Here is a 55,638-nt window from a genome sequence, read left to right as displayed (position 1 = left end):
GACGCTCAAAAGCCCGACCAGCCCGCCCAGGAATATGCCGAGGCCGACGAATACCATGTCGGTCGCCGATGTTCGCCTGTCGGGGTAGCCGAGCTTCTCCGCCGCTCGCTCCACGGCGTTCACGGGTCCTGTCAGAGAGAGGACATCGCCGCGATTGACCTGGCTTTCCGGCTTGATCGGCATGGCGAGGCCAGAGCGCATCATCCGCGTGAGGAAGACGCCGCGGGCGAACTCCTCGCCGGCAAGCTCCGCCAAGGTTCGCCCATCAAGGGAGCGGTTGGTCAGCACCACGTCGAGCGACTCGATGGGGATGTCGAGGAGACCGGGATCGCTGACTTCCGGGCCGATCAGATCGCCATGCTGAGCGTGGACTTCCTGCCGCGCCATAACCGCGACGACGTCTCCCGCGCGGATCACGAGACTGGCTTCGGGCTCCCGTATCGAACCCGCCGAACGAACGCGCAGCAGATAGGCGCGAACAGCGCGAGGACGCGCCTCGATTTCAGCCACCGTCTTGCCGATGAACTGCTCGTTCGTAACGCGATATGTCCTTACGTCGAACAGACGCGCCGCCGAGACCACGCCTTCGACCTCGGCAACGGGCCCGGATGATTGCGAAGCCATCTCTGCGGCGGCTGCCTTGAGATCGATGCCCATCAGCTTTGGACCGATCTTCGGCAGGAACCAGACCAGGGATGCGGTGCCGACGAGATAAGTGACGGCATAGGCAACGGGGATGTTGTTGATCAGCGCAGTCCGTTCGGACTGGGGAAGGTCGAGCCGCTGGATCGCCTCACCCGCGGTCCCGATCACGGTCGATTCCGAAAAGGCGCCGGCGAGCAGGCCGGCGGCTGTGCCGATGTCGTAGCCGAGGAGCTTTGCGAACACCAAAGCCGTGAGAAGACAGGCCACGCAAAGCAGGACCGTCAGCGCGACCTGCGGGACCGCATCGCGCTTCAGGGCGCGAAAGAACTGAGGGCCGACCTTGTAGCCGGTGGTGAACAGGAACAGGTCGAAGAACACCGCTTTCACGGCCGTGGGCACTTTGACGTCGAGCTGGCCGATCAGGACGCCGGCCAACAGGCAGCCGACGACCGTTCCGAGACTGAAGCTGCCGAACTTGAACCGGCCGATCAGGAAGCCGAGTGCGATGGTCAGGAAGATCGCGAGCTCGGGATTGCCGCGTAACGCATCGACGACGAAACTCATGCTCGCCTCCCCGCAGATGCGCTCTCGCATTCAGCGGAGCGACTCGATGGCGCCGATCGGCATTCAAGCCCGCGCCGCAGCACGGTCAGGCCTTCTCCTTGAGCGCGAGATTGTAAGCTTCGAAGGCCTGCCGATATCCGCGCGCCACCGCACGCGTCGCGCGGCCGATCTGGCCGTAGACCTCGTCGTCGAGATTGGCGAAGGAGACGCGCACAGACCAGTCCGGCGCGTGGAAGCCGCCCCCATTGAGCAGCACGATGCCGTGGTCCTCGGCCAGCCTGAACACGATGTCGAGCGGGTGGATGTGCTGCTTCATATAGGCCACGACCTCGGGGCCGACATATTTGTTGGCCCAGAACTCGAAATCGACCAGCCCGTAATAGCGGTCGTGAAGCGGATTGTCGGGCACCTCGATGCCCAACCCCTCGATCATCCTGTCGGCACGAGACCTGACGATGTCCATGCAGGTCTTCTGATAGAGCTTGGCCTCGTCCATCATCTCGGACAGCGAGAACAGCGACATCATCACCTGCTGCGGAAGCGAGAGACCGGCGGTGTGATTGAGCGCGATGTCGCGGCTGTCGGCGACGATGCGGTCGATCAGCCTCATCTCCCGCGGCTTCAGCGTCAGCGGCCCGTAGCGCTTGTCGAGCACCGTCAGGGTCTTCTCGGGATGGTTCGCGATCGCCTTGTCGAAGATGTTGTCGCGGTGGATGGCGATGACGCCGAGCCGCCAGCCGGTGCAGCCGAAATATTTGGAGTAGGAATAGACGCCGATCGTATTGCGCGGGAGAGCACCGAGCAGGCCGCGGAAGCCTTTCACGAAGGTTCCATAGACATCGTCGGTCAGGAGCAGCAAATCGGGGCGCTTCGTGGTGACGAGCTTGACGATCTTGGCGATCGTCTCCTCGCTCAGCGCGACAGCGGAGGGATTGCCGGGATTGACCACGAAGAAGGCCTTGACCTTCGGGTCCTCGAGCTTCTTCAGCTCCTCGTCGGTGAACTGGAAACGGTTCTCCTGCGGCGCCGCCACGGTGACGACATCGAGGCCGTAATCCTCGAGATGCGGCATTTCGAGGTAGGGGGTGAAGATCGGCGTTGCCAGCGCGATCGTATCCCCGGGGTTCAGCAGCCTATTGGCCTTGAGCGACTTGAAGATGTAGCACATCGCCGCCGTGCCGCCCTCGACGGCATAGAGATCGAACTGGCCGGAAGGGCGCGGCTCGCCGCACATCGCCCACATCAGATATTCGTGCACGATGCGCTCGTTGTGGACGAGCATGCGGTCCGGCACCGGGTAGTTGTCGCCTATGATCGAGTCGACGAGTTCGTGAACGAACGCATCGGGCTTGAAATCGAATTTCTTGACGGCGAAGGCGACCATCTCGCGAAGAAAGCTGGCGCCGGGGGAATCCTTATGGGTAGTCAACCAGTCCTCGAGGCGCGCCGCTATGCCGTCCGCCTTGGGCATGCCGCCGATGCCGGCGGGCTTGTTCATCACGCGCCGGCTCTCGGTGATCGCGAATTGCCCGAGCAGGAAGAAGCCCTCGCGCGGCGTCATCGCCACCCAGTTCGGGTTGCCGCGGCCGGCGTTGAGCATCGCGATGGACGAATTCTGCGACGTCAGCTTGGCAAGGCGGATGAGCTCGTCCTTGATCTCGAAGGGGCTGAGTTTCTCGAAGCTCCGCAGAGTGACAGGATCCATGGCAAACCCCTGATATGAGCCTGAAATCGGATGGTTTCGTCTCGTTTGGTCAAGTCATCAGAATGATGATCACCATGCCCCAGATCGTCAGAAGCGTGTTCCCGACCGCATAGGTGACGGTGTAGCCGAGCGCCGGAACCTGGCTGCCTGCGGTCTCGCAGATCATTCCGAGAGCGGCCGTCGTGGTGCGGGCGCCAGCGCAGGCGCCAAGCAGGATCGCCGGATCGAACCGGAAGACGTATTTGCCGGCGAACATCGCCAGGATCAGCGGGATGGCAGTCGCCAATGCGCCCCAGAGAAAGAGGCCGACGCCCTGCGTCTGCAGGCCTTTGACGAAGCCCGGCCCTGCCGAGATGCCGACGACGGCGATGAACATGTTGAGGCCGACCGAATTCATGAACCAGACGGTCGAACTCGGGATCCGGCCGAAAGTCGGGTGCACCGAACGCAGCCAGCCGAAGACGAGGCCGGAGATCAGCGCGCCGCCGGCGGTCGACAGCGTCAGCGGGACGCCTCCGACCTTGAACACCAGGGCTCCGATGAGCGCGCCCAATACGATCGCACCACAAATAAAGGCGACGTCGGCGATGTCGCTCGGCCGGTCGGCATGGCCCAGGGTCTTGGCGACCGCGGCGATGTCCTGGGTGCGGCCGACCACGGTCAGAATGTCGCCGCGATGGATCGGGGTTTCCGGCAGGATCGGGATGCTGACGGCGGTCGCCCCGCGGACGATCTTGCGGAGGAAGACGCCGCGCGCGGTCGGCATCCGGGAGAGCTCGGTCAACGTCTTGCCGTCGGCCTCCTTGCTGGTGACGTAGATATCGACGCCTTCGGCCTTCAGATCGAGCAGTTCGGGGTCCTCGACCTCTTCGGCATTCTGGCCGATCAGGTTGACCAGCGTCTCGCGCGGGCCGGCGACAGCGATGACGTCGCCCTCCCGCAGGATCGTGTCTGCGGTCGCGTCCTCGATGACGCCGTTGCGTCGGATGCGTTCGACGAAGACACGTGCGTCCGGCACGAGCGCCTCGGCTTCCGCCGCGCGCATGCCGGCGACCCTGGCGCCCTCGCGCAGGCGAAAAGCCCGTAGCTCGAAGCGCCGCCAGACCGAGCCCGGGCCGCCGATCTCCTTGCCGCCGCCAAGCCGGGCCTCGTAGTCCTTGCAGGCCCTGGCGATATCGATACCGAGCAGCTTGGGACCGAGCTGGGCGAGAATGACGGCCGAACCTACGGTGCCGAAGATGTAGGTCACCGCATAGGCGACCGGCATCGCATCGAGATATTCCTTGGTCTGCTCCGGTGACAGCCCGAGTCGATTGATGGCGTCGGTCGCCAGACCCATCGAGGCCGAGATCGTCTGAGAACCGGCATAAAGGCCAGCGGCGTAGCCCGGATGATAACCTGCGATCTTCGCGATCGCGACGGGAGCTGCGAGGCAGAAGACGGTGACGACGACCGCAAAGATCGCCTGCGGCGCGCCGTCCTTGGCAATGCCGCGAACGAACTGCGGCCCGACGCCGTAGCCGACGGCGAACAGGAACATCAGGAAGAACGTCGATTTCACATTGGGCGAGATCGTGATGCCAAGCTGTCCAATGATCACCGCGGCGATCAAGGTCGAGGTCACCGCGCCGAGGCTGAAGCCCTTATAGGCGAAGCCGCCGACATAGTATCCGATCGCCAGCGACAGGAAGAGCGAGATCTCCGGGTAGCTTCTCAGGGTGGCAGCGAACCAGTCGAACATTTCACTCCCCCAATTGCTGGCGTTCAGGCGCGGCCGTCCGTCAGGCCGCCCGCGCCTTCTTGTTTCCCTTCTCGGAATTCACATCCTGCTTGGCGGAAAGCGCGTCCGGTCTCAGCAATTTGAGACCCTTTGCTTTCTCGTATCCGTGGATCTCCTTCACATCGAGCTTGCGCATGAAGGTGATCGTTTCATGCGTAACAACCTGGCCCGGCACCAGGATCGGGAAGCCGGGTGGGTAGGGGATGACGAAATTGGCCGAGATCAGCGCCGGGCCCTTGTCGATGCGACGATCGCATTCGGGGCTGTCGATCGGCAGATACTCGCATTTGTCCTCAGCATAGGCGCAGAAGAACGCCGTGCGGATATCGCCTTCCGGCGTATTCTTGCCGGCATCGCCGCGAAAGGCTTCATGGAAGCGGCTGAAGTCGGGGAGCTCGGGCAAATCCTTCATCAGGCTGCGCACACGGGCTTCGAAGGCGCGTTGTTCGCCTTCGCCGCCCTGACGCAGGCGCGTCTCGATCTCGTTGCAGATCTTGAGCAGGACGCTGATCAGCAGTGCGACGTCGCTGCGTGTATTGTTGATATTGGACTGGAGGAGCACCGAGTTGCGCGAGGTCTTGTTGACCTGAATGTTGTACTCGGAAGCCAGCAAGCCCTTGAACGACGTGCCATCGAAGCCCGCCGTGCCGCAAACCAGGGTCATGCGCGTCGGGTCGAGGCAGAATTCATCCTCGCGCATGCTGCGCAACTGATCGTCCCAGCGCGTCTCTGGAGCGAGGAAATCGACGAAGCCGCTGGTGCGGTATTGGGCGGGCACCATCCCATCGACGCCGACGACCTTGAAATATTTGGAGATCAATGGGTGGATGGCGATCTCCCGCCTGATGTCGAGCGCCACCTCGATGGCGTTCATCACCAGCCCGTAACCCTCGAGCTCCATCTGCCGGCGGGCGACATCGAGACTGGCGATCAATTGCTGGTTCGGGCTGGTCGAGGCATGGGTGAAGACCGCCTCGTGAAACTGCGCCTCGATCTTGTGGAAGTCGACGTCCTTGACCAGCACCATCGATCCCTGCCGGATCGCCGACATGGATTTATGGGTCGAATTGGTCTGGTAGACACGCAGCCGTATGGCGCGCGGATCGGGAATGAGGTGCGTGTCCAGCAGGGTTTCCACGGACGGTGCCGCGCCGAGTTCCTTGCGCTGCCGCTCATAGCGGTCGACGGCCTCGGGGTCCTCCATCCAGGCCTCGATGTCGGCCGCCGCCCCCATCGCCGTTCGCGGCCTGAGGAAGGGCGACCAGCGCGCGAAGCCGAACCAGGCCTCGTCCCAGAGGAAGATCAGGTCCGGCTTGATGGCGAGGCATTCCTCCATCACGCGCCGGGTGTTGTAGATATGGCCGTCGAAGGTGCAGTTGGTCAGGTCGACCATCTTGACGCGATCCAGGCGCCCCTCCGCCTTCAGGTCGAGCAGGGCCTTCTTGATGGTGCGTAGCGGCACTGCCCCGTACATCGAGTATTCCGCCATCGGGAAGGCCTCGACATAGAAGGGCTGCGCGCCGTTCAGCACCAGGCCGTAATGGTGCGACTTGTGGCAGTTCCGATCGAGGATGACGATGTCGCCGGGCGCGATCAGCGCCTGCAGAACCATCTTGTTCGACGTGCTGGTGCCGTTGGTGACGAAGAAGACGTGGTCGGCACCGAAGGCGCGCGCCGCCATGTCCTGGGCGCGCTTGATGTTGCCGGTAGGCTCCAGCAGGCTGTCCAGGCCGCCCGTGGTGGCACTGCTCTCCGCCAGGAAGAGATTGATGCCGTAGAACTGGCCCATGTCGCGGATCCAGGGCGAGCGGAACACCGACTTGCCGCGCGCGATGGGAAGGGCATGGAAGGTGGCGATCGGCCTCTGCGCATAGAGCTTGAGATTGTCGAAGAACGGCGTGTCGTAGCGCGCCTTGATGCCCTCCAGCACCGACAAATGCAGCTCCAGCGGTTCCTCGACCTGATACATCACGCGCCGGATCATCGCGGCACGCGGATCGCCCGCCAGCTTCTCGACGCGCCGATCGGAGAGCAGGTAGATGTCGAGCTCGGGCCGGATCGCCTTCAGCCCGGCGGCGAGGCGCAAGGCCATATCAGCCTCCTCCGTATTACCGAGCAGGGGCTGCTGGGCAGCGAGCACGCTGCGCAGGATCGGGGCGTCGTGCCGGGACCTGAATGCGAAGCCTTCATAGATGGCCACCGCGGCGATATTCGTGTTCAGCACGGCCGCACAGATCGCGTCTTCAAGGCTGCCGACCAGCACCACTTCGTAGACGAACGCATCCTCGGGACGTCTCAAGCGGCGAAACTCCGCGGCGATATGCGGCCAGCGCCCCGCAGGGGCGGGCGTCACCATCAACATCTCGAAATAGGGACGTTGCGCCGCGCTGTCTCCGAGCGATGACGGGATGACATCCACCGGCTCCGCCAGCGACAGGTCGGCCGACTGCCATTCCTTCGGATCATGCTTGTAGTTGCTCGTGATGATGGCCAGCGAAATGCGCTTGGCCAGCGACAGGAAACCAGTGGCGTCGTCATTCTGCAGGAGGCCCCGCAGCGCGGCGAGCAGCTCCGCTCCCGGGAATGCATGAAACTCCTCGATGACGCCGAGCTCATTCAGCGCAACCTCAACCGCCCGGCGGCTTTTGCCACCTGTCGACCAGGAGCGCGCGGCGGAATGGAGATCCCGCCAGCGGTCGGCGCGGCCCGAGGGAGCCGAGAAGAAGTGGTCGATGGTGTGCGGTTCCTGAACTGGAGAGGCCATCGTGAATCCTTCCCTCAGGTTGCACGATCCGTGAGGCGCCAGCCGGCCGCCAAATTCAGCACAATGAGAGAGGGCGGCGTATTGTCCTTGGGGACAGGTTCCGACTTCTCAAGATCGGAGTATTCGTTAGGCCAATCGATGTTTTCAGCGCGCGTGACGAGAAGCCGCGGCACGCGTTTAAGTCGTGCGCGAGCACCGGCGGATTGGACTTGCCTTTGCCGTGTTCAATGCCTCGGCGTGGAGCCCGCCACATGGATAGAAAAATCCTCATCCTTGCCGGAATAGCGGCGGCTGGCGCGGCGATTTACCTGACCGTCGGTTCCCTGCCGGCGAGGGCCTGCAATCGCACTGCCGGCTGCACCATGGATGTGTTGCAGGAGGGCCACGACATGATGCAGGACGGGCGCGCAGCCGAAAACATGCGTGCGGGTCAGGAGAACATTGCCGCCTTCAGGCGCCAGCAGGCCGCCGACGAGGCCGCGATCCGGGCCCGCGCGGCAAGACAATGAGCAGCGGCGCAGCGTGATAAGCGGGCGACCGCCAGATACGAAAAAACCGGCCGCTGTGGCCGGTTTCTGAATGCCGGCGAGCGCCAGCGGATATGAAAGTGGTGCCGCTTGAGGGATTCGAACCCCCGACCCCCTCATTACGAATGAGGTGCTCTACCAGCTGAGCTAAAGCGGCAATGGGTGGCGCTGTACCAGCAGGCGCCGGCCTTGGCAAGCCAATCTCGACGTCATGCACAGTGCCTCCACACGGCATCGTGCGGCAGACGTCAATCCTTGCGCAGCTTCTCCGTCTCCGGCTTCTCCTGACCGAGCGCGACGATGCCGCGGCGGATCGCGCGGGTGCGGGTGAAGTGCTTGTGCAAGGTCTCGCCGTCGCCATAGCGGATCGCGCGGGTGAGCAGAGCGAGGTCCTCGTTGAAGCGGCCGAGCATCTCCAGCACCGCCTCCTTGTTATGCAGGAAGACGTCGCGCCACATCGTCGGGTCGGAAGCAGCGATGCGGGTAAAATCGCGGAAGCCGCCGGCAGAGAACTTGATCACTTCGGACTGCGTCACCGCCTCCAGATCCTCGGCCGTGCCGACGATGTTGTAGGCGATGAGATGCGGCAGATGGCTGGTCACGGCCAGCACCAGGTCATGGTGCTGCGCGCTCATCACCTCGACCAGCGCGCCCATGCCCTCCCAGAGCTGGCGGGTCTTGGCGGTCGCGCTCGGATCGGTGCCCTCGGGGGGGGTCAGGATGCACCAGCGGTTGAGGAAGAGGCTGGGGAAGCCCGCATCGGGGCCGGAATTCTCGGTGCCCGCGACCGGATGGGCCGGCACGAAAGAGACGCCCTCCGGCAGATGCGGGAGGACGGCATCGACCACCGAGCCCTTGACCGAGCCGACATCCGACAGGATCGCACCCGGCTTCAGCACGGCCGCGATTTCCGCCGCGACCTCCCCACAGGCACCGACAGGCACGCAGAGGATGATGTGATCGGCGTCAGCAGCCGCTTCGGCCGCCGTCTCGACGACGGCATGGCCGAGATCGAGTTCGCGCGCCCGCTGTCGAACTGCTTCGTCGCGATCCGACAGTACGATGGTGCCGGCGAGGTTCAGCTCCTTCGCCGCCCGCGCGATGGAAGAGCCGATCAGCCCGATGCCGATGATGGCGAGGCGGGCGAAGATCGGCTCGGACCGACGCGGGGCGAAGCTTTCCGCCATCTGCGTCACGCCTTGGCCGCGACGAAGTCGGCGAGCGCGGCGACGACGAGACGGTTCGCCTCCTCGGAACCGATGGTCATGCGCAGCGCGTCCGGCAGGCCATAGCCGCCGACCGCACGCAGGATGAGGCCACGTTGGGTCAGGAAGGCGTCGGCCTCCTTCGCGGTCTTGCCTGGCGTCTTCGGGAAGTGGATGAGAATGAAATTGCCGACCGAAGGCGTGACGGTGAGGCCGAGCTTCTCGACCTCCGCCGTCGTCCAGGCCAGCCATTTCTCGTTGTGCTCGAGCGCGGCAGCGACATGAGCCTCGTCGGCGACGGCGGCGGCGCCCGCCTCGATCGCGGCGCCATTGACGTTGAAGGGGCCGCGAATACGTTCGAGCGCATCGATGATATGAGCCGGCGCATAGATCCAGCCGATGCGCAGATTGGCGAGGCCATAGATCTTCGAGAAGGTGCGGGTCATCACGACATTCTCGCTCTCGGCGACGAGCTCGATGCCGGAAGCGTAGTCGTTGCGGCGGACATATTCGGCATAGGCCGCGTCGAGCACGAGCAGGACATGCGGCGGCAGGCCGGCCTGCAGGCGCTTAACCTCGTCGAAGGGCAGATAGGTGCCGGTCGGGTTGTTGGGATTGGCGAGGAAGACGATCTTGGTCTTCGGTGTCACCGCGGCGAGAATGCCATCGACATCGGCCGTATAGTTCTTCTCGGGCACGATGACCGGCTTGCCACCGGCGGCGAGGATGGCGATGCGATAGACGAGGAAGCCGTACTGGCTGTAGATGCCCTCGTCGCCCGCCCCGAGATAGGCCTTGGTGACGAGTTCGAGCAGTTCATCCGAGCCGTTGCCACAGATGATGCGCGCGGGATCGAGGCCATAGCGGCCGGCGATCGCCTGCTTGAGCTTGCTCGACGTGCCGTCGGGATAGAGTTCCAGCTTGGCGGCGAGGCCCTCGAAGGCTGCGATCGCCTTGGGGCTCGGGCCGAGCGGGGTCTCGTTGGAGGACAGCTTATGCAGCTTCACACCGGCGGGCGCTGCGGATTTTCCGGGGACATAGGCCTCGATGTCGAGGACGCCGGGACGCGGAGTGGGACGGGTCGCCATGGTGATTGACCTTGCAACGGGAAACAGAGCGCGCCCGATCAGCGGGCTGATGATTTGACGGCGAAACGGGCGGCGTGGCTGCCGACCTCTGAGAAATCGCTGAGGCCTGCGGGCACGAGGGCTTCGCGGATCACGGACTGATCGACCTCGCCGGAAGCGGCGACCAGCAGCGACAGATGCGAGCCGTCGGCGGCGGAGGCCGAGACCTCGGCCAGATGCTCAGCGAGGCCGTGACGCAGGTTCTCGGACCAGCGCTCGACGCGGGCGGCATAGAGCACGATCTCGCGCACGGCGGCGTCGGTCAGCGGCTTGGCGATGCAGTAGACCGGCGTGCCGGCGGGATGATCCGGCCGCTCGATGAAGGGCAGGCGCGCAATGATCTTGGGCTTGTCCACCCCGATCAGGTCGCGCCACCAGATGCCGGCGCTGGCGCCCTGATCCATGCGGAAGATGCCGAGATCGCCGGCCGACTCGGCGACGGCGTGAATGACCGCGCGCGCATCCTCATGCGGGACGAAAGGCACGGTGAAGCCGAAATGGAAGCGGGCGGAATCACGCATTGCCGGGTCGCCGCCGGAGACATCGGCGTGGACCGAGTAGTTCGCCTGCACATAGGTGAAGGTCGCGATGATGATGCGCCAGATGCTCTCGACCGTATCGAGCGGCAAAAGCCCCTTATGGCGCAGCGCGAGGCGCTTCATCATGTCGGCCTCGCGGCCGGGACGGAAGGCGGAGCCGGAGGCCTGCGTCTTCTTGACCGAGATCAGCGTCTCGATGATCTGCGAGCGCTCCATCAGCAGCGCATGCATCTCGCTGTCGATGCGATCGATCTCGGAGCGCAGATCGGCGAGGGTCGTGGGGGCGGCTTCGGTCATGGCAGCAGGGTGCGCTTCTCGACGAGGACCTGTGAACCCTCACCTGAGGAGCAGCCGCAAGGCTGCGTCGCGAAGGATGCTCCAGGAGGTGCCGGAACCCGCTGGATCATCCTTCGAGACGCCGCGTTCCGCGGCTCCTCAGGATGAGGGCTTTAGGAGTTGCCACGCTCCTTAGCGCTCCCGCCACGCCTTGGCAAAGCCGGCTGCGCAGTCCCGCGTTGACAGACGCGTCAGGGCACGGCATCGCTAGGGTTCGATTTTCCGAACACTTGGACCGGCAAGACAAATCATTCTGCCGAAACGGACGACATGAGCGATCTTTCCCCCAGCCTGGCCGACCCGCTGAAGGAGGCGAACGAGCCTTCGAGCCCGGTCGCGCGCTTCGGGCCCGACACGCCACTGCTGATGGATTGCGGCGTGGTGCTCGATCACTGGCAGATCGCCTATCAGACCTATGGTGAGTTGAATGCGTCTCGGTCGAACGCGATCCTGGTCTGCCATGCCCTGACCGGCGACCAATATGTGGCGAGCCGCAATCCGATCACCGGAAAGGGCGGCTGGTGGACCGCGATGATCGGGCCGGGCAAGCCTGTTGATACCGACCGCTTCTTCGTGATCTCAGCCAATGTGATCGGCGGCTGCACCGGCACCACCGGTCCGGCCTCGACCAATCCGGCGACGGGCAAGCCCTGGGGCCTGTCCTTCCCGGTCGTCACCATCCGCGACATGGTGCGGGCGCAAGCCGCCCTGGTCGACTCTCTCGGCATCGACACGCTGTTCTGCGTCGCGGGCGGTTCGATGGGCGGCATGCAGGTGCTGCAATGGGCGGCAAGCTATCCGAACCGCGTGTTCTCGGCGCTGCCCCTTGCGACCGGCGCCAAGCACTCGGCCCAGAACATCGCGTTCCACGAAGTCGGCCGGCAGGCGGTGATGGCCGACCCCGACTGGCGGCAGGGCCGCTATCTCGAAGAGGGCACGCGGCCGTCAAAGGGCCTCTCTGTGGCCCGCATGGGCGCGCATATCACCTATCTCTCCGAGCAGGCGCTGCACCGCAAATTCGGCCGCAAGCTGCAGGACCGGGAGGCGCCGACCTTCTCCTTCGACGCGGATTTTCAGGTCGAAAGCTATCTGCGCCATCAGGGCTTGAGCTTCGTCGAGCGCTTCGACGCCAATTCCTATCTCTACGTTACGCGCGCGATGGACTACTTCGACCTCGCCGCCGACCATGACGGGGTGCTGGCGCGCGCGTTCACCGGCACCAAGACGCGCTTTTGCGTGGCCTCCTTCACCTCGGACTGGCTGTTCCCGACGGCTGATTCCCGGGCCATCGTGCACGCGCTGAATGCGTCCGGTGCCTCGGTTTCCTTCGTCGAGCTGGAAAGCGACAAGGGGCACGACGCCTTCCTTTTGGAAGAGCCTAATCTCTTCGCCACGACGCGCGGCTTCATCGGTGCGGCCGCCCGGGCACGGGGCCTGTGATGAGTGCCGCCCTCTGTCATTCCGGGGCGGCCCCGAAGGCCGAATCCGGAACCCACGACCGGGTGAGCCCTATCCCGTTGCAGCTGCATAAGACCGAGCCCAGCCGTGGGTTCCGGGTTCTTCGCTACGCGAAGCCCCGGAATGACGAGGGGCGAGCCTGAGCATGACGAGCTGACCGCCATGACCCTCCCCGACAACCAGACCAGCCGCATCGACCTGAAGCTTGTTGCCGAGATGGTGCAGCCGGGCACGCGCGTGCTCGATGTCGGCTGCGGCGACGGCGCGCTGCTGGCGCTGCTCGCCGAAACCCGGAGAGTCGATGCGCGCGGCATCGAACTCTCCCGCGAGGGCGTGGCCGATTGCGTGGCACGAGGGTTGTCGGTGATCCAGGGCGACGCCGACACCGACCTCGCCGACTATCCTGACGACAGCTTCGACTACGTCATCCTCTCCCAGACGATCCAGGCGACGCGCAATCCGCGGCTCGTGCTGGAGCAGATGCTGCGCATCGGCCGGCACGCCATCGTCTCCTTCCCGAATTTCGGACATTGGCGCATGCGTGGCCAGGTGTTCTTCCAGGGGCGGATGCCGGTGACAGACGCCCTGCCCTATTCATGGTGGGACACGCCCAACATCCATTTCTGCACGATCCGGGACTTCGTCGCGCTCTGCGAAGTGATCGGCGCCAAGAAGGAACGCGCCGTCGCGCTCGACGCCGCCGGCGGTAAAGTCGGCGTCAACGCGCCCTGGTGGTTCTGGAACCTGTTCGGCGCGCAGGCGGTGTTCCTGCTGAAGCGGGGATAAATCCTTCTCCCCTCGGGGGAGAAGGTGGCATGGCGAAGCCATGACGGATGAGGGATGAATCTCTTCAAAACAGGAAAAGGGCCGCTTGCGCGGCCCTTCCCTCATCCGTCTGCTCCGCAGACACCTCCTCCCCCAAGGGGAGAAGGCTTCGCGCGCCGGCTCAGTTCAGCGCGACGCCCGCAGGCCGCTTCTCCTTCACGGCCGCGACCTCGCCGAGCATCAGCGAGCCCGGCCCGACGGTGACAGGCACCGTCTCGCCGTCGACGATCTCGCCGGCAAGGATGGCCTCGGCAAGAGGGTCCTGCACGAACTTCTGGATCACGCGCTTGAGCGGGCGCGCGCCATAAGCGGGGTCGTAGCCCTTGTCCGCCAGCCACTCGCGCGCCTCCTTGGACAGCTCGAGCGTGATCTTGCGGTCGGTGAGCAGCTTCGCGAGGCGGGCCATCTGGATGTCGACGATCGCGCCCATGTCCTGCCGCCGCAGGCGGTGGAACAGGATGATGTCGTCGATCCGGTTCAGGAACTCCGGCCGGAAGGCGTGGCGGACCACGCCCATGACCTCGTCGCGGACGGCATCGCTGTCCTGCCCCTCGGGCTGGTTCACCAGGAATTCCGAACCGAGGTTCGAGGTCATGATGATCAGCACGTTGCGGAAGTCGACCGTGCGGCCCTGGCCGTCGGTCAGGCGGCCGTCGTCGAGAACCTGCAGCAGGACGTTGAAGACATCCGGATGCGCCTTTTCGACTTCGTCGAAGAGCACGACCTGATAGGGCCGGCGCCGCACGGCTTCCGTCAGCGCCCCACCCTCCTCATAGCCGACATAGCCGGGAGGCGCGCCGATGAGACGAGCAACCGAATGCTTCTCCATGTATTCGGACATGTCGATCCGGACGAGCGCGCTGTCGTCGTCGAACAGGAACGCGGCCAGCGCCTTGGTAAGCTCGGTCTTGCCGACGCCCGTGGGGCCGAGGAACATGAAGGAGCCGATGGGGCGGTTCGGATCCTGCAAGCCGGCGCGGGCGCGACGGACCGCGGTCGAGACCGCTTCCACCGCCTCGCGCTGGCCGACGACGCGGGCGCCCAAAACCTCCTCCATGCGCAGCAGCTTCTCCTTCTCGCCTTCGAGCATCCGGTCGACCGGCACGCCGGTCCAGCGGCTGACGACCTGCGCGACATGGTCCGGCGTCACGGCTTCTTCGACCATGCCGGTGCTCTCGCCCTTCTCCTCGATCTCGGCCAGCCGCTTCTCGAGCTGCGGGATCTCGCCATAGGCAAGCTCGCCCGCCCGCTGGTATTCGCCCTTGCGCTGGGCCTGGGCGAGCTCGTTGCGGGCGTTGTCGAGCTTGGTCTTGATCTCAGCCGCCTGCCCGAGCTTGTCCTTCTCGGCCTTCCACTTGGTGGTGATCGCGTCGGAGCGCGCCTCCAGATCGGCCAGTTCGGATTCGAGCCGCTTCAGCCGCTCCTTCGAACCGGCATCGTTCTCCTTCTTGAGCGCCTCCTGCTCGATCTTGAGCCGCACGATCTCGCGGTCGATCGAATCCAGCTCCTCGGGCTTCGAGTCGACCTGCATACGCAGCCGCGCCGAGGCTTCGTCGACGAGGTCGATCGCCTTGTCGGGCAGGAAGCGGTCGGTGATGTAGCGGTTCGAGAGCGTCGCGGCCGAGACCAGCGCCGAGTCGCTGATGCGGACGCGGTGGTGCTGCTCGTATTTCTCCTTCAGGCCGCGCAAGATCGAGATGGTATCCTCGACCGTCGGCTCGTCGACGAAGACGGGCTGGAAGCGCCGCGCCAAAGCGGCGTCCTTCTCGACATATTTGCGATACTCGTCGAGCGTGGTCGCGCCGATGCAGTGCAGTTCGCCGCGGGCGAGCGCCGGCTTCAGCAGGTTGGACGCATCCATCGCGCCGTCGGTTTTACCGGCGCCGACGAGGGTGTGCATCTCGTCGATAAACAGGATGACGCCGCCATCCGAGGACGAAACCTCGGTCAGCACAGCCTTCAGCCGCTCCTCGAACTCGCCGCGATACTTCGCGCCGGCGATCAGCGAGCCCATGTCGAGGGCGAGCAGTTCCTTGTCCTTGAGGCTCTCGGGCACGTCGCCATTGACGATGCGCAGGGCAAGGCCCTCGGCGATGGCGGTCTTGCCGACACCGGGTTCGCCGATCAGGACGGGGTTGTTCTTGGTCCGACGCGACAGCACCTGGATGGTGCGGCGGATTTCCTCGTCACGGCCGATCACCGGATCGAGTTTGCCCTCACGCGCCGCAGCGGTCAGGTCGCGGGCATATTTCTTCAGCGCGTCATAGGCCTGCTCGGCGGACGCGGAATCGGCGGTGCGGCCCTTGCGGATCGCCTCGACGGCGGCGTTCAGCGCCTGCGGCGTCACGCCGGCCTTGGACAGGGCCTTGCCGGCCTCGGTGTCCTTCTCGATCGCGAGAGCGAGCAAAAGCCGCTCAACCGTGACGAAGCTATCGCCGGCCTTCTCGGCCGCTTTCTCGGCGGTGTCGAAGACGCGGGCCAAGCCCGGCGTCAGGTTGAGGCCGCCCGAGCCGCCCGAGACCTTCGGCAGCTTCGCCAGCGCCTGATCGACAAGCTGCAACGCGACGCGCGACTGGCCGCCGGCCCGATCGATCAGGCCCGCCGCCATGCCTTCGTTGTCATCAAGCAACGCCTTCAGCAAATGCTCGGGCGTGAACTGCTGGTGCCCCTCCCGCAACGCGATCGTCTGCGCCGCCTGAAGAAAGCCCTTCGCACGATCCGTATATTTTTCAATGTTCATTCACATCACTCCGCCCGCGGAACGCGCCCCGTGGCGACGTGCTCCGCTGCCCTTTCATCAAGATGGGGCGCCACAATAAGCCGCCCCTCGCTCTCCAACATAGTGTGACATTGGCGCAACGGAAGAGGTGGCGAGCCACAATTGACCTGACGCAAGCGCCAGGCACAGATCGGGCATGGCCGGGACCAAGCGACAGCAGGCGATTCGTCGGGCGTTGAGGGCGATTGCGCCTGGCATCCCGCTCTCCGACGCTGAGGCTGTAGTCACACTGGCCGAGCGGCGGCACATGAAGGACCTGCCGCCTTCGACCGCGCTCTGGCTCGCGCTCGGCAGCCATGTCCGCCACGTCCATACCGACTACGAACGCCTGCTGTCCGAAGGCTATGACCGCGACGCCGCCCGCTTCTTCGTCGCCGATGAGACCGACGCCGTGCTCGCCGGCTGGGGCTGCCAACGCTCGGTCAGCGACGGCGAAGACGACTAATGCAGCGTCGGCTATGCCCAAAACCGGTTCCCATGCCGGCGGATTGATCGAAACGGATACAAGATTTGATCTGTCAGGACGGCGTGGCAAGGCTATGGTCCGCCATCTTTTGCCTGCTCAGGTCGGACCATGCGCATCGAAACGCTCTATCGCTACCCTGTGAAAGGCCTCTCGCCGGAGCCGCTTCAGCGCGCCGACCTGCCCACCGAAGGCTATTTTCCCGGCGACCGGTTGTTCGCCATCGAGAACGGCCTTTCCGGCTTCGACCCGGCCGAACCGGTGCATCAGCCGAAGATCAAATACCTGATGCTGATGCGCAACGAGTCGCTGGCCCGGCTGCGCAGCCGCTATGACGATGCGAGCGGAGATCTCGTCATCCACGAGGGAGGCCGGGAAGTGCTGCGTGCAGCGACCGCCAGTGATGACGGCAGGGCAGCGATCACGCGCTTCTTCGAGGGCTTCATGCCCGACGAGCTGCGCGGCGAACCGAAACTGCTGACGGCGCCCTCGACCTATCGCTTCACCGATTCCCGTTCCGGCTTCGTCTCGATCATCAATCTCGCCAGCGTTGCCGATCTCGAAAGACGCCTCGGGCGGCCAGTCGATCCGTTGCGCTTCCGCGGCAATCTGATGGTGAGCGGTCTCGAGCCCTGGGCAGAGAACGAGTTGGTTGGCCGCGATCTCGACGGGCCGGATGGCCTGCGGCTGCATGTGATCAAGCGGATCGAGCGCTGCGCGGCGACCAATGTCGACCCGGAGACCGGCGCGCGCGACATGCAGATCCCGAAGGCGCTGATGCAGAACTACGGCCATGTCGATTGCGGCATCTATTGCCGCATCGTCGCCGGCGGGAGCCTACAGGCAGGCGACGTGCTGACGCCGGCGGAAGCGACGGTCGAACTCGGCATCGCCTGAGAGCGCAGACCAATAAAAAAGGGCCCTTGCGGGCCCTTTTTCAAAGCTGTCAGCAAGCTCCGCCACTCACTCGGCGGAACCATCCGTCTCAGAACCCAACGCGTCCATGACCTCGCGCGGCGAGCGGCGACGGCGGGTGCGCTTAGGCGCCGCCTCCGCAGCGACTTCCGCAGCCGCCTCAACCGGAGCCGCCACCGGCTCGGCCGGGGCTGCCTCGACGGGCTCCGGCGCCGAGACGCGCACGGGGTTGGTCAGGAAGGACGGCAGGGCCGCGGCGACATCCTCGCCCGCATCCGCCTCGATCTCGCGCTCGCGGCGCGGACGACGCTCGCGCTGGGGACGCTCGGCCCGCTCGAAGCGGCGCTCGCCCTGAGCCTGCTCGGAAGCAACCTCGGCCGAGCCCTCGCCGGCGACCGGGATATCGGAACGCGGCGCGTCGGGACGCGGTGCGTAGCCGCCCGGAGCGCCCTGATCGCCTTCCGCATTCCGATCGAAACGGCGCTCGCCGCGGTCCTGGCGGTCGAAGCGGCGGTCGTTGTTGAAACGCTCGCGGCGATTCTGGCGATCGAAGCGCTGGCCGCCTTGCTGCGGGCCCTCGCCGCCCTCGCCCTCAGCCCGCTGGCCGCCATGGCCGTTGTAGCCGTTGGGGCCGACATAGCCGTTCTGCCCACGAATCTCGGGCTGCGGCCCGGTGCCGGGCTGGAAGGACATGGCCTCCTCGTCGCCCTCCTCGTCACCCTCATCCGCATCCTCGACGAAAGCGCGGTTCGGCGGGAAGGAATGGCCGAACTGCTGGGCCATCTGCTCCTGCGCCGCTAGCAGGATGCGATAATAATGCTCGGCATACTGGAAATAGCTCTCGGCCGCGACCGTATCCCCAGAAGACTGGGCGTCGCGCGCAAGCTGCAGATATTTCTCGGCGACATTCTGCGCCGTGCCCCGGACCTTTACGTCCGGACCGTTGGATTCGTAGCTACGTTGCAGCGGATTTGGAGATTTGCGATTGCCGTTGTTGTTGCCGTTATTGTTACGGCCGCGCATACGCCGGTTCTGACCTGGTCTCATTCGCGTCTGTCTCGCGCTTCTGTGCTCAAAGCAACCGTGGTGCCGTCATACGCGTTGCGACACACAGCGGGTTGCGACGCTGTGCCGGACTGAGTTGACCCGAAGGGGCGATACGCCGTTTCTGGTCTTCACGCGCTCTTTTCCAAAACGGGGCTCCGCCCCAAAAGGGGCCTCAACCCCATGAGCCGATCGGCGCCACGCGCCTTCGGGGCTCCACCCGGCTTGTCAGCTGCATCGCCTCAGGAACATGCCTGCAAACGATGCCGAACTCGAGCAAATCCTGCAAAAACGGAAACTGCCCTGAGGCCCGGCTCTGACGCCACCAGCTTCGGCTGAATGCTGCATAGCGGCTTTTGACTGCTTCTCCAAGCGAAATCAACCAAAAGCCTGTGCATTTCAGGCGAGCGCGAAGATCAACGCCCGCTCGTGCCCTCCCAGATCGTTCCGGCTGCCGCGGAATTCAAGCCCACCGGCGCGCATCAGCGCGATGACGTCGGGGCCCTGCCCGGCACCGATCTCAAAGACGACCAGGCCGCCGGGTGCCAGCAAAGCGGGCAAGGACCGAGCAAGGATGCGATAGGGCCCCAACCCGTCTTCACCACCATCGAGCGCCAGCAACGGGTCATGCTCTCGCACTTCGACGGACAGACCGGCGATCTCTGACGAGGGGATATAGGGCGGGTTGGACAGGATCAAGTCGAAGCCGCCGCCCAGCCCTTCCGTCCAGTTGCCTCGCCGGAAGTTCGCGCGCTCGGCCACTCCGTTCAGCTCAGCGTTGCCGGCCGCCGTGACGATAGCGTCTTCCGACAGATCGATCCCGATGCCGGTCGCCAGCGGCAGCTCGCTCAGCAGCGCGATCAGCAAGCAGCCGGTGCCGGTTCCGAGATCGAGCAGCTTCAGGGCCTCGCCCCGGCGATCGGCCAGTTCCCTCAAGGCGGCTTCGACGATGGTCTCGCTGTCCGGCCGCGGCTCAAGCGTGGCGGGCGAAAGCCGAAATGCGAGGCCCCAGAATTCGCGTTCGCCGAGAATGCGCCAGACGGGCTCGCCCGATATCCGCCGCAGCGCAAAGTCGCGCAGCCTGGCAAGCCCCTCCGGCGGCAAAGCCATGTCGGGATCCGGATTCTCGACTCCCAGGCTTCCCTCGACAAGGAGGCGGGCGTCGAGCCCTGCACTCTGAGAGCCAGACTGGATCAGGCGCCGCGCAAGGAAACGCCGCGCTTCCCTGACGGTCGGCACGGCGCCCTCCCCTGACCAATCGATCGCCGAAGCGCTCGGGTTCGCGCGGTCGATCAGCTGTTGCCCTGCATCTTCTGGTCGATGCACAGCTTCATCTTGGTATTGATCGAGGCCTTGCTCTCGCGCGCGCCCTTCATCTCCATCTGGCAGGCCTTGCGCGCCTGCGACTGGGTCATTGCCCCCTGCAAGGCCGCGGGCGGACCCGAGGTGACTTTCCGAAGCGCCTTCTCTTGCGCCTGCGAGACTCCGCTCATCGCCAGCGCCATCAGGCCGGCCATCGCTACCGTGGACATCGTCTTGATCATGGGAGGATCCCCCCTTTGCTGGTGTCAACACACCACCAACGTGGAGGGGGCGATTTGGTTTCATCGCCACGGACTTACGCCGCTCCTTCCTCTGCCAGGAGCTTTGCCTGATGCTCGGCGGTCAGGGCATCGACGATCTCGTCGAGCACCAAGCCCTGCATCATTTCGTCGAGCTTATAGAGCGTCAAGTTGATCCGATGGTCGGTGACGCGACCTTGCGGGAAATTATAGGTGCGGATGCGCTCCGAGCGATCGCCCGAGCCGACCTGCGAACGCCGGTCCGCTGAGCGCTCGGCATCGATGCGCAGGCGCTCCATGTCGTAGAGCTTGGCGCGCAGCAGTTCATAGGCCCTGGCCTTGTTCTTGTGCTGAGAGCGCTCGTCCTGAACCAGCACGACCGTATTTGTCGGAATATGGGTGAGGCGCACCGCCGATTCCGTCTTGTTGACGTGCTGCCCCCCGGCGCCGCCGGAGCGCAGCGTGTCGACCCGGATATCGCCATCGTTCAGCACGACGTCGACATCACTCGCGAGCGGCAGGGTCGCGACCGTTGCAGCGGAGGTATGGATGCGCCCGCTCGCCTCGGTATCCGGCACGCGCTGGACACGGTGAACGCCGGATTCGAATTTGAGCCGGGCATAGACGCCGCGGCCGTTGATCTCGGCGATGGCTTCCTTGTAACCGCCGACGGTTCCCTCGCTTTCCGAAAGCATGTCGACGCTCCAGCCCTTCTGGGCGGCATAGCGCTGATACATGCGCAGCAGATCACCGGCGAAGAGCGAAGCTTCGTCCCCCCCGGTTCCCGCCCGGATTTCAATGATGACGCCGCGCTCGTCGGCGGCGTCCTTCGGCAGCAGCGCGATCAGGATCTCGCGGCCACGCACTTCGATCTCGGCGCGGGCGGCATCGCGCTCCTCATAGGCGAGATCGCGGAATTCCGGGTCGGTAGCGGGATCTGCGATCAGGCCCTCCGCCTCCTCCAGCGAGACCTGAGCCTGGCGCCAGGACGCGATCGCTGCAACGACGGGATCGAGCTCCGAGAGTTCCTTCGCCAGTTCGACGGTTCGGACCGGATCGCTCGCATGGTTGATCTCGTCCATCGCGGCGGCATGACGCGCCACGATGGTGTCGAGACGATCCTGGGGAAGCTGAAGGGACATTGGATAACTCTGCGAATGACGAGAAGGCCGGGTGTGCGAGCGAGCGTCGCTAGACCGGGACCTTGAATTCAGCCGCGAAGGCGGCGAGGTGCGGGCGCAGGCTGGCGGCTCCTTCCGGCGAGGCGAGCATCCAGTCCATGCGTTCGCGGAGCTTGCGGACGTCGAGCGCACGCAGCATCGCCTTGACCGGGCCGACCGAGGCGGCCGACATCGAGAAACCGCGATAACCCAGACCGATCAACGCCATCGTCTCGAGCGGCTTGCCACCCATCTCGCCGCAGACCGTCACCGGGCAGTCGGTTTCCGACGCCGCATCGATGATCCGGCGCAGCGCCCTCAAGGCCCCGACACCGAGCGGATCGAAGCGATCCGCCACGCGCTTGTTCTCGCGGTCGGCGGCAAAGAGGAACTGCATCAGGTCGTTCGTGCCGATCGAGAGGAAATCGGCCTCGCGGGCGATTTCCGGCAGCTCGAACAGAAGCGAAGGCACTTCCACCATCACCCCGACGCGCAGATCATGCGGCGGAGCGACGCCCTGTTTCTCCAGCATTGCCTGCTCGCGGCGGATGATCATGCGGGCGCGGCGGAACTCGTCGGTCGTCGCGACCATCGGCAGCATGATCTTGAGATCGCGCCCGGCTCCGGCACGCAGCATCGCGCGCAACTGCGCCCTGAGCAGGCGGGGCTTGTCGAGCCCGATGCGAATCGCCCGCCAGCCGAGCGCCGGATTCTCCTCCTCGACCCGCTCCATATAGGGCAACACCTTGTCGCCGCCGATATCGAGGGTGCGGAAGGTTACGGAGCGCTCGCCAGCCGCATCCAGCACCGCCGTATAGAGCGCCTGCTGCTCGGCGGTGGTCGGCATATGCTGTGCCACCATGAACTGGAGCTCGGTGCGGAACAGGCCGATGCCGGACGCCGCCGTCGCCTCGATGTTCGGCATGTCGACGATCAGGCCGGCATTGATCTGCAGCGTGATCGCGACGCCATCCCTGGTCGCCGCCGGCAGCTCCTTGAGCTTCTCGTACTGCTTCTGCTTGCGGGCACGCAGCCGGGCCTTGTCCTTGTAGGCGTTCTCGACATCCGGCTGCGGGCGGATCTGCACCTCGCCCGCCTGGCCGTCGACGATGATGGCGTCTCCCGCCTGGACGAGCGCAGTCGCATTCGCGACCTCTCCGACTGCGGGAATGCCGAGCGCGCGGGCAACGATGGCGATGTGACTGGTCGGGCCGCCTTCTTCCAGGACGAGGCCGCGCAGATGCGCGCGCTCATAGTCGAGCAGAGCGGCCGGCCCCATGGAGCGCGCGACGAGGATCGCGTTCTCGGGCAATTGCTCATGCGCAACGCCATTGGCCTTGCCCAGCAGGGTGCGCAGCAGCCGGTTGGCGAGATCGTCCAGGTCATGCAGCCGTTCCCGCAGATAGGGGTCGGTCTGGCGCAGCATCTTCGCGCGGGTGTCGGACTGGACGCGCTCCACTGCCGCCTCGGCAGTCAGACCGGTCATCACGACTTCGCGCATCCGGCGCAGCCAGCCCTGGTCATGGGCGAACATGCGGAAGGTTTCGAGAACGTCGCGATGCTCGCCGGTGTGAGCGACGTCGCCCCGCTCGATCAGTTCGTCGATCGATGCGCGCATCTCGCCGATCGCGGCTTCGAGGCGGCCGACCTCCGCAGCCGGATTCTCGGCAATGAGGTTGCTGATGGCGACGCGGGGCTCATGCAGCACCGCATGGCCAAGCCCGACGCCGTCAGCCAGGATCACGCCGACACTGTGGATCGGCCGGTCGAGACCGATGGAGGCCCCGGGCGCTGCCAGCGACTTCAACCCGCCGGCCGCGATCATCTCCGCCATCAGCATGGCGGTGGTCTGGAGGCTCTCGACCTCCTCTTCGGAATAGATGCGCGAGGCGCGGTTCTGGATGACGAGCACGCCCATCACGGCGCCGCCACGCAGGATCGGCACGCCGAGGAAGGAGCGATAAACCTCTTCGCCCGTCTCGGGCCGGTAGGAGAAGGAGGGATGCGCCTGCGCATCCGAAAGCGCCAACGGCTCAGCCTCGCTCGCGATCAGACCGACGAGGCCTTCGCCCGCGCGCATGGTCGTGAGGTGAACCGCCTCCCGGTTGAGGCCCTCGGTGGCGTAAAGCTCGAGCGAGCCGTCCTCGCGCAGAACGTAGACGGAGCAGACTTCCGCGACGAGGTTGCCGGCGATCAGGACGACGAGCCGATCGAGCCGCTCCTGCGGGCTGATCGATGCGGCCATGACCTCGCGGAGGCGGCGCAACAGAACGCCCGGTCCTCCGAGAGCACCTCGCATCGATCTCAGCCCTCCGCCCGCCTCCTCAGCCATCGACGATACGATGCCTGTCCGACCCGAGTCGCCCAACCCGGCCATGCTGCCTTCTAGCGACCAAAGACCTTATTCGGCAAGGGCTGTGAACAGGCCTTGGAACATCCCCCCAAGATTTCGACCGTCTTCGTCGCGATTGAGCCAAGGTCTCATGGTCGAACCACCGCCAGATGAGACGCCGCGAGGGCCTCCGGCTTCCGCGGTGATTCTTTCGAGACCTTGCGGCTCTTGCCATCCTGGGACGGCCGCTTCGTGATGACGGCGGTCCGCGCAGGGCGCCGGGTCCCGGTCCTCGGTTTCTCGCGCTCGGCTTCCACGCCCGGCACGCCAGCACGGCCCGTCAATGCGTCGAGATATCTCTGCGTCCACCAATCGATGTCCGCAGCGGCGATCGTAGTGTAAAGCGCCTCGAAGCGGCGGATGCGCTCGGTCTTGGGCATAGCGAGCGCGGTGCGGATCGCGTCCGCCACCTCATGGGCATCATAGGGATTGACGATCAGCGCCTCGCGCATCTGCTGGGCGGCGCCGGCGAAGCGCGAGAGGACGAGGACACCCGGATCCGCGGGATTCTGGGCCGCGACATATTCCTTGGCGACGAGGTTCATCCCGTCCCGCATCGGGGTGACGAGCCCAACCTCCGCGCGGCGATAGAAGCCGGCGAGCGCATTGCGGGAATATGCCTTTTTCACCACCCGGATCGGCGTCCAGTCGAACTCGCCGAGCTGGGCGTTCAGCCTGCCCGCAACCTCGTCGGAAAGGCGGTCCAGCTCGGCATATTCGGGCACGTCGCTGCGCGAAGGCGGGGCGATCTGCAGGAGGCTCACCTTGCCGCGATGCTCGGGATGGCTGCGCAGGAACTCTCCGAACGCCTCGAGACGCTGTACGATACCCTTCGAATAGTCGAGCCGATCGACGCCGACGACGAGCTTGCGCTCACCGAGCGATTCCCGCGTGGCCCGCAGCGGTGTCGGCGCCTGACGCGTCGAGGCCGTGGCGAGGCGGCGGAACCCCTCGACGTCGATGCCGATCGGGAAGGCCTGCACCTCAGTCTCGCGCGTACCGACGCGCACGCGCTGCCCGTCGCGGCGCCCGCCGCACAGCGCCTCCAGCCCACCGATCAGGTTGCGGACATCGAGCTCCGTCTGCATCCCGACCAGATCATAGGCGGCGATGGTGCGGATCAGTGTCCCGCTGAACGGCAAGGCCCCGATCACATCGGCCGAGGGCCACGGGATATGGTGGAAATAGCCGATGCGGTTGGTCACACCGCGCCGGCGCAGTTCCGCCGCCAGCGGGATCAGATGATAGTCGTGGATCCAGATGACGTCGTCGAGCTGGATGAGACTCGCCAGCGCCCGGGCGAAGCGGCGATTGACGCCGAGATAGCCCATATAGTCGCTGCGCTGAAAATCGGTCAGCCCGAGCCGGTAGTGCATCAGCGGCCAGAGAGCCCGGTTCGAAAAGCCGAGATAATAGCTCTGCCGCTCGGCTTCGCTGAGGTCGGTCACGGCATAGGTCACGTTGCCGCGCTGGATCTGCCGGATGTCATGGACCGCGGCGTCGCTGATGCCGCCGCTCCAGCCGAACCAGAGGCCACCATGCTGCTCGAGCGCCTCGCGCAGCGCCACCGCCAGCCCGCCCGCCGTCGCCTTTTCCTGACGATCGGGGATGGTGACGCGGTTCGAAACGACGATGAGACGCATAGCGACGAATTTCTCCAGGAGGGCCGCCCGATTTTTGCCATCGGCGGCAGGAACAGAACGCCCAGGCAAGCGTAATGTTTCCGGGGTGCAGCGCTGGCCGCATGGCGAAGCGGTGGCGGAGCTGCGATGAAATCGTGATCGCCACTATCGGGCGAACAGTAAAATGAGACAACCCCGATGACGATTTTTCCGCGCTGGTAGCCGCGCGCCGGCCATGAGAAAGGATTGCCAGCGAGGACAGCCGTTCTTCTGCCGTCTTCCCTGCCCAAATAGAAAGCGATGACGACATTGATCGAACCGGAAACTGTCCACAGCGCTCGTGATATCGCTACGGAGGCGGAGCAGATCGCGCTGTTCCTCGACTTCGACGGAACACTGGTCGAGATCGCGCCCTCCCCCGAGGACGTCCAGCTCGACCGGCGCGTCGCCCCGGCGCTGGAAAGCCTGCGCAGCCAGCTTGGCGGGGCGCTGGCCCTGGTCTCGGGGCGCCCGATCGCCTTTCTCGACGAGATGCTGGCACCTTACCGCTTCGACATCGCCGGGTTGCACGGCGCCCAGATTCGGATGGGGGGCGAGCTGCGCTCGCAGTCCGCCCCCCCCGAACATATGCGCGAGACGTTGCGGGACCTCGCGCGCTTCGCCAACAGCCATGTCGGCATCATCGTCGAGGACAAGCGGATTTCGGCAGCGCTGCACTGGCGGCTTGCGCCCGAGCTCAAGGACGAGGCGCTGGATCTGATGCGAAAGGCCGCTGCGAAGCTTGGGCCCGGCGTGCGCCTCCAGGAGGGCAAGTCCGTCGCTGAGCTGGTTCCGGCCGGCGCGAGCAAGGGCGGCGCCATCGCCTGGCTGATGGCGACACCGGCCTATGCCGGCCACCGCCCCGTCTTCATCGGCGACGACATCACCGACGAGGATGGCTTCGAGACGGTCAACGCCATGGGTGGGCTTTCGATCCGCATCGGCGCGGATCGAGAGAGCCTGGCGACGATCCGCCTCGCCTCGCCGACCGCCTTGCGGCATATCCTGCTCGAAGCCGCCGAGAATGGCGGCCTGACCGCCTCCAGTTTTTCCCAGAACTAAGGGCCTAGCCATGAGCGTAACGACCACGGCTGCGGGGCAGCACTCCGCCTCGCTCGACCTCGGCGTGATCGGCAATTGCTCGATCGCCGCGCTCATCGACCGGCGCGCCCGCATCGTCTGGGGCTGCTTCCCGCGTTTCGACCGCGATCCGGTGTTCTGCTCGCTGATCAACAACAAGGCCGATGACGGCAATGATGAGCTCGACAAGGGCTTCTTCGCCATCGAGCTCGTCGGCATGACGCGCTGCGAGCAGGGCTATCTCGACAACACCGCGATCCTCTCCTCCGTGCTGTCGGACGATCAGGGCAACGCCATCGAGATTCTCGATTTCGCGCCGCGCTTCGTGCGCTACGAGCGTTTTTTCCGTCCGCCGCAGCTCGTGCGCCGCGTGCGCCGCATCTCGGGCCGTCCGCGCATCCGCGTCCTGCTCAAGCCCTGCCTCGGCATCGGAGAAGAGCCCGACGAGATCACCCGCGGCTCCAACCACATGCGCTTCGTCGGCGCCGACCAGACGATCCGGCTGACGACGAATGCGCCGATCTCCTACGTGATGGAGAGCACGCCGTTCGCCGTGGATCAGACCTATTCCTTCGTCATTGGCTCGGACGAGGCGCTGCGCGCGGAAATCGAAACGGCATCACGCGAATTCCTCGACAAGACGACCGATTACTGGCGCGACTGGGTGCGCTCGCTCTCGATCCCGTTCGAGTACCAGAAAGAGGTGATCCGCGCGGCGATCACGCTCAAGCTCTGCTCCTTCGAGGAGACCGGGGCCATCGTCGCCGCACTGACCACCTCGATTCCGGAGGCGCCTGGCACACAACGTAACTGGGACTATCGCTATTGCTGGCTGCGCGACGCCTATTTCGTCGTCCATGCGCTGAACCGGCTCGGCACGACGCGGACGATGGAGGATTATCTCGGCTTCATCACCAATATCGTCGACACCTTCTCGGAGAGCGGCGCCGAGCACCTGCCGCCGCTCTACCCGATCACGCGCGGCGGCACGCTGATCGAGTTCGAGGCCACGAACCTTTCAGGCTATCGCGGGCACCAGCCGGTGCGCTTCGGCAACGGCGCGGCGGTGCAGATCCAGAACGACGGCTACGGCGCGGTTGTGCTGGCGGCGACGCATTCCTTCTTCGACCGTCGCCTGATCCAGCCCGGCAAGGATACGCTGTTCAGCCAGCTCGAACGGATGGGCGAGCTGGCGATCTCCGTGTTCGACAAGCCCGATGCCGGCCCCTGGGAGCTGCGCGAGAAGGAAGCCGTGCACTCCTTCTCCAGCGTGATGTGCTGGGCCGCCTGTGACAGGCTCGCCCGCATCGCCGGCACGCTCGGGCGCGCCGATCGCAAGGAATACTGGAAGGGCGAGGCGAAGCGGCTCAAAACCATCATCGCCGAGCAGATCTGGAACGGCGAGAAAGGTCATTTCGTCTCGACCTTCAACGGTCAGGAACTCGACGCGACGCTGCTGCTCCTCGCCGAGATCGGCTTCGTCAAGCCGGATGACGCCCGATTCATTGCCACCGTCGAGGCGATTGGCCGCGACCTGAAGCGCGGCGACCTGCTGCTGCGCTACGCGGTACAGGACGATTTCGGCTACATGCACACCGGCTTCCTGATCTGCGCCTTCTGGTATGTCGATGCGCTGAACGCGATCGGGCGCAGCGAGGAGGCCAAGGAGCTGTTCGAGCGCATCCTGAAGCGGCGCAACAGCTTCGGCCTGCTTTCGGAGGATGCCGACCTCGAAACCGGCGAGCTCTGGGGCAATTTCCCGCAGACCTATTCGATGGTCGGGCTGATCAACTGCGCGATGCGCCTCAGCCGCGACTGGGAAGAGGCGTTCTGAGCCATGCTTCAGCGGGGCGAACCGAAACGGAACGCGATCGGGATCACACCGTAGACCATCGCCAGCACCATCGGCGGCACTGCCAGGGCCGTGACGCCGAGCGTCGGCCACCCCTGTGTCAGCGGCGCGAGCAAAGCCAGCAGGAGATTGATGGCGCCATAGGCGCCGGCAGTCGCAACCGCCAGGAAGCGCAGGCGTGCCGCAAGGCGCGAGAAGGAAGAAGGCGTGCCCATGTGATGGCCTTGTTCATAACGAAACGGACCGTTTCGATTGGTTGATCTAAACGGCCCGTTTCGTTATGTCAAGGAGAGACCGCGAAGCGACAAGGACGGGATTGCAATGGAACCGCACCTGAAGCGGCGTGCCTCGATCGGCGCGCGGCGCAGCCCCGAGACGGAGGCGGCCGTGAAGGCGGCAGCGCGGGATCTGCTGGCGGAGAAGGGCTATGCCGGCTTCTCGATCGAGGAGGTTGCCCGCCGTGCCGGCGCCGGCAAGCCGACGATCTACCGCTGGTGGCCGAACAAGGCCGATCTGTTCATTGACGTCTACGGCGCGGAAAAGGACGCCGCGATCCCCGTGCCCGACGAGGGCTCATTGCGCGCCGACCTTCTGCGCTACACCAGGGATCTCTGGCGGTTCTGGCGCGAGGATACGGCGGGGCGCGTCTTCCGGGGTTTGATCGCCGAGGCTCAGAGCAGCGAAAGCGCACTCGCCGCGCTGCGCTTCAAGTTCATGCCGGAGAGGCTGGCGGCGCCACGGCAGATGTTCGTGCGCGCCGCCGAGCGCGGCGAGTTCGCGCCTGAGGAGATCGACGACCGGCTCGAGCTCTGGGTCGGCTTCAACTGGCTGCATGTGCTGACCGACCGGCTGAGCGAGGACGAGCCTTCGCTCAGCCGCAAGATCGATCTGCTCTGCCGCTGACCGCTCTCAGCCGACCTTCGCGGCAGCGCGCATCACGGCAAGCGCCAGCACCTGCGCCGCCGGGACCAGGCTCTCGACCTCCAGGAACTCGTCCGGCGTATGGGCCATGCCGCCGATCGGCCCGACGCTGCACAAGGTCGGAGTGCCCTGCGCGGCGGTGAAGCCTGAATCGGCGCAACCGCCGGTGAATTCCGCGGTCACCCCGATGCCGAAAGCGCCCGCGGCCTCGCGATAGACGTCGTAGAGCACGGCCGATTCCGATGAACGCTCCAGCGGCAGGAATTCGCCCTTGATCGAGAGCACGGCGCTGGTGCCCGGCACCTGCGGCGCCTCGACGATCGCCGTGATCTTGCCGACCATCTCGTCGCGCTGGGCAGCGGTGACATAGCGCAGATCGATCTCGCACCAGGCGTGCGGGGCGATGGTGTTGACGGTCTGGCCACCGCCGATCAGCCCGACATTGACGGTGATGCCCTTCTCCAGATCGGTGAGGCCCTGGAGCTGCGGGATCTTGTGGCCGAGATCGACGATGGCCGAGGCGCCCTTCTCATAGTTCGCGCCGGAATGGGCGGGTTTGCCGGTGAATTCGGCGCGCATGAAGACGCCGCCCTTGCGGCCGCTGGTGACCGACTGCTTGTGGTCCCTGGCGAAATCGGTTCCGGCAGGCAGCCGGCTGGGCTCGGCATTGAAGACGCAGCGCGACTCGCGCGCCGCTTCCTCGATCACCGGCCGGGAGGACGGTGAGCCGATCTCCTCATCGCTGGTCGTCAGCATCATGAGCGGCGAGGTCAGGCCGCCGCATTCTGAAAACGCCGCGGCGACGAAGGCCGAGATCACGATGCCGCCCTTCATGTCGGCGACGCCCGGCCCATAGGCACGCGCGCCCTTGATCGTGAACGGCCTGCGCGTCGGTTCGCCCTGCGGGAAGACGGTATCGCGATGGCCGAGCAGCAGCACGGGTCGCTGGTCATTGGCTGTCGGATTGCGCAGGCGCGCCTTGACGGCATCGCCGAAGCGGGCGTCCGGCAAAACCTCGACGTCGAGCCCATTCGCCTTGTGGAAGCGCGCGACGACCTCTCCTGCCCGGTCGACGCCGGCCTTGTCGTAGGAGCCCGAGTCGGTATCGACCAGTTCGCGCAACAGCGCGACCATGCCTTCCTTGCGGCTCGCCAGCCACTCCGTGACCTTCTGCTCCTCGGGGGTCAAAGCGCTCATCGGCTCACTCGCATTCGTTCCGGATGGGACAATGCCGGGCAGCTTATAGGCTGGGCCTTTCGCGGCAACGGCAAACCACAGCGGAGATCCCATTCACCGCGCGCATGCCAGCCGGCGCCGCCTAGACGGGCTCAATCGGCCCATTCGGGATCTGTGGTGAAAACGATGGTGAGCCAGCGGTCAGGCGTATCGTCGCCGATCGCCTCGCCGATCTCATCGCGGATGCGGTCCCATTCCTCCAGCTTCTTCGCCGGCCCGTCCTTGGGCACGATGAAATAGAGCTCGATCTGCCGTCCGCGGCCGACCCGCGCGACATAGGATCGGTAGGTGGCAAAGCCGTAGCGACGGACGATGTCCTCCGCGACGTTGTCGGCATGGCGCTTCAGATCGGCCGGCGTTACCAGCAGAATGTCGGCGAGGGCCTGCTTGATCGTTCCGATCGGCATGGGGATCACGACGATGCAGACCAGCGCCAGCGCGACCGGATCGACATAGGGCAGCATCCAGGCGAACCGAGTCCCCTGGATCGCGTAACCGAAGACGAAGGCGACGAGCAGCGCGCCGCTGAGGCCGCCGGACATCGCCCAGGCCTTGGCATCCAGCGCGACGAAGTTCGAATGGAGGTCCCGGTTGGCCCGCTTGCCGTAGATCGCCATGGCGAAGGCGATCAGCATCGTCAGCACCGCATAGACGATGGCGTAATCGAAGGCGAGATGCCGCCCACCGGCCATGATGCTGCCGATTGCGTTGATCAGCGCATAGATCCCTGCTCCCGTCAGGAGGATGCCGTTAAGGCCGAGGACCATTGGTTCCAGGTGCCAGAAGCCCATGGTGAAGTGCTTGACCAGCCTGCCGCCGACAGCGCCGTCAGCCGTCGAGGACGTAATCAGATTGGCGACCAGCAGCGCGACGATCGTCATGGTCGCGTCCGTCAGAGCGTAGACGCCGTCGAAGACGATCGCGAAGGAGCCGGAGAGGAGGCCGAAGGCAATGCCCGCCGCTGCGAGGAGGAAGGTGACGGCGATCGAGACGCGCAGAACGTTTTGCTCTGTGTTCACGGAGTTGGCCCTTCGCTCCGCCGCCCTCCCCGGACGCTACAGGCCGGGCGGCCGAAATGCCATTCCCCCACATTGGGCGTGAGGCCGTGCCGCCTAATAAAAAAGGCCCGCCTGCGAGGCAGACGGGCCTTTTCCTATCTCGCGAAGGATCAGCCGATCACTCGGCCGCTTCCTGCGGCGTGTTCTCGGTCACCGAGATCGCCGGCCGGGCCCGGCCGTCGGATTTGGCGAGCGCGCGGCGCACGCCGTTGCCGTAATCCGGGTGGACCTTGTCGAAATGCGCCAGTTGGCGCTCCTCGATCTCCTGCGGGATGCCCCCCATCGCCGCGGCGATGTTGGAGAAGAGGCGCTCCCTCTGGCCGGCATCGAACAGGTTGAACAGCGCACGCGGCTGGCCGTAGTCGTCATTGCCGATGCGGTGGTTATAGCGATCGGCATCGCCCGAGATCTTCAGCGGCGGCTCCTTGGCCGCGGGCTGCTCGACCGGGCCATTGAAGGAATTGGGCTCGTAGTAGGCGTTCGGATGACCGGTGCGGATGCCGCCATAGGTGTTCATCTGGCCGTCGCGGTGATAGTGGTGCACCGGGCATTTCGGCTGGTTGACCGGGATGTTCTCGTAATGCGTGCCGAGCCGGTGGCGATGGGCGTCGGCATAGGAGAAGATGCGGGCCTGCAGCATCTTGTCAGGCGAATAGCTGATGCCAGGCACGATGTTCGACGGCGAGAAGGCGGCGTTCTCGATCTCGGCGAAATAGTTCTCCGCGTTGCGGTTGAGCTCCATCACGCCGATGTCGATCGGCGGATAATCCGCATGCGGCCAGACCTTGGTGAGGTCGAAGGGGTTGTAGGGGGTCTTCTCGGCGTCCAGCTCGGGCATGATCTGGACCTGCACCTTCCACTTCGGGAACTCCCCGCGCTCCAGTGCATTGAACAGGTCTTCCTGCGTGGACTCACGCGTCCTGCCGATGACCTTCTCCGCTTCCTCATTGGTCCAGTGCTTGTGGCCCTGCATGGTCTTGAAGTGGAACTTCACCCAGTAGCGCTCGCCATTGTCGTTCCAGAAGGAATAGGTGTGCGAGCCGTAACCATTGATGTGGCGAACATCGGTCGGCAGGCCGCGATCCGACATCAGGATGGTGACCTGATGCAGGCTTTCCGGCGAGAGCGACCAGAAATCCCACATCGCGGTGGGCGAGCGCATATTGGTTTTGGGATGGCGCTTCTGGGTGTGGATGAAGTCGGGGAACTTGACCGGGTCACGCACGAAGAAGACCGGTGTATTGTTGCCTACGAGATCCCAGTTGCCTTCCGGGGTGTAGAACTTGATGGCGAAGCCGCGCACGTCGCGCTCGGCGTCGGCGGCGCCCATTTCACCCGCCACCGTCGAGAAGCGCAGGATCAGCGGGGTCTCGGTGCCAGGCTGGAGCGCCTTGGCCTTGGTGTATTTCGAAATGTCGCCGGTGATCTTCAGCGTGCCATGGGCGCCCCAGCCCTTGGCGTGGACGACGCGCTCCGGGATACGCTCGCGGTTCTGGTGAGCCAGCTTCTCGATCAGCTGATAATCCTGCAGGAGGACCGGGCCGCGTTCGCCGGCAGTGATCGAATTTTGGTTGTCCGGGATCGGCGCTCCGGCCGTGGTCGTCATCGCGACGCCGGTCTGCGGGTTCTTCGGATCGTTGGCTGACATGGCTCATTCCCTCCTGAACGGTCGACCGCCCGCGTGACGGGCACGGCCGGTTTGGAATTGGAGGAAGTAACAGCGCCATGTGACGACAATGTCCAATACCGTTTACGGCAGGGCACGATAAGTTTATCAAATCGACATGGTCACACTGAAGCAGCTCCGCTATTTCGTCGCCCTCGCCCGGCACCGTCATTTCGGCCGCGCCGCGCAGGAATGCCATGTCAGCCAGCCCGCCTTGTCACTGCAGATCCAGGAGTTCGAGGCCTTTCTGGGCTGTCAGCTGGTCGAGCGACGGCGCGGCGCAGTCGCCTTGACCGAGATGGGCGCCGAGATCGCCGAGCGCGGCCGCCGCATACTGCTGGAGACCAGCGATCTCGTCGACCACGCCCGCCACCGTCGCGGCCTCCTTGGCGGCGAGCTGGACCTGGGCGTCATTCCCTCGATCGCGCCCTATCTGCTGCCGACGACCCTGCCGCTGCTGCAGCGGCGCTTCCCGGCGCTGGATTTGAGGCTGCGAGAGACGCAGACCGCGACGCTGCTGGAGGAACTGATCGAAGGGCAACTCGACGTCGCCCTGCTGTCATTGCCGATCGAACGCGCGGGAATCGAGACCCTGCCGCTGTTCGACGACCCTTTCCTGCTCGCCGTCCCCGCCGAAACGCAACAGAATGCCCCGCCCTTCCGGCCCGACGCCCCGTTCGCGGGCGAGAACCTGCTGCTGCTCGAGGAAGGCCATTGCCTCCGTGACCAGGCGCTGAGCTTCTGCCGCACCACCGCGGGCGGCTCGCGTCGGCAATATGGCGCCTCCAGTCTCTCCACGATCATGCAGATGGTCGCCAACGGCTTCGGCACCACGCTGATGCCTGCGATGGCGCTGCCGATCGAATTCAGACCGGACATGCCGGTGCGGCTCTTCCGCTTCGCCGCACCGGTGCCGAGCCGCTCGATCGGCCTCGCCTGGCGCCGAACCTCGCCCCGCAAGGCTGATTTCGAGGCACTCGGTGCCGTTCTCACGGAAATCGGCGAAGCCCTGACGGCAAATCGCCTCCCTGCGGCCGAGCCGGGAGCGATCAACCTCGCGGCCGCCCAGCCGGAACGTCAGACGAGGCCGGCGTACCAGGCTAGGACATAGACGACGGTGCCCACCGCCATCGGCACTAGCGGATTGAGCTTCGAGCGATAGGTCACCGCGGCCGTTGCAGCCGTGATCACGAAGCCGAAAAGCCCGGCGTCGGCTGCCAGCGTCGCGACGGCACCGCTCGCGAGCATCAGGCCGAGCGCGATCGGCACCAGGGCGAGCGTCACGATCCGAACGATGCTGTTGTCGCTGAAGCGTTGCAGGCCACGGCTGCAGGCGAGCGCCAGCACGGAGGACGGCAGCAGCATCGCCGCGGTGGCGACGAGCAGGCCGCCCGTCCCGGCGACATGCCAGCCGACGATGCTGGCGAGCATCACGTTCGGCCCCGGCGCGGACTGGGCGATGGCGAAGAGGCGGGCGAAGGTCGGCGCGTCCATCCAGCCGAGAATGTCGACGATCTGGCGGTGGACCTCCGGCACCACGGCGTTGGCGCCGCCGATCGCCATCAGCGAGATCGTGCCGAAGGTGACGATCAACTGGCCGAAGATGCCGCGCTCCATCAGACCCGCCGCGCTCCCAGAGAGGCGGCGGCCAGGCCGAGCGGCACGAGCACCAGCAGGGTCGGCAGCATGGGCAGCCGCAGCACGCCAACCGCCGCGAAAGCGGCCATGGCCATGATCCAGGCCCAGCGAGCAAGGCCGGCCTTTGCGAGCAGCCGTGCGGCTGTGCCGAGGATCAGCCCGGCTGCGCTGGCAGCAGCGCCCGTCAGCGCGACCTGCGCCAGCGGATGGTCGGAAACCGCGTTATAGATGTTCGCGATCGCAACGAGCGCGAGCAGCGGCATCGCCATCAGGGCGAAGACGCAGGTCAAAGCACCGGCCGCGCCGCGAAAGCGGTCTCCGAGCATGACGGCGGCGTTGACGGTATTTGCGCCCGGCAGCGCCTGGCAGATGCCCATCAGCTCGGCATAGCCGCGATCGTCGAGCCAGTTGCGCTCGGCGACGATGATATGGCGCGCCACGGGGCCGACGCCGCCGAAACCCATCATCCCGATCTTGAGAAAACCGGTGAACAGGGCCGGCAGGGAAGGCGGAGGCGCGTCCGTCGCGGTTTCGAGGGCTGACATCGACGATTGCTAGCGCCGCGCTTCCATCGCCATGCGCAAGGCGAAGCCGGCGAGCACAGTGCCCATCAGCCAGCGCTGGACCAGCGACCAGAACGGACGCGTGCGCAGGAAGAGCGCGATGCTGCCCGCCGCCGTCGCGATCAGAGCGTTGACGCTGCCGCTGATCGCGATCTGGATGAAGCCGAGCACGACCGACTGGGCCAGCACATCGCCGGCGGCCGGGTCGATGAACTGCGGCAGCAGCGCGAGATAGAACATCGCGATCTTGGGATTGAGGAGGCTGGTCAGGAAGCCCATGGCGAAGAGCTTGCGCGGCCCGTCATGGGGCAGGTCGCGGATGTGAAAGGGCGAGCGCCCGCCCGGCCGCACCGCCTGCCAGGCCAGCCAGAGCAGATAGGCAGCACCGCCCAGCCTGAGCGCGTCATAGGCATAGGGCACGGCGAAGAGCAGCGCCGTGATGCCGAAGGCGGCGCAGAACATGTAGACGAAGAAGCCGAGGATGACGCCGCCGAGCGAGATCAGCCCCGCTCCCCTGCCCTGCGCGATCGAGCGCGAGATCAGGTAGATCATGTTGGGTCCGGGCGTCAGCACCATGCCCAGCGCGATCAGGGCGAAGGTCACGAGGGTGGTCGTCTCGGGCATGGCTCAGCGCTCCGCGGAACTCAGCGCTTGGACCATGGAACAGGGTAGCCGGCAATCGCATTGCCGCGGGAGCCGCCATGCAAGCCTTCGATGCGTCCGCGGCGGCCCCGGAGGCACAGGAACGGAACCGGCCGCCTCAACGGCGGTTGTCGCCAGCAAGCGGATTGGGGGGAGACATGACGCTGTTCAGCCGGCTGCTCTACACCATCATCGCCTTCGCGCTGCTCGGCGCCTCGATCATCCTGATAGGGGTCGCGGTCTGGCGGACGTCGCACGGCTTCTGGACCGGCGACGGCGCGCTCGACACCATGCTCGACGCGATCGGCCTGGTGATCATCGCGGTGGCGGTCGCCGATGTCGGCAAGTTCCTGTTCGAGGAAGAGGTGGTGGCCGATCGCGAGATGCGCCGGCCCGCCGAGGCACGGGGATCGCTGACCAAGTTCATGTCGATCATGATCGTGGCGCTCTCGCTGGAGTCTTTGGTGCTGATCGCCAAGACGTCGCGCGAGACGATGCGAGACCTCGTCTATCCCGGCCTCCTGATGTTGCTGGCAGTGCTCGCGCTGGTGGGTCTCGGCCTCTTCCAGAAGCTCAGCCAGAACGCGACGGCGTCGGTTCCGCCGGAGCATGAGGAGGATGAGGAAGGCGCGAAAGACAGGCGACCAAAGGGACATGCGGGCATACCCTCCTCCGTCGCAGGCGAAGGATAAGCGGTCGCCTCGCGTCATTCTCGGGCGCCGCGAAGCAGTGACCCGAGAATCTCCGGCAGCAAGAGCACTGGAGCTTCTTTCGGCAGGAGATGCTCGGGGCAAGCCCGAGCATGACAGCGGTTGCCCTCACCGCGTCTCGTCGACCAGGAAGAGATCGGTATCGTCGGGCCTCGCACCGGCCGCCGTGAGCATGGCGTGAATCTGGCCGCGATGGTGGGTCTGGTGGTTAAAGAAATGGGCGATCACGAAGGCACGCGGCTTGCCCATCTCGCGGCCGGCTGCGCCGGAATACCAGATCAGCGTGCCGCGCAGCCAATCGGCCTCGACGCTCTCCGCCCAGTCGAGAATGGCTTGGTCGCGCAAGCGGCGGCGCGCGCAGAACTGCGCCCAGTCCTCGAAATAAACCGCCGAATCGCGGCCGCCGACTGACGGCTTCTCGCTGCCCGTGAGACGGCTGAGCCAGATCTCGTCACCCCAGAGAATATGGTTGAAGGTGCCGTGGATCGACTTGAAGAAGGCGCCGCGATCGAGCTTGCGCGCCTCGTCTGTCAGCCCGTCCGCCGCTTCCATCAGGCTGCGGTTTTGCCAGGCATTGTAGCGGGCCATGGTCCGGACATAGGCGGGATCGACCATGGTGGCGGCCTCCTCGTCAGATGACGTTGGCCTCCTTGAGCGGCCTGCCCGTAACGATGCGCTCGTGACCGAGATCGGCAAGGTCGAGCGAGCGATAGCGGCCATGCGCGATATGCTCGGCGAGCCCACGGCCAACTGCCGGCGACTGCTGCAGGCCGTGGCCGGAGAAGCCGTTGGCGAGATACAGATTGGGCACTCCGACCGCCGGGCCGACGATGGCGTTATGGTCGAGCCCGCACATGTCGTAAGGACCGGCCCAGGCGCGGCCGGGCTTGATCTGCTCGAAGGCCGGTATGCGGTGGGCGAGCGCCGGCCAGACGACCTCCTCGAAGAAGCCCCAATCGACGTCCTCGGCGGAAGGATCAGTCTCGATCCATTCGACATCCTGCTCGGGCGTCAGCGGCGAACAGCTGCCGATGAAGAGCTGGCCCTCCGCCGTGCGCTTGCCCTCCTGCCGGCACCAGGCGCCGGTGGTGTCGATCAGCAGCGGGCAGCCATCGACATCACCCTTGCAGGTGAAGGTGAAGACGTAGCGCTTCATCGACTTCACCGGGATGTCTATGCCCGCCGTCGCCGCCAGCTTTGCGCCATGCGTCCCGCTAGCATTGACCACGGCGCCGCAGGCGATGCGGCTGCCATCGGCGAGTTCGACAGCGGTCACCCGGCCACCCTCGGTAACGTAACCCGCGACCTCGCCCTGCTGGTACTCGACGCCGAGGCTGCGCGCCTTCTTGCGGAAGGCCTGGAGTAACGCCCAGCCGTCGAACCAACCCTCGCCGCTGACACCAAAGGTGCCGCAGGCGAGATCCTCGGTATTGAGCCAGGGGAAGCGCTGCTTCAGCGCGGCCGGGTCATAGAGGGCGATATCGGCGCCTTCAGCCGCCTGCAGCTTCTGGTTGGCGGCAAGGACCGGCGCGCCGGCGTCGCTCGCGAGATAGAGATAGCCGCCTTCATGCAGGTCGATCGCCGGCACTTCGCCATCAACCGCGAGATGTGCGCCGATATTGCGCAGGAAATCGACGCCGAAGAGCGAGATGCGGATATTCACCGCGCTGGAGAATTGCTGGCGGATCGAGGCGGCGGAGAGCGCGGAGGCGGAGAAGCGATAGGTCGGGTCCTTCTCGATCACCACGACCTTGCCGGTGAAGCCGGGATCGGCGGCGAGATGATAGGCGACGGAGGAGCCGATCGCGGCGCCCCCGCAAATCACGACATCGGCGGTTTCGGAGACGGACGACATGGCGGCCCTCGCGCGACGGTTCGGCTCAAGAGCCGGGTTGGTGAATTCCGCGCATGAATGACGCGACCGGAGCCGCTTGTCGAGAGGGTCAGGGTGCGGGCGCGCACTCCGCCAGCAGCCAATCGCGGAAGGCGGCGACGGCCGGCAGCCCCGCCTTCTCCTCGGGATAGACGAGATAATAGCCTTCCTGCCCGACCAGGGAGCGGTCGACCGGGATGACGAGCGCGCCCGAGCGCAATTCCTCCTCGACCAGGAAGCGCGGCACGATGGCGAGGCCCAGGCCCGCCACCGCCGCTTGCGAAACCATGGCGAATTGCTCGAAGCGCGGCCCCATCAGCGCCCGCTGCGGCGGCAGGCCCTGCTGTTCCAGCCAGTTGGCCCAGGCGCGCGGTCGTGTCGATTGCTGCAATAGCGGCGCTTTAAGCATATCGGCGGCCTCTGCAAGGCCGAAGCGCGCGACAAGGGCGGGCGAAGCGACCGGCACGATCTCCTCGCCCATCAGCCGGTGCAGCCGGGCACCGGGCCAGACCGGGTCGCCGAAATGGATGGCGGCATCGAGCGGCTCGCGCGTGAAGTCGAAGGGCACGAGCTTGGTAGCGAAATTAATGGTGATGCCGGGATGGGCTTCGATAAAGCGCGGCAGACGCGGAATCAGCCAGCGGGTGCCGAAAGTCGGGAGGATGGCGAGGTTGAGCACGCCGGCCGCGCCCCGAAAAGCCATCGTCGAGACGGTGGCGGCGGCGAGCCGCGACAGCCCCTCGCGCACCTCCGCGGCATAGGCCGCGCCCGCGGCGGTGAGGCTGACGCGCTTCTTGATGCGCTCGAACAGGCTGACGCCAAGCGCCCCTTCGAGATGGGCAACCTGCCGGCTGACGGCTCCTTGCGTCAGATTCAGCTCCTCGGCCGCGCGGGTGAAGCTGCCATGCCGGGCCGCCGCCTCGAAGGCCGCGAGCGCGGACAGCGATGGCACCGTAAGGCGGCCGGGGATCAGAACATCGTCCATGATTAGAACTCACCAAGTGGTGAGAACATATCGGTTGCCCCAGCGATAGGAAAGGGGGCATTCTCCGCGACCAAAGGGCGACCACGGTCTCCCGAGCTCTCATCCTGAGGAGCAGGCGCCAGCCTGCGCCTCGAAGGATGCTCCAGAAGACGCCGCTCACTGGAACATCCTTCGAGACGCGCCTTCGGCGCTCCTCAGGATGAGGGCTGTGGTTCACTGGCATCGGCGAACAGGCAGACACATGACCTCTCTCCCTAACGACACGCTCGCCCTGCTCAAGCGCCTCGGCGTCTCCGAGAGTGCCTATGCCGATGCCGGCCTCTCGGCCCGCTCGCCAATCACCGGCGAGACCGTCGTAACCCTGCGCGAGACCTCCCCGGGCGAAGCCGAGGCCGCGATCGGCCGGGCCCAGTCCGCCTATCTCGCCTGGCGCAAGGTGCCGGCGCCGCGGCGCGGCGAGTTCGTGCGCCTGCTCGGCGAGGAGCTGCGCGCCGCCAAGACCGATCTCGGCCTGCTGGTGACGCTCGAAGCCGGCAAGGTCACCTCCGAGGGCCTCGGTGAGGTCCAGGAGATGATCGATATCTGCGACTTCGCCGTCGGCCTGTCGCGCCAGCTCTACGGCCTGACCATCGCCACCGAGCGCCCGAACCATCGGATGATGGAGACCTGGCACCCGATCGGCGTCTGCGGCGTGATCTCGGCCTTCAACTTCCCGGTCGCGGTCTGGTCGTGGAACGCGGCGCTCGCCTTCGTCTGCGGCGACAGCGTCGTCTGGAAGCCCTCCGAGAAGACCCCGCTGACGGCGCTTGCCGTGCAGGCCATCGTCGAGAAGACGATGAAGCGCTTCGGCCCCGAGGCCCCCGTCGGCCTCTCCGAGATCCTGATCGGCGGCCGCGAACTCGGCGACATCCTGGTCCAGGACCATCGCGTCCCGGTCGTCTCGGCCACCGGCTCGACCCGCATGGGCAAGGAAGTCGGCCAGAAGCTGGCGGCTCGCTTCGCCCGCGCCATCCTCGAGCTGGGCGGCAACAATGCCGCGATCGTCGCTCCCTCGGCCGATCTCGACATCGCGCTGCGCGGCATCGCCTTCGCGGCGATGGGCACCGCCGGCCAGCGCTGCACCACGCTGCGCCGCCTGATCGTGCATGAGAGCGTCTATGACGCGCTCGTGCCGAAGCTCGCCAAGGTCTACGGCTCGGTGAAGATCGGCGATCCCCGCGAGGCCGGCGTGCTGGTCGGTCCGCTGGTCGACGAGGCCGCCTATCAGGGCATGCAGAAGGCGCTCTCCGAGGCCAAGGCCGAGGGCGGCAAGGTCCATGGCGGCGAGAAGGTCGATGTCGGCACTGGGGGCTTCTATGTCCGTCCGGCGCTGGTCGAGATGCCCAGCCAGTGCGGCCCGGTCGAGCGCGAGACCTTCGCGCCGATCCTCTATGTGATGAAGTACAAGTCCATCGACGAGGCGATTTCGATCCAGAATGCGGTCGGCGCCGGCCTGTCCTCCTCGATCTTCACGCTGAACATGCGCGAGGCCGAGCTCTTCGTCTCGGACGAGGGTTCCGACTGCGGCATCGCCAATGTCAATATCGGCCCCTCGGGCGCCGAGATCGGCGGCGCGTTCGGCGGCGAGAAGGAGACCGGCGGCGGCCGCGAGGCGGGCTCCGACGCCTGGAAGGCCTATATGCGCCGCGCCACCAACACCGTGAACTACGGCACCACGCTGCCGCTGGCGCAGGGCGTCAGCTTCGACGTGGATGCGTGAGGCATAAGCCGTCATTCTCGGGCGCCTGATAGCGGTGACCCGAGAATCTCATGACGAGAAGATGCTGGTTTTCGAGATGGTCGGGTCAAGCCCGACCATGACGGCCAGACGATGAGGGAGACGAAGACCATGGCCGGCAGCCACAAGCTCGCTGAGTTCACCTGGGACGATGCCTACCTGCTCGACGAGCAGCTCACCGAGGACGAGCGGCTGATCCGCGACACGGCCCGCGCTTACGCGCAGGAGAAGCTCGCCCCGCGCATCCACGACGCCTATCTCGACGAGAAGACCGACCGTTCCATCTTCAACGAGATGGGCGAGCTCGGGCTGCTCGGCGTCACCGTCCCCGAGGAATATGGCTGCGCCGGCGCGAATTACGTCTCCTACGGGCTCGTCGCCCGCGAGGTCGAGCGCATCGACTCCGGCTACCGCTCGATGATGTCGGTGCAGTCCTCGCTGGTGATGTTCCCGATCTATGCCTATGGCAGCGAGGAGCAGCGCAAAAAGTACCTGCCGAAGCTCGCCAGCGGTGAGTGGGTCGGCTGCTTCGGCCTGACCGAGCCGGACGCCGGCTCCGACCCCGGCGGCATGAAGACCCGCGCCGAGAAGGTCGCCGACGGCTACAAGCTGAGCGGCTCGAAGATGTGGATCTCGAACTCCCCGATCGCCGACGTCTTCGTCGTCTGGGCGAAGTCATCAGCGCATGACAACCAGATCCGCGGCTTCATCCTCGAAAAGGGCATGAAGGGTCTCTCGGCGCCGAAGATCGGCGGCAAGCTTTCGCTCCGCGCCTCGATCACCGGCGAGGTCGTCATGGACGGCGTCATCGTGCCGGAGGAGAACCTGCTGCCGAACGTCTCGGGCCTGAAGGGCCCGTTCGGCTGCCTCAACCGCGCCCGCTACGGCATCTCCTGGGGCGTGCTCGGCGCCGCCGAGGACTGCTTCCACCGCGCCCGCCAGTATGGGCTCGACCGCAAGCAGTTCAACAAGCCGCTCGCCCAGACGCAGCTCTATCAGAAGAAGCTCGCGGACATGCTGACCGAGATCACGCTCGGCCTGCAGGGCAGCTTGCGCGTCGGCCGGCTCATGGACGAGGGCAAGATGGCCCCCGAGATGATCAGCCTCGTCAAGCGCAACAATTGCGGCAAGGCGCTCGATATCGCCCGCCAGGCCCGCGACATGCATGGCGGCAACGGCATCCAGATCGAGTATCAGGTGATGCGCCACGCGGCGAACCTCGAGACGGTGAACACCTATGAGGGCACGCATGACGTCCATGCGCTGATCCTCGGCCGGGCCATCACCGGCCTGCAGGCGTTCTTCTGAGCGCCGTCAGGCGTCATGCCCGGGCTTGACCCGGGCATCTCGTCCCATGCGAACCTCCCCCGGAGATGGTCGGGTCAAGCCCGACCATGACGCCCGAGTCGAACCCGCCATGACGACCCCTCCCCTCGCCGGCCTGCGCGTCCTCGAACTCGCGCGCATCCTCGCAGGCCCCTGGATCGGCCAGCTCCTGGCCGATCTCGGCGCCGACGTCGTCAAGGTCGAGGCGCCCGAGGGCGACGACACCCGCAAATGGGGCCCGCCCTTCGTCGAGGGCACCGGTGAAGAGCATCTCTCAGCCGCCTATTTCCACGCCGCCAATCGCGGCAAGCGCTCGATCACGGCGGACTTCCGCACGCCAGAAGGACAAGCTCTGGTCAGGCGGCTCGCCGCGCATGCCGATGTGGTGATCGAGAACTTCAAGGTCGGGGGCCTGCAGAAATACGGGCTCGACGCGGCCTCGCTGCGCAAGGAATTCCCGCGCCTCGTCTATTGCTCGGTCACCGGCTTCGGGCAGGACGGCCCCTATGCGCCGCGCGCCGGCTACGACTTCCTCGTCCAGGGCATGGGCGGGGCGATGTCGATCACCGGCGAGCCTGCGGGCGCGCCGATGAAGGCGGGCTATGCGGTCGCGGACATCTATACCGGGCTCTATGCCTCTGTCGGCATCCTCTCCGCGCTGCGCCAGCGCGACGCGACGGGCGAAGGCGCGACGCTCGATCTCGCCTTGCTCGACTCGCAGGTCGCGGTACTCGGCAACCAGGCGATGAACTATCTGGTCTCGGGCAGCCCGCCGCCGCGGCTCGGCAACGCCCACCCCAACATCGTGCCCTACGACGTGTTCCCGGTCGCAGACGGCCACATCATCATCGCCACCGGCAATGACGGCCAGTGGCGCAAGCTCTGCGACGTTTTGGGCGATGCGGCCCTGGCCGACGACCCCGACTATGTCGACAACAAGTCGCGGGTGAAGAACCGGATCGCACTGACCGCACGGCTGCACGCGCTCTGCCAGCGCTACGGCAAGGCCGATCTGCTGGCGGCGCTGGAGAAGGTCGGCGTTCCCGCCGGGCCGATCAACGACATCGGCGAGGTCTTCGACGATCCGCAGGTGATCGCACGCGGCGTCAACGTCGCGCTGCCGAGCGCAGCCGCCAAGGCGGGCAGCATTCCGACCGTCGCCTCGCCCATCGTCATGAACGGTGTGCGGCAGGTGGCAAGCCGGCCGAGTCCGCGGCTCGGCGAACATGAAGACGACATCTTGAACGATCCGGCCTGGGGCGGAGTCTCCACGGCACCATGACACTCAGCCGTCATCCTGAGGGGCCGCGATGCGGCGTCTCGAAGGATGAGGGCTCGAAAAAGGGCAGCGAACATGGCTAATCGTACCGGCGGGCAGATCCTCGTCGACCAGCTTCTGATCCATGGCGCCACCGACGCCTTCTGCGTGCCGGGCGAGAGCTATCTCGCCGTGCTCGACGCGCTGCACGATGCCTCGATGAAGGTCACGATCTGCCGGGCCGAAGGCGGCGCCTGCATGATGGCCGAGGCCGTCGGAAAGCTCACCGGCAAGCCCGGCATCTGCTTCGTGACGCGCGGCCCCGGCGCCACCAACGCCTCGCCCGGCATCCATATCGCCGATCAAGACTCGACCCCGCTCATCCTCTTCGTCGGCCAGATCGAACGCGGCATGCGCGAGCGCGAGGCCTTCCAGGAGCTCGACTACCGCGCCGTCTTCGGCACCATGACGAAATGGGCGACCGAGATCGACGATGCCGCGCGCATCCCGGAGATCATCAGCCGCGCCTTCCATGTCGCGACCTCGGGCCGCCCCGGTCCCGTGGTGATCGCGCTGCCCGAGGACGTTCTGACCGATCTCGCGGATGTCGCCGACGCCGAGCCCTACAGCATAACCGAGCAGCACCCTTCGCCGGTGCAGATGGACGATCTCGCCAAGCGCTTCGCCGCGGCCAAGTCGCCGATCGCGATCCTCGGAGGCTCGCGCTGGAGCCCAGAGACGATCGCCGATTTCCAGGATTTCGCCGAGCGTTTCGACCTGCCGGTTGCGGTATCCTTCCGGCGGCAGATGCTGTTCCCGGCTGATCATCCGAACTTCGCAGGCGATCTCGGCATCGGCCCGAACCCGAAGCTGCTGGCCCGTATCCAGGAAAGCGACCTCGTCCTGCTCGTCGGCGGCCGCCTTTCGGAGATGCCGAGCCAGTCCTACAGCCTGTTCGGCATTCCCAATCCGGGCCGGCCGCTGGTGCATGTTCATCCCGACCCGGAAGAGCTCGGCCGGGTCTATCGCCCGACACTGGCGATCAACGCCTCGCCCGCTGGCTTCTGTGCCGCGCTGGCGACGATCGAACCGCCGAAGGCTCCGGCCTGGGCTGGCGCGAGCGCGGCCGCGCATGAGGCCTATATCGCCTGGAGCGAGCAGCCAGCGCCGGTGCCGGGAGAATTCCACCCCGGCGAGATGGTGCGCTGGCTGAGGAGCCAGTTGCCCGACGACGCGATCATGTGCAACGGCGCCGGCAACTACGCCACCTGGGTGCACCGCTTCCACCGCTTCAACAAGTTCGCGACGCAGCTTGCGCCGACCTCGGGCTCGATGGGTTACGGTGTGCCGGCGGCGATCGGCGCAAAGCAGATCTTCCCGGAGCGGACCGTCATCGCCTTCGCCGGCGATGGCTGCTTCCTGATGAACGGCCAGGATTTCGCGACGGCCGTGCAATACGACCTGCCCGTGATCGTCGTCGTGGTCGACAACGGCATGTACGGCACGATCCGCATGCATCAGGAGAAGCACTATCCGGGCCGCATCTCGGCAACGACGCTGAAGAATCCCGATTTCGCTGATTATGCCAGGGCCTTCGGGGGCCATGGCGAGCGCGTCGAAACGACAGCGGAGTTCGCGCCGGCCTTCGAACGGGCGGTAAAGAGCGGCAAGCCCGCGATCATCCACTGCCTGCTCGACCCGGAAGCGATCACCCCGGCGAAGTCGCTCTCGACGATCCGGGCCGAGGCCTTCGCCGCGCAGGGCAAGCGCTGATCGCGCCCAAGCGAGAAATTCGCCACTGCGCCTGAACCGGAGCCGAACCTTTCGCGACCAACCGTCGTTGAGGAAACGACGATGCGGAGGGCTCGGCGATGAAGCACGGATTTGCGATCCGATTCGGGATGGCGGCTTTGGCCGCCATCGCGGCGGCGCCTGGTGCGGAGGCCGCAGGCTTCTTCGACAATCTGGCGCGGGCGATCTTCGGCCCGCCGCGCCTGCGAGCCTCGCCGATCTATGAATTCGACGAAGCGCCGCGGGCCAAGCCACGTCAGCGTGCGTCCGAGCCAGCGTCAAAGCCGAAGCCGCCCGTCGTCAAGCTCGACCCGCAGACCGACCGGAACTGGCACCTGAAGGACCCGACGCTGCGGCGGGGCGATATTGTCGTCACCGCGAGCGGAGTACTGGTTTATCAAGGCCGCGACAGCGATGCGACGCATCCCGGCGATTTCGTTACCCTGGGCGGCAGCGACCCCAAGGGCTGGAAGCAGACGTTGCAGACCGCAGCCGCCGGCGGCCGCAACATGTTCCATAGCGACCCGGTCAGGGCGGGAGCCGCGACGACCGAAGCCGGCGAAAACAACCAGGCGACGGCCCGCTAGACATTTCGGCCATCAACGCGGCCAAACCACATCCGGCCAAGCAGGCCATCGCGCCAGAGCAGCATATGGACGGCCACAGCCGCCACATGTGCAGTACCGAGAGCGATCAGGATGTTGCCGAGCTGATCGTGCAGCCAAAGCATCTGCTTGTAGATGGCGGGGTTCGGACCGATCGGGTGCGGCACCGGAAACAGCCCGAAATAGAGTGTCGGGATCTGGATCGGAGCGGCTGCCGCCATGAGCAGCCCGGTGACCGGGAGTGCCAGCAGGCAAAGATAGAGCCCGGCGTGGACAGTGCCGGCCGCGGCGCGTAACCACCGGTTTTTCTCGAACGACTCCGGCTGCGGAACAGCCAGACGCAGCGCGAGACGCAGCACCACGAAGAGCGCGATCGTCAGCCCGACGGATTTGTGCCGCTGATAGAGTTCGAAGCGGGCGATGAGGTCGCGGCTCTCGTCCCGCATCGGGCCGGATATCCAGAACTGGAACAGCACGAGCAGCAGCGTCAGCCAGTGCAGCACGACACTGGCCGGATGCCAGCGGGCCGGCTCGCTCATCGCTTCAGGCGCCCTCTGATGACGATCTCCATGCGATCGTCGACGACGTTCACGTCGCGGCCGATACCGTAGACCGGCCGCAGGAAACTGCCGCTGGCCTGGAAAGGCAGCATTTCGCCGCGCCTCGCCCGCTCGATATCACCATCCACGGTGGCCCTCACGTCGAAAGGCTGCGTCACGCCCTTGATCGTCAACCTGCCGCGGATGTCGAGGCTGTTCTCGCCTGTGCGCGAAACGTGTTCGGAAACGAAGCTCGCCACGGGATAGTGAGCCACATCGAGCATGCTCTCCCCGGCGATGAAGCCGTCGACCAATGGCGAGCCCGCCTTGATCGACGCGGTCTCCAGCGTCACCCGGACGCGGCTTCGCTCGGGATGGTCGAAATCGATGGCGAAGTTGCCGTCATAGCGCTCGAAGCGCCCATTCGTGACCACGGCCCCGAAACGGTGCCCGATGAAGCCAACTTCGGTCGCACCGCGATCGAAGGTCCAAGTGGATTGGGCCTGAGCCTGCGATGCGGCCAGCAGGGCGGCGAAAGCGAAGGCACGAATCCTGATCATCATGGCACCCGGAAGCTGCCGGAGAAGAAGCGACCATCCGCCAACTTGAAGGAAATGCCATGGCCGCGTGAGCCGGAACACGGAAAGGTGATTCAAGATCGATCTATCAAGGTTGACGGCGCCTTCGCGCGGGCGCGGGCGCTTGACCAGTCGTTAAGCGCGCCCGTGTCGTGTCGTTGAAACTTTGCGGAGAGTCGTCAGTTGTTGTTCCGGCAGGGAGGCCGGCGAGATGGCAAGACGGTTGCGTAAAGTCGTGTGTGTCGCAGCCGTGGCGACTATCGCCGCCACTATGCCGGCGGGCGCCGCCGGCCTGCTCGACGATCTGGCCAACGCCCTGTTCGGGCGGCCGAGACCCCGCCCGGTGATCGAATACGAGCCCTATGATCCGCTGAGCGTCACCGTGAAGCCTCACCGGAAACGCGCTTCGGCCGAGGTCGCCTCCAAGCCGAAGCCGCCGGTGGTCAAGCTCGACCCCCAGCGCGACCCCGATTGGTATCTGAAGGACCCGACATTGCGCCGCGGCGATGTGGTCGTCACGGCGCGCGGCGTGCTGGTCTATCAGGGCCGCGACAGCGATCACATGATCGACGGGGACTTTACCGCGCTAGGCGGCAAGCCCGGCGAGAAGAGCTGGAAGGGCCAACTGCAGGCAGCCGCGGCCGGCGGCCGCAGCTTCTTCCGCGATTTCCGCGACGCGCCGCCCAGCCCCGCCGACATCTCGCTGGCTCAGCCGGCGGCGCAACGCGAACCCGCCCTGCCCTGACCTTGCTGCATCAGGCCTTCGAGCGGACACCGTCGAAGGTCGAGCGAATGGCGCGCGCCAGTGCGATCGCCGCCCAGCCCTGGAAGATCAGCTCGATCGCCAGGAAGGTGCCGAGCACCCAGAGGCTAGACGCGGGCCATTGCGCCAGGATCATGCCGCCGAGCAGCAGCGAGAGCGCGCCCGAGAAGGCGACCCAGCCCCAATAGGGCAGCTCCCGGTTCTGGAAGGCCATGATCAGACGGAGCACGCCCGTCGCGACCAGAGCCGCACCGGCCAGAAGGGTCAGCGACGCCGTGGCGACCAGCGGATTGACGAAGGTCATCACACCGACCGCAACGTAGAGCACGCCGATCAGGATGTGCCAGAGGCGGCTTTTCCAGGCTTGATGGCGGAAGGCGTCGATCAGCACGACGATGCCGCCGACAAAGATCATGGCGCCGAACCAGATGGCACTGGCGAGGCTGAGCAGCGCCACGGCGCCGAGGCCGAGAACGCCGAGGATGATGAGGATGATCCCCTCCGCCATCAACCAGCCCCAGCTACGCCGGAGCGGAATGAGATGCGTACCGAGAGAGGGAGGGTTGGAGACTCCAGACGGTGTGCTCATGGCGACCGACTCCATTCCGGGCAGCCGCGACAGCCGGGCTACCTCGTTCGACGGCGCGTATGAGAAACCCACGCAGCGGTTGCGTCAATGATCTGACGCAAGCCCGGCGTCAGTAGGTGGCGCGCCCGCCCGAAAGACCGAACACCGCACCGGTCGCGAAGCTGCAGCGCTCGCTCGCAAGCCGGGCGGCCGGCCCCGGCCCGCTCCGAAACGGCCCCGAGCCGCTTCAGCGGGCTTCTGGCCACCATGGCCGCGACCGTCTCCACGGAGAGGCGATGTCCCAGATTACGGTGTCAGGCCGTCCTGTTTCAACCGGTCCGCCACCGCGGCGCCGATCCCCCTGGAGCGGCCGGTGACGGCGGCGATCCGCCGCTCCGGCATGACGGCTTTAGCCGAGCCTTTCGGCGACGAGCTTGCGCAGGCCGCGCAGGTCCTTGACGAAGCCGCGGATGCCCTCGGCCAGCTTTTCGGTCGCCATCGCGTCCTCATTCATCGCGAAGCGGAAGGCCTTCTCGTCGAGCACGAGCTTTTCCGGGGCCTTGCCGGGCGCGTCCGGCTTCAGCTTGCGCGGCAACTCGCCGGTCGCGCCGGCAAGTTCATCGAGCAGGCCCGGGCCGATGGTCAGTCGGTCGCAGCCGGCCAGCGCCTCGATCTCGCCGGTGTTGCGGAACGAGGCCCCCATCACCACCGTGTCGATGCCGTAGGTCTTGTAATAGGCATAGATCGACCGAACCGAGACGACGCCGGGATCGGTCTCGGCGGTGTAGGGACCGCCGCCGGCCTTGACGTGCCAATCGAGGATGCGCCCGACGAAGGGCGAGATCAGGAAGGCCTTGGCATCGGCCGCCGCAACCGCCTGCGGCAGCGCGAAGAGCAGGGTCAGATTGCAGTCGATCCCCTCGCCCTGCAGCACCTTGGCCGCCTGCAGACCCTCCCAGGTCGAGGCGACCTTGATCAGGATACGGTCCTTGCCGACGCCGCGCTCCTTGTAGGCGGCGATGATGGCACGGGCTTTCTCGATGCTCGCCTGCGTGTCGAAGGAGAGATCGGCATCGACCTCGGTCGAGACGCGACCGGGCACGATCTTGGACAGTTCGGTGCCGAAGGTCACGGCGAGGCGATCGCAGACGGCATGGACCGCCTTCTCGCCACTGCCCTGCCTCTTGCCCCAGCCGATCGCCTCGTCGACGAGATGGGCATAGGCCGGGGTCTCGACGGCCTTGAGGATCAGGGTCGGATTCGTGGTGCAGTCGACCGGCTTCAAGCGGCGCACGGCCTCGATGTCGCCGGTGTCGGCGACGACGGTGGTCATTTCGCGGAGCTGGTCGAGCTTGGAAGCGGTCATCGTCTTTTCCTGGAAATCGTCTTCGTCAGGCTAACGCCTGCAATGTGACGCCTGTTCGGCACGATTGCGAGAGGGGCGAAGCAATTCGGCCATGCATGGCCGGCTCCCATCATGCTCGGGCTCGACCCGAGCATCTCTTTCGGGAGATTCTCGGGTCTCCGCTTCGCCGCGCCCGGGAATGACGGGCGTCGGCAACCGAGCACTCAGCTCTTCACCGCGCCCGATGTCAGGCCGGCAACCATGTTCTTGCGGAAGCCGTAATAGATCACCGCCGGCGGGATGGCGTAGAGCAGGCCCGCCGCCATAAGCAGGTTCCAGGGCGCATCGTCAGCCGAGAGGAAGAGACCGAGGCCCACCGCCAGAGGCACCGCCTTCTCCGACGAAAGCAGCAGGAAGGCGTAGAGATACTCGTTCCAGGCCAGCAGCAGCGCGTAGATGCCGATCACCACCATCGAGGGTTTCATCAGCGGCAGATAGACCAGCCGGAAGAGCTGGAGCGAGGTGGCGCCGTCCATCACCGCGGCCTCGTCGAGTTCCTTGGGCAACTTGTCGGAGGCCTGCTTCAGAACCCAGATCGCATAGGGCGAGGCCAGCGCCACCATGGCGAGGATCAGCGAGGCCTGCGTGTTGAGCAGCCCGTAGGAGCCCATCGCCTTGTACATGGGTATGGCGAGGAAGGCGGCTGGAATGAGATAGGTCGCAAGCGCGAGATTCATCATCGTGCGCCCGCCCTTCACTTTAAGCCGGGCGATGGCGAAAGCGGCCAGCGTCGCGACGAACAGCGTGATCGTCCCCGTCGCGATCGCGATGAAGAAGCTGTTGAACAGCTGCCGCCAGAAATTATGCAGGTAGTAGTGCTGCTGATTGAAGACGATCTGGAAGTTCTGCAGCGTCGGATTGTCCGGCCAGAGCTTGCCGGCCAGCATCGATTCCTGGTTCGAGATCGACAGAACGAAGAGGTGGTAGATCGGCAGCAGCGTCCAGATCAGCACGGGAATCGCGATCAGGATCAGCTTGCCTTCGTCGAGGAACTTCCTCATGCGTCTGCTCCCTTCGACAGGCGCTTCACCATCACGAAGACCATCGGCAGGATCAGCGGCATGGCGACGATGATCGAGGCGATGCCGAGATCGAGATTGTTGTTGCGCATATAGCGGATGCCGAGCGTCGAGAGGACGTGATTGAGATCACCCGGGCCGCCGCTGTTGAGCAGGTAGACGCTGTTGAAGTCGCCCAGCGTCCAGATCATCGAGAGCATGGTCGAGGTGATGTAGAGCGTCGCCAGCGAGGGCCAGGTGATGAAGCGGAACTGCTGCCAGCGATTGGCGCCGTCGACGCTCGCGGCCTCGTAGAGGTCCTGCGCGATGGCGAGCCGGCCGGTGATCAGGATCAGCGTCCAGAACGGCAGGGACTTCCAGATGTGGACGACGATCGACATGGCGAAGGCGAGCGTCGGGTCGGTCAGCCAGCCCGGCCCCTCCATGACGCCGAACCACTGGAAGAGCTGCTGGTTCACCAGGCCGTTCTCCGGGTTCAGCATCACCCGGAAGGACAGGATGGTCGGGATCGAGGGCACCGCCCAGGGCAGGATGAACAACACCAGCACGAAGCGGATCCAGGCCCGCTGCTGCACGAAGAAGCCGGACAGCCCGAGCGCGATCAGAAACTTCAGATTCACCGCCACGAACAGGAAGATGACCGTGTTGACGACAGTGCGCAGGAAGATCGGATCGGCGAAGAGCGCCTTGTAGGAATTCCAGTTGAGGCCGAGCCAGAGGCCATAGCCAACCGGGTAGACCACCATCACAGCGAAGACGAGCACATAGGGCGCCAGCATGATCAAACCCCAGATCGCGCGGTCGCGCGTGAAGCCCGATTTATCCTCGCGCGGTGCCGAAATCGGCGCTGTCATGGTGGCAGTGCTCATGGACTCTCCCTGGAATTGTCACCCGGTGAAAGATCCGCCGCGGCAATCCTTGCCGCGGCGGATCGAGGAGGCAAGCGAAGCGGACGCGGGTGTCAGCCCGCGATCTGCTTGATGCGGGCAATCATCTCGTCCACGGCCTGCTCAGCCGGGATCTTGTCCTGAACCACGCGATTCACGGCCTTGGCCCAGACGTTCTCGGCGTTCACGGTCGTGAAGTTGTAGTTGTAGACGAACTGGAACGGCACGGTGCCGTCCTTGTACTGCTTGTAGACGACCGCGCGGTGCGGGTCCTTGCCGTCAGACCAGAATGGCGCCTCGATGCCCTTCAGCGTCGTCGGGACCCAGCGGCCGGCCGAGCCTTCGACGAAGGGCCGCAGGTTCTCGTCCTTCATGAAGAAGGCCATGAATTCCTTGGCGCGCTTCTTGTTCTTGGCATCGGCGAAGATCACCGCCGTCTTGACCGCGGCGAGGTTGGTCATCTTGCTGCCGTCGGCCTTGAGCGGGAACTCGGCCGTGCGGATGTTGTCCTCGTAGTTCTTCTTGGCCTGCGCCCGCTGCTCGGCCGTGAGCGAGGGGTTGTTCATGTCGTCCATGTGCTTGCCGGCGATCGAGATCGTGGCGTTGTGCGTGGCGACGGTGGTGCGGTTGTGAAAGGCGACGTTGTTGTCCGGGTCGAGCCAGTTGACCGAGGACGGCGGCGTGCAGCCACGCTGGAAGATGTTGGCGTAGGACTTCACCGCCTCGACCATCGCCTTCTTGTTCTCGGGCTGGTCGAGCACGATCTTGCCGTTCTCGTCGACGACCTTGGCGTTATAGGCGTTGGCGAAGGTCAGGAAGGAGTAGAAGGTGTCGGAGGCGGCGATGCCCATCGGATGGCCAATGCCGTAGATGCGCTTGCCCTTGGCGCGCAGCGAACCCTGCACCTTGTCGCACCAGAAATCCCAGTAGCCGTTCCAGGTCTTCGGGATGTCGGCCTCCTTGAAGCCGGCCTCCTCCAGCATGTCCTTCCAGTAGGTGATGTGCATCATCTGCTGCTCGACCGGGAAGGCATAGTATGACTTCTTGCCGGCCTTGCCGTTCATCAGGAAGGTGGTCGAGAGCGCCATCGGCTGGATCTCGGCCTTCAGCGGCTCGAGCACGTCCGAGACGTCCTCGAGCTTGCCGTCATAGGCCCATTTGCCGGTCGTGCGGAAATCATAGGTGGTGCAGAAGCCGACATCCGGCGGCGTGCCGGCATCGACGGCGCCAACCGACTTGGTGACGCAGTCCTCGGTCGCATAGAGCGAGAGCTCGACCTTGACGCCCGTCGCCTTCTGGAACTTGTCGACGACCGCCAGCAACGCGTCGTCTTCGCCCTTGTAGAAGCCCTTGGTGAACCAGGCGGTCAGGACTTCCTGCGCCGAAGCCGCGCCGGACCAGCCTGCGAGAACCGCGGCCACAGCCGTTCCCAGGGCGAGATGACGAGCCAATTTCATCAGATAACCTCCCGTTTAAACCGTTTTAATCCGACGTTTTAATCGCCTTGCGGCGACCCTAATCGAAAAACCCAGGAGGAAACAAGCCGGCCCGCCGGTCTCCAAATAGTATTTTTAATTCCGATCCAGGCGGGTCCGCGCGCCCACTTGCGGTCCGCTTTCACCGAACCGTCATCTGTACAGTCTACGCGCAACGCCATCTCGCAATCGCGATTCAGAGACGGAGAGTTCCATGCAGCGCAAGGCCTTGAACGCCTTCATCATTGCGGCCGGCCTTGCCACCGCATCCGGCGCGCTCGCGGCCGAAGGCAAGCTCGTGCTCTACACCAGCCAGCCGAACACCGACGCCCAGCAGACGATCGACGCTTTCAAGGCGAAATACCCGAAGGTCGACGTGACCTTCGTCCGCGACGGAACGCCGCGCATCATGGCGAAGCTCAAGGCCGAGTTCGAGGCCGGCGCCCCGCAGGCCGACGTACTCCTCATCGCCGATTCGGTGACGATGGAAGGCCTCAAGAAGGACGATCGGCTGCTCGCCCACGACAAGGCAGATGTCTCCGCCTATCCGGCCGGCGTCCATGATCCCAAGAAGATGTGGTTCGCGACGAAGCTGATCACCACCGGCATCGTCTACAACACCAAGGCGGCGATGAAGCCGACGAGCTGGGCGGATCTCGCCAAGCCGGAAGCCAAAAACCAGCTGGCCATGCCGAGCCCGCTGAACTCCGGCGCGGCGCTGATCCACACGATCACGCTGACGAGCAACCTGAAGGACGGCTGGAGCTTCTATGAGAAGCTGAAGGAGAACGGCACGCTGGCCGCCGGCGCCAATGGCGATATCCTGCGCCAGGTCGCCACCGGCGAGAAGCTCTACGGCATGATCGTCGACTTCATGCCGATCCGCGAGAAGGCCAAGGGCGCGCCGGTCGAGTTCGTGTTCCCGAGCGAGGGGGTCTCCGCCGTCAGCGAGCCGGTCGCGATCCTGAAGAGCACGAAGAATCCAGAGGCCGCCAAGGCCTTCATCGACTTCCTGCTGTCGAAGGACGGCCAGGAGCTCGCGCTGAAGCAGGGCTATGTCGCGGCCCATCCCGATGTCGCCCTCCCGGCCGGCTATCCCGCCCGCAGCGCGATCAAGCTGATGTCGTTCGACGCCGCCAAGGCGCTCGCCGACGAAGCCGCGGCGCGCAAGCGCTTCAGCTCGATCTTCGAGTAAGGTCGCTTCCATGCTAAGGGCGCCGGCGCCATGACGCTGGCCATCGACCAAAACACGAAGCGGGAGCCCGCGCTTGCGGCCCCGCCTCTGCTGCAGCTGCCGGACGGCCTCGGCCTGCCGGCACTCGTCGTTGCGGTCGCGCTGCTGCTCGGCGGGCTGCCCTTTTTCCGGCTCGTCGTGGCGGCCTTCGCTCCCGGCTGGCAATTCGCGCCGGACGCCGCCTTCGCCGAGATGGCGAGCCGATCCGCCGTCGCAGCGACCTGGCATACGCTGGAAACCGCCTGCCTCTCCGCTCTCGGCGCTCTTTTGGTCGGGGGCATCGTCGCGCTGGCGCTCGGCGTCACCGATGTGCGCGGCAAGCGCCCCCTCGCCTTCTTCTTCGTCTTCTCGATGATGATCGCGCCGCAGGTGGCCGCGCTCGCTTTCCTCAGCCTGCTCGCGCCGAATTCGCAGATCCTGTCGCTGATCGGCCTCGCGCCTGCGCCCGGCACGCCGAATCCGCTGCTTGGCCGTGGTGGCATCATCCTGGTGATGGCCCTGCACCATGCGCCGCTGGTCGCGATCACGCTCTGGACGGGGTTGCGTAGCATCCCGCAATCGTTGATCGAGGCCGCGCAGATGGAGGGTGCCTCGAACGCCACCATCACGGCGCGGATCGTCGTCCCGGTGCTACGACCGCAGATCATCGCCGCCGGGCTCATCGCCTTCGTCGCGGGCGTCGGCAATTTCGGCATCCCTGCCCTGCTCGGCCTGCCAGTGAACTATCTGACGCTGCCG

General features: G+C 65.5%; 49 protein-coding genes and 1 tRNA gene (1 of these 50 only partly in view). 18 read left to right on the top strand and 32 right to left on the bottom strand.

The window, feature by feature from the left end; all coding sequences use genetic code 11:
• From aspT (AB4Z16_RS07800) to AB4Z16_RS07785, 4 genes are all read right to left on the bottom strand, one after another.
• On the bottom strand, positions 1-1,209 hold the 5' portion of the coding sequence (aspT, locus tag AB4Z16_RS07800) for an aspartate-alanine antiporter (RefSeq protein ID WP_441510769.1). 477 nt of this gene lie to the left of the window's left edge; the window shows 1,209 of its 1,686 coding nt (coding positions 1-1,209); the start codon lies at positions 1,207-1,209; its stop codon lies off the left edge, out of view.
• A gap of 85 nt (positions 1,210-1,294) precedes the next feature.
• Positions 1,295-2,914 carry a bifunctional aspartate transaminase/aspartate 4-decarboxylase gene (locus tag AB4Z16_RS07795; protein WP_441510768.1) on the bottom strand — a complete coding sequence of 540 codons (1,620 nt, stop codon included), beginning with the start codon at positions 2,912-2,914 and terminating at the stop codon, positions 1,295-1,297.
• A 49-nt stretch (positions 2,915-2,963) separates the two neighbouring features.
• On the bottom strand, positions 2,964-4,655 hold the full coding sequence (gene aspT, locus AB4Z16_RS07790) for an aspartate-alanine antiporter (protein WP_441510767.1): 1,692 nt from the start codon (positions 4,653-4,655) through the stop codon (positions 2,964-2,966).
• Between the two features lie 40 nt (positions 4,656-4,695).
• Entirely contained in the window at positions 4,696-7,458 is a 2,763-nt protein-coding gene (locus tag AB4Z16_RS07785; RefSeq protein ID WP_441510766.1) for a decarboxylase, read from the bottom strand.
• Positions 7,459-7,709: 251 nt separating this feature from the next.
• Here AB4Z16_RS07785 and AB4Z16_RS07780 point away from each other — a divergent pair, with 251 nt between their 5' ends.
• On the top strand, positions 7,710-7,967 hold the full coding sequence (locus AB4Z16_RS07780; RefSeq protein WP_441510765.1) for a hypothetical protein: 258 nt from the start codon (positions 7,710-7,712) through the stop codon (positions 7,965-7,967).
• Positions 7,968-8,066: 99 nt separating this feature from the next.
• On the opposite strand, the gene AB4Z16_RS07775 is transcribed toward AB4Z16_RS07780, so the two are convergent.
• The 4 genes from AB4Z16_RS07775 to AB4Z16_RS07760 all read right to left on the bottom strand — a co-directional run bounded on the left by AB4Z16_RS07775 (position 8,067) and on the right by AB4Z16_RS07760 (position 11,153).
• Positions 8,067-8,142 (bottom strand) — tRNA-Thr (locus tag AB4Z16_RS07775).
• Positions 8,143-8,233: 91 nt separating this feature from the next.
• Entirely contained in the window at positions 8,234-9,172 is a 939-nt protein-coding gene (locus AB4Z16_RS07770) for a prephenate/arogenate dehydrogenase family protein (protein WP_441510764.1), read from the bottom strand.
• A 5-nt stretch (positions 9,173-9,177) separates the two neighbouring features.
• Positions 9,178-10,284, bottom strand: coding sequence for a histidinol-phosphate transaminase (gene hisC, locus AB4Z16_RS07765; RefSeq protein ID WP_441511184.1), 1,107 nt, complete (start codon positions 10,282-10,284; stop codon positions 9,178-9,180).
• Positions 10,285-10,316: 32 nt separating this feature from the next.
• Positions 10,317-11,153 (bottom strand): chorismate mutase, encoded by an 837-nt coding sequence (locus tag AB4Z16_RS07760; RefSeq protein WP_441510763.1) that lies wholly within the window; start codon positions 11,151-11,153, stop codon positions 10,317-10,319.
• A gap of 309 nt (positions 11,154-11,462) precedes the next feature.
• Here AB4Z16_RS07760 and metX point away from each other — a divergent pair, with 309 nt between their 5' ends.
• Together metX and metW are read left to right on the top strand one after the other, a co-directional pair.
• The gene (gene metX / locus AB4Z16_RS07755) at positions 11,463-12,632 is read left to right on the top strand and encodes a homoserine O-acetyltransferase MetX (protein WP_441510762.1); all 1,170 of its coding nucleotides are present in this window, start codon (positions 11,463-11,465) and stop codon (positions 12,630-12,632) included.
• A gap of 180 nt (positions 12,633-12,812) precedes the next feature.
• Entirely contained in the window at positions 12,813-13,436 is a 624-nt protein-coding gene (gene metW, locus AB4Z16_RS07750; RefSeq protein WP_441511183.1) for a methionine biosynthesis protein MetW, read from the top strand.
• A 160-nt stretch (positions 13,437-13,596) separates the two neighbouring features.
• On the opposite strand, the gene clpB is transcribed toward metW, so the two are convergent.
• A complete protein-coding gene (gene clpB / locus AB4Z16_RS07745) occupies positions 13,597-16,215 on the bottom strand; it encodes an ATP-dependent chaperone ClpB (RefSeq protein WP_441510761.1) in 2,619 nt (872 codons plus the stop codon).
• A 175-nt stretch (positions 16,216-16,390) separates the two neighbouring features.
• On the opposite strand from clpB, the gene AB4Z16_RS07740 reads away from it, so the two are divergent.
• Complete coding sequence (locus tag AB4Z16_RS07740) at positions 16,391-16,699, top strand: DUF2293 domain-containing protein (protein ID WP_441510760.1); 309 nt, start codon at positions 16,391-16,393, stop codon at positions 16,697-16,699.
• 129 nt (positions 16,700-16,828) lie between these two features.
• Positions 16,829-17,614 carry an MOSC domain-containing protein gene (locus tag AB4Z16_RS07735; RefSeq protein ID WP_441510759.1) on the top strand — a complete coding sequence of 262 codons (786 nt, stop codon included), beginning with the start codon at positions 16,829-16,831 and terminating at the stop codon, positions 17,612-17,614.
• A gap of 66 nt (positions 17,615-17,680) precedes the next feature.
• On the opposite strand, the gene AB4Z16_RS07730 is transcribed toward AB4Z16_RS07735, so the two are convergent.
• The 6 genes from AB4Z16_RS07730 to otsA all read right to left on the bottom strand — a co-directional run bounded on the left by AB4Z16_RS07730 (position 17,681) and on the right by otsA (position 25,433).
• Positions 17,681-18,655 (bottom strand): DUF4167 domain-containing protein, encoded by a 975-nt coding sequence (locus AB4Z16_RS07730; protein WP_441510758.1) that lies wholly within the window; start codon positions 18,653-18,655, stop codon positions 17,681-17,683.
• A gap of 420 nt (positions 18,656-19,075) precedes the next feature.
• Complete coding sequence (gene prmC, locus AB4Z16_RS07725; protein ID WP_441510757.1) at positions 19,076-19,915, bottom strand: peptide chain release factor N(5)-glutamine methyltransferase; 840 nt, start codon at positions 19,913-19,915, stop codon at positions 19,076-19,078.
• 53 nt (positions 19,916-19,968) lie between these two features.
• Positions 19,969-20,220, bottom strand: coding sequence for a hypothetical protein (locus tag AB4Z16_RS07720; RefSeq protein WP_441510756.1), 252 nt, complete (start codon positions 20,218-20,220; stop codon positions 19,969-19,971).
• A 74-nt stretch (positions 20,221-20,294) separates the two neighbouring features.
• Positions 20,295-21,380, bottom strand: coding sequence for a peptide chain release factor 1 (gene prfA / locus AB4Z16_RS07715; protein WP_441510755.1), 1,086 nt, complete (start codon positions 21,378-21,380; stop codon positions 20,295-20,297).
• Positions 21,381-21,429: 49 nt separating this feature from the next.
• On the bottom strand, positions 21,430-23,697 hold the full coding sequence (ptsP, locus tag AB4Z16_RS07710) for a phosphoenolpyruvate--protein phosphotransferase (protein ID WP_441510754.1): 2,268 nt from the start codon (positions 23,695-23,697) through the stop codon (positions 21,430-21,432).
• Between the two features lie 182 nt (positions 23,698-23,879).
• A complete protein-coding gene (gene otsA, locus AB4Z16_RS07705; protein ID WP_441510753.1) occupies positions 23,880-25,433 on the bottom strand; it encodes an alpha,alpha-trehalose-phosphate synthase (UDP-forming) in 1,554 nt (517 codons plus the stop codon).
• 279 nt (positions 25,434-25,712) lie between these two features.
• On the opposite strand from otsA, the gene otsB reads away from it, so the two are divergent.
• Complete coding sequence (otsB, locus tag AB4Z16_RS07700) at positions 25,713-26,513, top strand: trehalose-phosphatase (RefSeq protein ID WP_441510752.1); 801 nt, start codon at positions 25,713-25,715, stop codon at positions 26,511-26,513.
• A 10-nt stretch (positions 26,514-26,523) separates the two neighbouring features.
• Positions 26,524-28,365: a glycoside hydrolase family 15 protein gene (locus AB4Z16_RS07695; protein WP_441510751.1), complete on the top strand. Its 1,842-nt coding sequence runs from the start codon at positions 26,524-26,526 to the stop codon at positions 28,363-28,365.
• An 8-nt stretch (positions 28,366-28,373) separates the two neighbouring features.
• On the opposite strand, the gene AB4Z16_RS07690 is transcribed toward AB4Z16_RS07695, so the two are convergent.
• Positions 28,374-28,598 (bottom strand): hypothetical protein, encoded by a 225-nt coding sequence (locus AB4Z16_RS07690; RefSeq protein WP_441510750.1) that lies wholly within the window; start codon positions 28,596-28,598, stop codon positions 28,374-28,376.
• 106 nt (positions 28,599-28,704) lie between these two features.
• Between AB4Z16_RS07690 and AB4Z16_RS07685 the strand changes: the two genes are divergently transcribed.
• The gene (locus AB4Z16_RS07685) at positions 28,705-29,286 is read left to right on the top strand and encodes a TetR/AcrR family transcriptional regulator (RefSeq protein WP_441510749.1); all 582 of its coding nucleotides are present in this window, start codon (positions 28,705-28,707) and stop codon (positions 29,284-29,286) included.
• Positions 29,287-29,292: 6 nt separating this feature from the next.
• On the opposite strand, the gene AB4Z16_RS07680 is transcribed toward AB4Z16_RS07685, so the two are convergent.
• The 3 genes from AB4Z16_RS07680 to katA form a co-directional block, all read right to left on the bottom strand.
• On the bottom strand, positions 29,293-30,501 hold the full coding sequence (locus tag AB4Z16_RS07680) for a M20 family metallopeptidase (protein WP_441510748.1): 1,209 nt from the start codon (positions 30,499-30,501) through the stop codon (positions 29,293-29,295).
• Positions 30,502-30,632: 131 nt separating this feature from the next.
• Complete coding sequence (locus AB4Z16_RS07675; protein ID WP_441510747.1) at positions 30,633-31,559, bottom strand: cation diffusion facilitator family transporter; 927 nt, start codon at positions 31,557-31,559, stop codon at positions 30,633-30,635.
• A gap of 157 nt (positions 31,560-31,716) precedes the next feature.
• Positions 31,717-33,204 (bottom strand): catalase KatA, encoded by a 1,488-nt coding sequence (katA, locus tag AB4Z16_RS07670; RefSeq protein WP_441511182.1) that lies wholly within the window; start codon positions 33,202-33,204, stop codon positions 31,717-31,719.
• A 178-nt stretch (positions 33,205-33,382) separates the two neighbouring features.
• On the opposite strand from katA, the gene AB4Z16_RS07665 reads away from it, so the two are divergent.
• Complete coding sequence (locus AB4Z16_RS07665) at positions 33,383-34,375, top strand: hydrogen peroxide-inducible genes activator (protein ID WP_441510746.1); 993 nt, start codon at positions 33,383-33,385, stop codon at positions 34,373-34,375.
• Here the strand turns inward: AB4Z16_RS07665 and AB4Z16_RS07660 are convergent.
• Genes AB4Z16_RS07660 through AB4Z16_RS07650 form a run of 3 tightly spaced genes read right to left on the bottom strand, consistent with a single transcriptional unit; the run spans position 34,342 to position 36,089 of the window.
• A complete protein-coding gene (locus AB4Z16_RS07660) occupies positions 34,342-34,881 on the bottom strand; it encodes a chromate transporter (protein ID WP_441510745.1) in 540 nt (179 codons plus the stop codon). The genes AB4Z16_RS07665 and AB4Z16_RS07660 overlap by 34 nt on opposite strands.
• Entirely contained in the window at positions 34,881-35,447 is a 567-nt protein-coding gene (locus AB4Z16_RS07655; RefSeq protein WP_441510744.1) for a chromate transporter, read from the bottom strand. The genes AB4Z16_RS07660 and AB4Z16_RS07655 overlap by 1 nt, the downstream gene beginning before the upstream one ends.
• Before the next feature lie 9 nt (positions 35,448-35,456).
• The gene (locus AB4Z16_RS07650) at positions 35,457-36,089 is read right to left on the bottom strand and encodes a LysE family translocator (protein WP_441510743.1); all 633 of its coding nucleotides are present in this window, start codon (positions 36,087-36,089) and stop codon (positions 35,457-35,459) included.
• A gap of 176 nt (positions 36,090-36,265) precedes the next feature.
• Here AB4Z16_RS07650 and AB4Z16_RS07645 point away from each other — a divergent pair, with 176 nt between their 5' ends.
• A complete protein-coding gene (locus AB4Z16_RS07645) occupies positions 36,266-36,799 on the top strand; it encodes a GNAT family acetyltransferase (RefSeq protein ID WP_441510742.1) in 534 nt (177 codons plus the stop codon).
• Positions 36,800-36,925: 126 nt separating this feature from the next.
• Here AB4Z16_RS07645 and AB4Z16_RS07640 read toward each other — a convergent pair whose 3' ends face one another.
• From AB4Z16_RS07640 to AB4Z16_RS07630, 3 genes are all read right to left on the bottom strand, one after another.
• Complete coding sequence (locus AB4Z16_RS07640; protein WP_441510741.1) at positions 36,926-37,432, bottom strand: DinB family protein; 507 nt, start codon at positions 37,430-37,432, stop codon at positions 36,926-36,928.
• 16 nt (positions 37,433-37,448) lie between these two features.
• Positions 37,449-38,672 (bottom strand): NAD(P)/FAD-dependent oxidoreductase, encoded by a 1,224-nt coding sequence (locus AB4Z16_RS07635; protein WP_441510740.1) that lies wholly within the window; start codon positions 38,670-38,672, stop codon positions 37,449-37,451.
• An 88-nt stretch (positions 38,673-38,760) separates the two neighbouring features.
• Positions 38,761-39,675, bottom strand: a complete 915-nt coding sequence (locus AB4Z16_RS07630) for a LysR family transcriptional regulator (RefSeq protein ID WP_441510739.1) — start codon at positions 39,673-39,675, stop codon at positions 38,761-38,763.
• A gap of 241 nt (positions 39,676-39,916) precedes the next feature.
• On the opposite strand from AB4Z16_RS07630, the gene amaB reads away from it, so the two are divergent.
• The 5 genes from amaB to AB4Z16_RS07605 all read left to right on the top strand — a co-directional run bounded on the left by amaB (position 39,917) and on the right by AB4Z16_RS07605 (position 46,414).
• Positions 39,917-41,434: an L-piperidine-6-carboxylate dehydrogenase gene (gene amaB, locus AB4Z16_RS07625; protein WP_441510738.1), complete on the top strand. Its 1,518-nt coding sequence runs from the start codon at positions 39,917-39,919 to the stop codon at positions 41,432-41,434.
• Between the two features lie 129 nt (positions 41,435-41,563).
• Entirely contained in the window at positions 41,564-42,760 is a 1,197-nt protein-coding gene (locus AB4Z16_RS07620; protein ID WP_441510737.1) for an acyl-CoA dehydrogenase, read from the top strand.
• Positions 42,761-42,869: 109 nt separating this feature from the next.
• Positions 42,870-44,060 (top strand): CaiB/BaiF CoA transferase family protein, encoded by a 1,191-nt coding sequence (locus AB4Z16_RS07615; RefSeq protein WP_441510736.1) that lies wholly within the window; start codon positions 42,870-42,872, stop codon positions 44,058-44,060.
• 72 nt (positions 44,061-44,132) lie between these two features.
• Positions 44,133-45,809 carry a thiamine pyrophosphate-binding protein gene (locus tag AB4Z16_RS07610; RefSeq protein WP_441510735.1) on the top strand — a complete coding sequence of 559 codons (1,677 nt, stop codon included), beginning with the start codon at positions 44,133-44,135 and terminating at the stop codon, positions 45,807-45,809.
• Positions 45,810-45,907: 98 nt separating this feature from the next.
• On the top strand, positions 45,908-46,414 hold the full coding sequence (locus tag AB4Z16_RS07605) for a hypothetical protein (protein WP_441510734.1): 507 nt from the start codon (positions 45,908-45,910) through the stop codon (positions 46,412-46,414).
• Here AB4Z16_RS07605 and AB4Z16_RS07600 read toward each other — a convergent pair.
• A complete protein-coding gene (locus AB4Z16_RS07600) occupies positions 46,411-46,971 on the bottom strand; it encodes a cytochrome b (RefSeq protein ID WP_441510733.1) in 561 nt (186 codons plus the stop codon). The two genes, AB4Z16_RS07605 and AB4Z16_RS07600, sit on opposite strands and share 4 nt — an antisense overlap.
• A complete protein-coding gene (locus AB4Z16_RS07595; protein WP_441510732.1) occupies positions 46,968-47,534 on the bottom strand; it encodes a YceI family protein in 567 nt (188 codons plus the stop codon). Before AB4Z16_RS07595 ends, AB4Z16_RS07600 begins: the two co-directional genes overlap by 4 nt.
• Before the next feature lie 265 nt (positions 47,535-47,799).
• On the opposite strand from AB4Z16_RS07595, the gene AB4Z16_RS07590 reads away from it, so the two are divergent.
• On the top strand, positions 47,800-48,294 hold the full coding sequence (locus tag AB4Z16_RS07590) for a hypothetical protein (protein WP_441510731.1): 495 nt from the start codon (positions 47,800-47,802) through the stop codon (positions 48,292-48,294).
• A gap of 10 nt (positions 48,295-48,304) precedes the next feature.
• On the opposite strand, the gene AB4Z16_RS07585 is transcribed toward AB4Z16_RS07590, so the two are convergent.
• From AB4Z16_RS07585 to AB4Z16_RS07565, 5 genes are all read right to left on the bottom strand, one after another.
• Complete coding sequence (locus AB4Z16_RS07585) at positions 48,305-48,901, bottom strand: HdeD family acid-resistance protein (protein WP_441510730.1); 597 nt, start codon at positions 48,899-48,901, stop codon at positions 48,305-48,307.
• Between the two features lie 388 nt (positions 48,902-49,289).
• Positions 49,290-50,246, bottom strand: a complete 957-nt coding sequence (tal, locus tag AB4Z16_RS07580; RefSeq protein ID WP_441510729.1) for a transaldolase — start codon at positions 50,244-50,246, stop codon at positions 49,290-49,292.
• Positions 50,247-50,449: 203 nt separating this feature from the next.
• Positions 50,450-51,286: a carbohydrate ABC transporter permease gene (locus AB4Z16_RS07575; protein ID WP_441510728.1), complete on the bottom strand. Its 837-nt coding sequence runs from the start codon at positions 51,284-51,286 to the stop codon at positions 50,450-50,452.
• The gene (locus tag AB4Z16_RS07570) at positions 51,283-52,083 is read right to left on the bottom strand and encodes a carbohydrate ABC transporter permease (RefSeq protein ID WP_441511181.1); all 801 of its coding nucleotides are present in this window, start codon (positions 52,081-52,083) and stop codon (positions 51,283-51,285) included. Before AB4Z16_RS07570 ends, AB4Z16_RS07575 begins: the two co-directional genes overlap by 4 nt.
• Positions 52,084-52,265: 182 nt before the next feature.
• Positions 52,266-53,648: an ABC transporter substrate-binding protein gene (locus AB4Z16_RS07565; RefSeq protein ID WP_441510727.1), complete on the bottom strand. Its 1,383-nt coding sequence runs from the start codon at positions 53,646-53,648 to the stop codon at positions 52,266-52,268.
• A gap of 232 nt (positions 53,649-53,880) precedes the next feature.
• Here AB4Z16_RS07565 and AB4Z16_RS07560 point away from each other — a divergent pair, with 232 nt between their 5' ends.
• Both AB4Z16_RS07560 and AB4Z16_RS07555 read left to right on the top strand, forming a co-directional pair.
• A complete protein-coding gene (locus AB4Z16_RS07560) occupies positions 53,881-54,861 on the top strand; it encodes an ABC transporter substrate-binding protein (protein ID WP_441510726.1) in 981 nt (326 codons plus the stop codon).
• A 30-nt stretch (positions 54,862-54,891) separates the two neighbouring features.
• Positions 54,892-55,638: ABC transporter permease (locus tag AB4Z16_RS07555; RefSeq protein WP_441510725.1), on the top strand; the 747-nt coding region annotated here is incomplete at its 3' end.

Source organism: Allobosea sp. TAF32 (assembly GCF_052113585.1).
In the GTDB taxonomy this organism is placed as follows: Bacteria; Pseudomonadota; Alphaproteobacteria; order Rhizobiales; family Beijerinckiaceae; genus Allobosea.
The sequence above is the reverse complement of the archived record's forward strand: the minus strand, read 5'-3'. Positions and strand labels throughout refer to the sequence as shown.

What these genes read in the sequence shown, in the direction of transcription:
- AB4Z16_RS07795 (WP_441510768.1), bottom strand. Translation starts at nt 2,914, where the DNA reads ATGGATCCTGTCACTCTGCGGAGCTTCGAGAAACTCAGCCCCTTCGAG.
- aspT (WP_441510767.1), bottom strand. Translation starts at nt 4,655, where the DNA reads ATGTTCGACTGGTTCGCTGCCACCCTGAGAAGCTACCCGGAGATCTCG.
- AB4Z16_RS07785 (WP_441510766.1), bottom strand. Translation starts at nt 7,458, where the DNA reads ATGGCCTCTCCAGTTCAGGAACCGCACACCATCGACCACTTCTTCTCG.
- AB4Z16_RS07780 (WP_441510765.1), top strand. Translation starts at nt 7,710, where the DNA reads ATGGATAGAAAAATCCTCATCCTTGCCGGAATAGCGGCGGCTGGCGCG.
- AB4Z16_RS07770 (WP_441510764.1), bottom strand. Translation starts at nt 9,172, where the DNA reads ATGGCGGAAAGCTTCGCCCCGCGTCGGTCCGAGCCGATCTTCGCCCGC.
- AB4Z16_RS07760 (WP_441510763.1), bottom strand. Translation starts at nt 11,153, where the DNA reads ATGACCGAAGCCGCCCCCACGACCCTCGCCGATCTGCGCTCCGAGATC.
- metX (WP_441510762.1), top strand. Translation starts at nt 11,463, where the DNA reads ATGAGCGATCTTTCCCCCAGCCTGGCCGACCCGCTGAAGGAGGCGAAC.
- metW (WP_441511183.1), top strand. Translation starts at nt 12,813, where the DNA reads ATGACCCTCCCCGACAACCAGACCAGCCGCATCGACCTGAAGCTTGTT.
- clpB (WP_441510761.1), bottom strand. Translation starts at nt 16,215, where the DNA reads ATGAACATTGAAAAATATACGGATCGTGCGAAGGGCTTTCTTCAGGCG.
- AB4Z16_RS07740 (WP_441510760.1), top strand. Translation starts at nt 16,391, where the DNA reads ATGGCCGGGACCAAGCGACAGCAGGCGATTCGTCGGGCGTTGAGGGCG.
- AB4Z16_RS07735 (WP_441510759.1), top strand. Translation starts at nt 16,829, where the DNA reads ATGCGCATCGAAACGCTCTATCGCTACCCTGTGAAAGGCCTCTCGCCG.
- AB4Z16_RS07730 (WP_441510758.1), bottom strand. Translation starts at nt 18,655, where the DNA reads ATGCGCGGCCGTAACAATAACGGCAACAACAACGGCAATCGCAAATCT.
- AB4Z16_RS07720 (WP_441510756.1), bottom strand. Translation starts at nt 20,220, where the DNA reads ATGATCAAGACGATGTCCACGGTAGCGATGGCCGGCCTGATGGCGCTG.
- prfA (WP_441510755.1), bottom strand. Translation starts at nt 21,380, where the DNA reads ATGTCCCTTCAGCTTCCCCAGGATCGTCTCGACACCATCGTGGCGCGT.
- ptsP (WP_441510754.1), bottom strand. Translation starts at nt 23,697, where the DNA reads ATGCGAGGTGCTCTCGGAGGACCGGGCGTTCTGTTGCGCCGCCTCCGC.
- otsA (WP_441510753.1), bottom strand. Translation starts at nt 25,433, where the DNA reads ATGCGTCTCATCGTCGTTTCGAACCGCGTCACCATCCCCGATCGTCAG.
- otsB (WP_441510752.1), top strand. Translation starts at nt 25,713, where the DNA reads ATGACGACATTGATCGAACCGGAAACTGTCCACAGCGCTCGTGATATC.
- AB4Z16_RS07695 (WP_441510751.1), top strand. Translation starts at nt 26,524, where the DNA reads ATGAGCGTAACGACCACGGCTGCGGGGCAGCACTCCGCCTCGCTCGAC.
- AB4Z16_RS07690 (WP_441510750.1), bottom strand. Translation starts at nt 28,598, where the DNA reads ATGGGCACGCCTTCTTCCTTCTCGCGCCTTGCGGCACGCCTGCGCTTC.
- AB4Z16_RS07685 (WP_441510749.1), top strand. Translation starts at nt 28,705, where the DNA reads ATGGAACCGCACCTGAAGCGGCGTGCCTCGATCGGCGCGCGGCGCAGC.
- AB4Z16_RS07680 (WP_441510748.1), bottom strand. Translation starts at nt 30,501, where the DNA reads ATGAGCGCTTTGACCCCCGAGGAGCAGAAGGTCACGGAGTGGCTGGCG.
- katA (WP_441511182.1), bottom strand. Translation starts at nt 33,204, where the DNA reads ATGACGACCACGGCCGGAGCGCCGATCCCGGACAACCAAAATTCGATC.
- AB4Z16_RS07665 (WP_441510746.1), top strand. Translation starts at nt 33,383, where the DNA reads ATGGTCACACTGAAGCAGCTCCGCTATTTCGTCGCCCTCGCCCGGCAC.
- AB4Z16_RS07660 (WP_441510745.1), bottom strand. Translation starts at nt 34,881, where the DNA reads ATGGAGCGCGGCATCTTCGGCCAGTTGATCGTCACCTTCGGCACGATC.
- AB4Z16_RS07655 (WP_441510744.1), bottom strand. Translation starts at nt 35,447, where the DNA reads ATGTCAGCCCTCGAAACCGCGACGGACGCGCCTCCGCCTTCCCTGCCG.
- AB4Z16_RS07650 (WP_441510743.1), bottom strand. Translation starts at nt 36,089, where the DNA reads ATGCCCGAGACGACCACCCTCGTGACCTTCGCCCTGATCGCGCTGGGC.
- AB4Z16_RS07645 (WP_441510742.1), top strand. Translation starts at nt 36,266, where the DNA reads ATGACGCTGTTCAGCCGGCTGCTCTACACCATCATCGCCTTCGCGCTG.
- AB4Z16_RS07640 (WP_441510741.1), bottom strand. Translation starts at nt 37,432, where the DNA reads ATGGTCGATCCCGCCTATGTCCGGACCATGGCCCGCTACAATGCCTGG.
- AB4Z16_RS07635 (WP_441510740.1), bottom strand. Translation starts at nt 38,672, where the DNA reads ATGTCGTCCGTCTCCGAAACCGCCGATGTCGTGATTTGCGGGGGCGCC.
- AB4Z16_RS07630 (WP_441510739.1), bottom strand. Translation starts at nt 39,675, where the DNA reads ATGGACGATGTTCTGATCCCCGGCCGCCTTACGGTGCCATCGCTGTCC.
- amaB (WP_441510738.1), top strand. Translation starts at nt 39,917, where the DNA reads ATGACCTCTCTCCCTAACGACACGCTCGCCCTGCTCAAGCGCCTCGGC.
- AB4Z16_RS07620 (WP_441510737.1), top strand. Translation starts at nt 41,564, where the DNA reads ATGGCCGGCAGCCACAAGCTCGCTGAGTTCACCTGGGACGATGCCTAC.
- AB4Z16_RS07615 (WP_441510736.1), top strand. Translation starts at nt 42,870, where the DNA reads ATGACGACCCCTCCCCTCGCCGGCCTGCGCGTCCTCGAACTCGCGCGC.
- AB4Z16_RS07610 (WP_441510735.1), top strand. Translation starts at nt 44,133, where the DNA reads ATGGCTAATCGTACCGGCGGGCAGATCCTCGTCGACCAGCTTCTGATC.
- AB4Z16_RS07605 (WP_441510734.1), top strand. Translation starts at nt 45,908, where the DNA reads ATGAAGCACGGATTTGCGATCCGATTCGGGATGGCGGCTTTGGCCGCC.
- AB4Z16_RS07600 (WP_441510733.1), bottom strand. Translation starts at nt 46,971, where the DNA reads ATGAGCGAGCCGGCCCGCTGGCATCCGGCCAGTGTCGTGCTGCACTGG.
- AB4Z16_RS07595 (WP_441510732.1), bottom strand. Translation starts at nt 47,534, where the DNA reads ATGATGATCAGGATTCGTGCCTTCGCTTTCGCCGCCCTGCTGGCCGCA.
- AB4Z16_RS07585 (WP_441510730.1), bottom strand. Translation starts at nt 48,901, where the DNA reads ATGAGCACACCGTCTGGAGTCTCCAACCCTCCCTCTCTCGGTACGCAT.
- tal (WP_441510729.1), bottom strand. Translation starts at nt 50,246, where the DNA reads ATGACCGCTTCCAAGCTCGACCAGCTCCGCGAAATGACCACCGTCGTC.
- AB4Z16_RS07575 (WP_441510728.1), bottom strand. Translation starts at nt 51,286, where the DNA reads ATGAGGAAGTTCCTCGACGAAGGCAAGCTGATCCTGATCGCGATTCCC.
- AB4Z16_RS07570 (WP_441511181.1), bottom strand. Translation starts at nt 52,083, where the DNA reads ATGCTGGCGCCCTATGTGCTCGTCTTCGCTGTGATGGTGGTCTACCCG.
- AB4Z16_RS07565 (WP_441510727.1), bottom strand. Translation starts at nt 53,648, where the DNA reads ATGAAATTGGCTCGTCATCTCGCCCTGGGAACGGCTGTGGCCGCGGTT.
- AB4Z16_RS07560 (WP_441510726.1), top strand. Translation starts at nt 53,881, where the DNA reads ATGCAGCGCAAGGCCTTGAACGCCTTCATCATTGCGGCCGGCCTTGCC.